43 protein-coding genes, 4 pseudogenes and 2 CRISPR repeat arrays are annotated in these 57671 nt (G+C 71.2%); of the genes and pseudogenes, 23 read left to right on the top strand and 24 right to left on the bottom strand.

Annotation, left to right across the window (positions count from 1 at the left end; all coding sequences use genetic code 11):
* Nucleotides 1–802: 802 nt before the first annotated feature.
* From ACIA8Q_RS27420 to ACIA8Q_RS27405, 4 genes and pseudogenes are all read right to left on the bottom strand, one after another.
* A pseudogene (locus ACIA8Q_RS27420) lies at nucleotides 803–1096 on the bottom strand (ATP-binding protein); the annotation flags it as partial.
* Between the two features lie 92 nt (nucleotides 1097–1188).
* Nucleotides 1189–1773 (bottom strand): hypothetical protein, encoded by a 585-nt coding sequence (locus tag ACIA8Q_RS27415; RefSeq protein WP_396317845.1) that lies wholly within the window; start codon nucleotides 1771–1773, stop codon nucleotides 1189–1191.
* A gap of 85 nt (nucleotides 1774–1858) precedes the next feature.
* Nucleotides 1859–2218, bottom strand: coding sequence for a hypothetical protein (locus ACIA8Q_RS27410; RefSeq protein ID WP_396317844.1), 360 nt, complete (start codon nucleotides 2216–2218; stop codon nucleotides 1859–1861).
* Between the two features lie 840 nt (nucleotides 2219–3058).
* Nucleotides 3059–3673, bottom strand: a complete 615-nt coding sequence (locus ACIA8Q_RS27405) for a hypothetical protein (RefSeq protein ID WP_396317843.1) — start codon at nucleotides 3671–3673, stop codon at nucleotides 3059–3061.
* A 373-nt stretch (nucleotides 3674–4046) separates the two neighbouring features.
* Here ACIA8Q_RS27405 and ACIA8Q_RS27400 point away from each other — a divergent pair, with 373 nt between their 5' ends.
* Together ACIA8Q_RS27400 and ACIA8Q_RS27395 are read left to right on the top strand one after the other, a co-directional pair.
* On the top strand, nucleotides 4047–4727 hold the full coding sequence (locus tag ACIA8Q_RS27400) for an SMI1/KNR4 family protein (protein WP_396317842.1): 681 nt from the start codon (nucleotides 4047–4049) through the stop codon (nucleotides 4725–4727).
* Between the two features lie 135 nt (nucleotides 4728–4862).
* Complete coding sequence (locus ACIA8Q_RS27395; protein WP_396317841.1) at nucleotides 4863–5405, top strand: hypothetical protein; 543 nt, start codon at nucleotides 4863–4865, stop codon at nucleotides 5403–5405.
* A gap of 167 nt (nucleotides 5406–5572) precedes the next feature.
* Here ACIA8Q_RS27395 and ACIA8Q_RS27390 read toward each other — a convergent pair whose 3' ends face one another.
* A complete protein-coding gene (locus ACIA8Q_RS27390; RefSeq protein WP_396317840.1) occupies nucleotides 5573–6067 on the bottom strand; it encodes a hypothetical protein in 495 nt (164 codons plus the stop codon).
* 494 nt (nucleotides 6068–6561) lie between these two features.
* Here ACIA8Q_RS27390 and ACIA8Q_RS27385 point away from each other — a divergent pair, with 494 nt between their 5' ends.
* The 4 genes and pseudogenes from ACIA8Q_RS27385 (at nucleotide 6562) to ACIA8Q_RS27370 (ending at nucleotide 9127) form a co-directional block, all read left to right on the top strand.
* Nucleotides 6562–6984: a hypothetical protein gene (locus tag ACIA8Q_RS27385; RefSeq protein ID WP_387903324.1), complete on the top strand. Its 423-nt coding sequence runs from the start codon at nucleotides 6562–6564 to the stop codon at nucleotides 6982–6984.
* A 110-nt stretch (nucleotides 6985–7094) separates the two neighbouring features.
* On the top strand, nucleotides 7095–7994 hold the full coding sequence (locus ACIA8Q_RS27380; protein ID WP_396317839.1) for a DUF1963 domain-containing protein: 900 nt from the start codon (nucleotides 7095–7097) through the stop codon (nucleotides 7992–7994).
* Between the two features lie 169 nt (nucleotides 7995–8163).
* Nucleotides 8164–8415: pseudogene (locus ACIA8Q_RS27375) on the top strand (LexA family protein); the annotation flags it as partial.
* 184 nt (nucleotides 8416–8599) lie between these two features.
* Nucleotides 8600–9127 (top strand): ferredoxin, encoded by a 528-nt coding sequence (locus tag ACIA8Q_RS27370; RefSeq protein ID WP_396317838.1) that lies wholly within the window; start codon nucleotides 8600–8602, stop codon nucleotides 9125–9127.
* A 410-nt stretch (nucleotides 9128–9537) separates the two neighbouring features.
* Here the strand turns inward: ACIA8Q_RS27370 and ACIA8Q_RS27365 are convergent, their stop codons facing one another.
* Nucleotides 9538–10581 carry a 6-carboxytetrahydropterin synthase gene (locus ACIA8Q_RS27365; RefSeq protein WP_396317837.1) on the bottom strand — a complete coding sequence of 348 codons (1044 nt, stop codon included), beginning with the start codon at nucleotides 10579–10581 and terminating at the stop codon, nucleotides 9538–9540.
* Between ACIA8Q_RS27365 and ACIA8Q_RS27360 the strand changes: the two genes are divergently transcribed.
* Nucleotides 10580–10921 carry a hypothetical protein gene (locus tag ACIA8Q_RS27360; RefSeq protein ID WP_396317836.1) on the top strand — a complete coding sequence of 114 codons (342 nt, stop codon included), beginning with the start codon at nucleotides 10580–10582 and terminating at the stop codon, nucleotides 10919–10921. The genes ACIA8Q_RS27365 and ACIA8Q_RS27360 overlap by 2 nt on opposite strands.
* 254 nt (nucleotides 10922–11175) lie before the next feature.
* Nucleotides 11176–11505: a hypothetical protein gene (locus ACIA8Q_RS27355; protein WP_387903311.1), complete on the top strand. Its 330-nt coding sequence runs from the start codon at nucleotides 11176–11178 to the stop codon at nucleotides 11503–11505.
* 705 nt (nucleotides 11506–12210) lie between these two features.
* Here the strand turns inward: ACIA8Q_RS27355 and ACIA8Q_RS27350 are convergent.
* Nucleotides 12211–13389 (bottom strand): hypothetical protein, encoded by a 1179-nt coding sequence (locus ACIA8Q_RS27350; RefSeq protein ID WP_396317835.1) that lies wholly within the window; start codon nucleotides 13387–13389, stop codon nucleotides 12211–12213.
* Between the two features lie 473 nt (nucleotides 13390–13862).
* On the opposite strand from ACIA8Q_RS27350, the gene ACIA8Q_RS27345 reads away from it, so the two are divergent.
* The gene (locus ACIA8Q_RS27345) at nucleotides 13863–14303 is read left to right on the top strand and encodes a hypothetical protein (RefSeq protein ID WP_396317834.1); all 441 of its coding nucleotides are present in this window, start codon (nucleotides 13863–13865) and stop codon (nucleotides 14301–14303) included.
* 353 nt (nucleotides 14304–14656) lie between these two features.
* A CRISPR array of direct repeats spans nucleotides 14657–15476; the repeat unit is 29 nt; unit sequence CGGCTGACCCCCGCAGGTGCGGGGAGGAC.
* A gap of 534 nt (nucleotides 15477–16010) precedes the next feature.
* On the opposite strand, the gene ACIA8Q_RS27340 is transcribed toward ACIA8Q_RS27345, so the two are convergent.
* The 4 genes from ACIA8Q_RS27340 to ACIA8Q_RS27325 all read right to left on the bottom strand — a co-directional run bounded on the left by ACIA8Q_RS27340 (nucleotide 16011) and on the right by ACIA8Q_RS27325 (nucleotide 20909).
* Complete coding sequence (locus ACIA8Q_RS27340; protein WP_396317833.1) at nucleotides 16011–17537, bottom strand: class I SAM-dependent DNA methyltransferase; 1527 nt, start codon at nucleotides 17535–17537, stop codon at nucleotides 16011–16013.
* Nucleotides 17534–18910 (bottom strand): hypothetical protein, encoded by a 1377-nt coding sequence (locus tag ACIA8Q_RS27335; RefSeq protein ID WP_396317832.1) that lies wholly within the window; start codon nucleotides 18908–18910, stop codon nucleotides 17534–17536. The genes ACIA8Q_RS27340 and ACIA8Q_RS27335 overlap by 4 nt, the downstream gene beginning before the upstream one ends.
* A gap of 67 nt (nucleotides 18911–18977) precedes the next feature.
* Nucleotides 18978–20096: a DNA/RNA helicase domain-containing protein gene (locus tag ACIA8Q_RS27330; RefSeq protein ID WP_396317831.1), complete on the bottom strand. Its 1119-nt coding sequence runs from the start codon at nucleotides 20094–20096 to the stop codon at nucleotides 18978–18980.
* Between the two features lie 9 nt (nucleotides 20097–20105).
* Nucleotides 20106–20909 (bottom strand): hypothetical protein, encoded by an 804-nt coding sequence (locus tag ACIA8Q_RS27325; protein ID WP_396317830.1) that lies wholly within the window; start codon nucleotides 20907–20909, stop codon nucleotides 20106–20108.
* A gap of 1008 nt (nucleotides 20910–21917) precedes the next feature.
* Between ACIA8Q_RS27325 and ACIA8Q_RS27320 the strand changes: the two genes are divergently transcribed.
* Nucleotides 21918–22724 (top strand): ankyrin repeat domain-containing protein, encoded by an 807-nt coding sequence (locus ACIA8Q_RS27320; RefSeq protein WP_396317829.1) that lies wholly within the window; start codon nucleotides 21918–21920, stop codon nucleotides 22722–22724.
* Nucleotides 22725–23580: 856 nt separating this feature from the next.
* On the opposite strand, the gene ACIA8Q_RS27315 is transcribed toward ACIA8Q_RS27320, so the two are convergent.
* On the bottom strand, nucleotides 23581–24513 hold the full coding sequence (locus tag ACIA8Q_RS27315; RefSeq protein ID WP_396317828.1) for a hypothetical protein: 933 nt from the start codon (nucleotides 24511–24513) through the stop codon (nucleotides 23581–23583).
* 814 nt (nucleotides 24514–25327) lie between these two features.
* Here ACIA8Q_RS27315 and ACIA8Q_RS27310 point away from each other — a divergent pair.
* On the top strand, nucleotides 25328–25597 hold the full coding sequence (locus tag ACIA8Q_RS27310) for a hypothetical protein (protein ID WP_387903285.1): 270 nt from the start codon (nucleotides 25328–25330) through the stop codon (nucleotides 25595–25597).
* Nucleotides 25590–28592 (top strand): ATP-binding protein, encoded by a 3003-nt coding sequence (locus tag ACIA8Q_RS27305; protein WP_396317827.1) that lies wholly within the window; start codon nucleotides 25590–25592, stop codon nucleotides 28590–28592. The genes ACIA8Q_RS27310 and ACIA8Q_RS27305 overlap by 8 nt, the downstream gene beginning before the upstream one ends.
* 155 nt (nucleotides 28593–28747) lie before the next feature.
* On the opposite strand, the gene ACIA8Q_RS27300 is transcribed toward ACIA8Q_RS27305, so the two are convergent.
* Nucleotides 28748–29218: a hypothetical protein gene (locus ACIA8Q_RS27300; protein ID WP_396317826.1), complete on the bottom strand. Its 471-nt coding sequence runs from the start codon at nucleotides 29216–29218 to the stop codon at nucleotides 28748–28750.
* A gap of 206 nt (nucleotides 29219–29424) precedes the next feature.
* Between ACIA8Q_RS27300 and ACIA8Q_RS27295 the strand changes: the two genes are divergently transcribed.
* Nucleotides 29425–29928, top strand: coding sequence for an ABC transporter substrate-binding protein (locus ACIA8Q_RS27295; RefSeq protein WP_396317825.1), 504 nt, complete (start codon nucleotides 29425–29427; stop codon nucleotides 29926–29928).
* Between the two features lie 6 nt (nucleotides 29929–29934).
* Here ACIA8Q_RS27295 and istB read toward each other — a convergent pair.
* Together istB and ACIA8Q_RS27285 are read right to left on the bottom strand one after the other, a co-directional pair.
* Nucleotides 29935–30721: pseudogene (gene istB / locus ACIA8Q_RS27290) on the bottom strand (IS21-like element helper ATPase IstB).
* Nucleotides 30718–31596: a Mu transposase domain-containing protein gene (locus tag ACIA8Q_RS27285; protein WP_396317824.1), complete on the bottom strand. Its 879-nt coding sequence runs from the start codon at nucleotides 31594–31596 to the stop codon at nucleotides 30718–30720. The pseudogene istB and the gene ACIA8Q_RS27285 overlap by 4 nt, the downstream one beginning before the upstream one ends.
* A 143-nt stretch (nucleotides 31597–31739) precedes the next feature.
* Here ACIA8Q_RS27285 and ACIA8Q_RS27280 point away from each other — a divergent pair, with 143 nt between their 5' ends.
* Nucleotides 31740–32297: an SMI1/KNR4 family protein gene (locus tag ACIA8Q_RS27280; RefSeq protein WP_396317823.1), complete on the top strand. Its 558-nt coding sequence runs from the start codon at nucleotides 31740–31742 to the stop codon at nucleotides 32295–32297.
* Between the two features lie 53 nt (nucleotides 32298–32350).
* Here ACIA8Q_RS27280 and ACIA8Q_RS27275 read toward each other — a convergent pair whose 3' ends face one another.
* From ACIA8Q_RS27275 to ACIA8Q_RS27265, 3 genes are all read right to left on the bottom strand, one after another.
* On the bottom strand, nucleotides 32351–34771 hold the full coding sequence (locus tag ACIA8Q_RS27275; protein WP_396317822.1) for a tyrosine-type recombinase/integrase: 2421 nt from the start codon (nucleotides 34769–34771) through the stop codon (nucleotides 32351–32353).
* A complete protein-coding gene (locus ACIA8Q_RS27270) occupies nucleotides 34771–35946 on the bottom strand; it encodes a tyrosine-type recombinase/integrase (protein WP_396317878.1) in 1176 nt (391 codons plus the stop codon). The genes ACIA8Q_RS27275 and ACIA8Q_RS27270 overlap by 1 nt, the downstream gene beginning before the upstream one ends.
* 1259 nt (nucleotides 35947–37205) lie before the next feature.
* Nucleotides 37206–38537: a TIM44-like domain-containing protein gene (locus tag ACIA8Q_RS27265; protein WP_396317821.1), complete on the bottom strand. Its 1332-nt coding sequence runs from the start codon at nucleotides 38535–38537 to the stop codon at nucleotides 37206–37208.
* Between the two features lie 928 nt (nucleotides 38538–39465).
* On the opposite strand from ACIA8Q_RS27265, the gene ACIA8Q_RS27260 reads away from it, so the two are divergent.
* From ACIA8Q_RS27260 to ACIA8Q_RS27250, 3 genes are all read left to right on the top strand, one after another.
* Entirely contained in the window at nucleotides 39466–39867 is a 402-nt protein-coding gene (locus ACIA8Q_RS27260) for a DUF6193 family natural product biosynthesis protein (protein ID WP_396317820.1), read from the top strand.
* A gap of 333 nt (nucleotides 39868–40200) precedes the next feature.
* Nucleotides 40201–44319 carry a DEAD/DEAH box helicase gene (locus tag ACIA8Q_RS27255; protein ID WP_396317819.1) on the top strand — a complete coding sequence of 1373 codons (4119 nt, stop codon included), beginning with the start codon at nucleotides 40201–40203 and terminating at the stop codon, nucleotides 44317–44319.
* Nucleotides 44320–44780: 461 nt separating this feature from the next.
* On the top strand, nucleotides 44781–45179 hold the full coding sequence (locus tag ACIA8Q_RS27250) for a VOC family protein (RefSeq protein WP_396317877.1): 399 nt from the start codon (nucleotides 44781–44783) through the stop codon (nucleotides 45177–45179).
* A gap of 197 nt (nucleotides 45180–45376) precedes the next feature.
* A CRISPR array of direct repeats spans nucleotides 45377–46441; the repeat unit is 29 nt; unit sequence CGGCTGACCCCCGCGGGTGCGGGGAGGAC.
* Nucleotides 46442–46701: 260 nt separating this feature from the next.
* Here ACIA8Q_RS27250 and ACIA8Q_RS27245 read toward each other — a convergent pair.
* From ACIA8Q_RS27245 to ACIA8Q_RS27235, 3 genes are all read right to left on the bottom strand, one after another.
* Entirely contained in the window at nucleotides 46702–47844 is a 1143-nt protein-coding gene (locus ACIA8Q_RS27245; protein WP_396317818.1) for a ParB/RepB/Spo0J family partition protein, read from the bottom strand.
* The gene (locus ACIA8Q_RS27240) at nucleotides 47844–48482 is read right to left on the bottom strand and encodes a ParA family protein (protein WP_308437661.1); all 639 of its coding nucleotides are present in this window, start codon (nucleotides 48480–48482) and stop codon (nucleotides 47844–47846) included. Before ACIA8Q_RS27240 ends, ACIA8Q_RS27245 begins: the two co-directional genes overlap by 1 nt.
* Nucleotides 48483–49299: 817 nt before the next feature.
* The gene (locus ACIA8Q_RS27235) at nucleotides 49300–49695 is read right to left on the bottom strand and encodes a hypothetical protein (protein ID WP_396317817.1); all 396 of its coding nucleotides are present in this window, start codon (nucleotides 49693–49695) and stop codon (nucleotides 49300–49302) included.
* A gap of 133 nt (nucleotides 49696–49828) precedes the next feature.
* Here ACIA8Q_RS27235 and ACIA8Q_RS27230 point away from each other — a divergent pair, with 133 nt between their 5' ends.
* The 5 genes and pseudogenes from ACIA8Q_RS27230 (at nucleotide 49829) to ACIA8Q_RS27210 (ending at nucleotide 53808) form a co-directional block, all read left to right on the top strand.
* Nucleotides 49829–50236 (top strand): hypothetical protein, encoded by a 408-nt coding sequence (locus tag ACIA8Q_RS27230; RefSeq protein ID WP_396317816.1) that lies wholly within the window; start codon nucleotides 49829–49831, stop codon nucleotides 50234–50236.
* Between the two features lie 65 nt (nucleotides 50237–50301).
* Nucleotides 50302–50524, top strand: a pseudogene (locus ACIA8Q_RS27225) (IS5/IS1182 family transposase); the annotation flags it as partial.
* A 755-nt stretch (nucleotides 50525–51279) separates the two neighbouring features.
* Entirely contained in the window at nucleotides 51280–51606 is a 327-nt protein-coding gene (locus tag ACIA8Q_RS27220; RefSeq protein WP_387903262.1) for a hypothetical protein, read from the top strand.
* Nucleotides 51603–53234 (top strand): alpha/beta hydrolase, encoded by a 1632-nt coding sequence (locus ACIA8Q_RS27215; RefSeq protein ID WP_387903259.1) that lies wholly within the window; start codon nucleotides 51603–51605, stop codon nucleotides 53232–53234. Before ACIA8Q_RS27220 ends, ACIA8Q_RS27215 begins: the two co-directional genes overlap by 4 nt.
* A gap of 148 nt (nucleotides 53235–53382) precedes the next feature.
* Nucleotides 53383–53808, top strand: coding sequence for a hypothetical protein (locus ACIA8Q_RS27210; RefSeq protein ID WP_396317815.1), 426 nt, complete (start codon nucleotides 53383–53385; stop codon nucleotides 53806–53808).
* A 1076-nt stretch (nucleotides 53809–54884) separates the two neighbouring features.
* On the opposite strand, the gene ACIA8Q_RS27205 is transcribed toward ACIA8Q_RS27210, so the two are convergent.
* The 3 genes from ACIA8Q_RS27205 to ACIA8Q_RS27195 form a co-directional block, all read right to left on the bottom strand.
* Complete coding sequence (locus ACIA8Q_RS27205) at nucleotides 54885–55013, bottom strand: hypothetical protein (protein ID WP_396317814.1); 129 nt, start codon at nucleotides 55011–55013, stop codon at nucleotides 54885–54887.
* Complete coding sequence (locus ACIA8Q_RS27200) at nucleotides 55010–55846, bottom strand: barstar family protein (protein ID WP_396317813.1); 837 nt, start codon at nucleotides 55844–55846, stop codon at nucleotides 55010–55012. Before ACIA8Q_RS27200 ends, ACIA8Q_RS27205 begins: the two co-directional genes overlap by 4 nt.
* A gap of 81 nt (nucleotides 55847–55927) precedes the next feature.
* Nucleotides 55928–56203: a hypothetical protein gene (locus ACIA8Q_RS27195; RefSeq protein ID WP_396317812.1), complete on the bottom strand. Its 276-nt coding sequence runs from the start codon at nucleotides 56201–56203 to the stop codon at nucleotides 55928–55930.
* 310 nt (nucleotides 56204–56513) lie between these two features.
* On the opposite strand from ACIA8Q_RS27195, the gene ACIA8Q_RS27190 reads away from it, so the two are divergent.
* Entirely contained in the window at nucleotides 56514–56813 is a 300-nt protein-coding gene (locus ACIA8Q_RS27190) for a helicase-related protein (protein ID WP_396317811.1), read from the top strand.
* The last annotated feature ends 858 nt before the right edge of the window (nucleotides 56814–57671 follow it).

The following is a 57671-nucleotide window of genomic DNA, read 5'->3' as shown; positions in this document are numbered from 1 at the left end:
TGGCACCCCGGTTGCCCGACACCCGCTCCCAGGCCACCACCAGCGTGGCCCGGTCGCAGATCAAGTTGAATACGTCGTCGAACCGGCGAGCCGGTTCGTTCCTTGCCCATCGGTGCAGCTTGAGCTGATGATCGAGTACCCGCCGCTCGGCCGCGAAGATGCTCGGCCAAGGTATCGACGGCGCGTCGTTGTTCAACAACGTTCCTCCCCGACAGCAGTCCTGCTGCCATCACGCTGTCGCCCTTCCCCACGTGACCGGCTGTCCCGGCCTCCGAGTACTACGGCGACTCCGCCACGATCTGGCGCCATCAGCGGGCGTCGCGCCTGCCCGCCGCCCGGCTGGAGGCCGGACGGGAAGGGCGATGCCAGATCGCTTCCCACGTTCACTGAGGATCTCTGTGACGGCTTCGGTGCCCAGCTATATCCCGGCAGCATCGCCACAGACCGCACATCGCAGTCTTGGTCCGGGCCTCCCAACGCCCATGGGCTCAAGGCGAGAGGAGAGGAGGAGCCATCGGCTACGGCTCTCTCCAGCACTGCAAAGCGGCCCATCCACCAGGTTCGGCAGGCCGCTGACGACTCACGGGACGTCAACCACTGGTTCAGTTTCCTTGCACCCATTCCGTCTTCGCTTGCGGGCACGAACCGTCTGGTGGTGTCGGTCCGCCCCTACGTTGTCGAGGCTGCTTCCGGCCTCACCCCCAACCCGGGGTTCAGCCTGCCTCCAGCTTCAACCGGTCCCTGCGAGGACCGGCGACGGGCCTTTCATCCCGCGAGATCCATCAGCGCCTCGTGGCGCACAGCCGAGTTCGTCGATGCACAAAAGATCGACGCGCCCGTAGCGGGCGATGGTCTTGGTGAGCTGCTTCTCGTCCGCGGCCTCGACCAGCTTGTTGACGAGCTTCGTGGCGAGGACGTACTTGACCCGGAAGCCGGCCATCGTGGCCTCGGTGCCCAGTGCGATCAGCAGGTGGGACTTGCCGGTCCCGGAGTCGCCGATGACGCAGAGCGGCAGTCTCTTCTTGATCCACTCGCAGGTGGCGAGGGTGTGGATCATTGCCCGGTCGATGATGGGGTTCGCGTCGAAATCGAACTTCCACAACTATCTGGGGTCGGTGGCAGCGGCGATCGCATTTGTGCAGGTTGTAGCGTTGCCGATGGCGTCCGCAACGTGGACGGCGCTCTGGTTCAGGCGTCGAGACCGGGCCTTGTCCAGAGCGTGATGTCGCTGCTGGTGGCAACGACGAGCGTGCGTCCGGAGGGGGAGAACCCGGCGGCTCGCAGTTCGGAGTAGTGGGCGTGGAAGATGTGCCACCACTTCTCACCGGCGGGGCCGCGGCAGAGTCCGCCATCGGCCGAGAGGAGGACGCGGTGGCGCGGCCAATCCGGGCTGACGACCTCAACGGTCCATCCGTCTTCGGTGGTGGAGTGGAGGCCGCCGCCGAACAGGCCGGCGATCCGGACCTCGGTGCCGGCGAGCGGTCCGAGTCCAGGGCAGGACAAGTCGGGGCCAGTTGGTGTGCTGTGATCCAAGTCGGGGTCGTGGTCGCGGGAGAGTCGCCGGCCCGTGGAGGCGTCGAAGATGCCGTGACCGCTGCTGGAGACGACCATCAGGAGGTCGTTTCCGCTGTCGGGGTCGACCCCGAAACCGACTCCGAGTAGCCCGCTGACGGGTGTTCGCCGCGCGGAGACGGGCTGCCAGGAGTGTGGTGCTGGGATGACGGGGGCAGCGAGGAGACGATCCCTCAGCTGCTGCTGGTGTTCGGAGAGCACCGTGTCCTCAGGATGATGTTCCAGGCTCGGCCGGGGCAGGTTACTGGTGGCTCAGAATCAGCTCGTCGTGGACCCGGGGCCGCGGTCATTCGTCGATGCGTTGAAGGACGTGCGTGAAGTCGCCGGTCTCGACCAGGCCGACGAGGACCCGGGTCATCCTGCTGATGCCCGCGTCGCGGACGATGAGGCCGTCCGCGCACGAGAAGTAGGCGCCGCCGAGGGCCTCCCCGGTCGCCGCCCACCGCGTCATGATGGTCTCCACCTGAGCGAGGGTGATGACGGTCGCACTCCACCGGGTTCCGTCGTTGAGGTCCACGAAGACGTCGATGTTGTCCACCGATGCCAAGTCCTCGCCGGCAGTCGGCAGGAACGCCGCCTCGAAGTGCTCCGTGCAGACCCTGAACCAGGGCCCGTCCCATCTGCCCGCGTGTGTGTCGTGGCTCACCGGGCGAGTGTGCCGGGCTGATCCTCCGGCCTCAACCGCATTGTTCTGGCACGCTGCGGGCGTGCGACGGCTGGCATGTCGTTCACCGGGGCGCGTCGCCGCGTTCCCGGATCTGACGCTGGAGGCGGAGGATCTCGTCGTGGGCGGCGGCAAACCTTGTTCGAGCTCGTGGACGCGCTCACGGTGGGCGGCGCGTTCGCGGCGGAGGGCCTCGGTGAGGCTCTGGATCACCGTGCCGTCGTCGGCTGCGGGCCCCTGTCGGTGCGGCCGGTGGTCAGCCCGTTGCTGGCCTCGTAGGGTTTCGATGCGTTTGCGCAGGTCGGTGTGGGCGTAGGGGAAGTCCAGGCTGACGCCCGCCGCGCGGGCGACAGCCCGGACGTTGATTCCCTCGCCCGCTTTGGGCCGGATCGAGCACGGTGCCGTCGGGGGCGGCGCACCAGGCGTGCGCCCGCACCGTGCGGTCGGCCGTGAGCACGTATCCCTCGACGTAGGCACCCGGAAGGACCCGGGCTACACGCAGCGCGTTGCGGTGGCACCGGCCGGGGGAGTCGCGGCGCGGAGCCCCGCGCGGCCACGGAGCAGGGGTGAACACGCGTCCCTGATCGAGCACGACACGGGCGGACGGGCGGACGGGCAGCCGGCCGGGTCAGCCCGGAGCCCACCCCCTCGACGAGAGCCTGGTCGTGAGACGTCAGCAGGTCGGGCACATCCCGAGTATCGGACCCTACCGAGGGCGTGGCGCGGCGAGGGCCGGCTCGATTGGACCAAGCGGGGACTCTCCGTCGCCTGCGTCGCGGGCCGACGGAGAGCAGCCGCGAGGTCACCTTCGGCTGCGCGGGCTCACTCCCAAAGCTGCTTGGACCAGTCACCCCGAGGGCGATAGGCACGGCCGTCACCGACCTGCTTGATCCCGCAGGGAACGACGTCCTCGTGGTACGGATACTGTTCTGTCGCCGCCGCTAGCAGGAACTCCAGGAAGCCGCCCTCCAACAGGTCCCACTCCCGCATCGAGTGGAACTTGGCCGCGACCGGCCACTGGTCCGGGTCCGGGCCCCGCATCAGCCAGAAGAAGTGGTCGGAGTTGGAGTTGTTGCCCCACTTCAGCAGCCCGCCCTCGGCTGGGAACAGCGGGTACGGGCACTCCCTGTAGTCCCCGTCCCGGTAGCACTCGGCCAGCCAGGCGCAGTATCCGTAGGGCTCCGTCGTGTCGTACAGGAACCCCTCGAAGCCGGACGGCATCGCGGCATGGGGACTGGGGACTTCCGTTGGTGTGAAAATGTGCAGTTCGTCGCTGATGCTGACCGACCCGTACCGGTCGGCGAACGCCCGGTAGTCCGCGGGCAACTGGAAGCCGATCGTCGCGGGTGCGAGCTCCCACGGGACCGGGACCACACCGCCCGCAGGCGGCGGCCCGACCACCGCGCCCAGCCGCTCCAGCATCTCCCCGATGTCCACGTCCACTCCCGTCAGCCGCCTGCTCCCGCCGGAGGCTATCCGTAGCCGGTGACACCGGAGGCGGCAGGCGCCCCGGCCCCGCACCAAGCAACCCAGCACAGGCCCGCCGGCCCGGCGCCGTGGACCAGGGCCACGACGCTGCGCCTCGCGGCGGGCCCGGGCGGGCAAGGAGCAGCTGTTCGAGCTGATCGGTCCGAGCGTGCAGGGGGAGCGTCGGTGGGCGGGCAGAGCAGCGGCAGCCCGGTATGCCCTGCCGTGAACAGGCCAGGAGAGGGCTCCGTCAGCCGCAGCTCTGCAGCTGGTCGCTGGAGGGTCGGAGCCGTCGCCTAGAGTGCGGCCTCTGACAATCCGGCGGCCGGAAGGGGACAGGGCGATGACGGAGGCGTGGGACCGGTTGCGGGCGATCATGGGGGAGCCGGTGTACACGCCCGCGAGGGTGCCATGGGACCTCGCACCGGCCGAACTGGGTGTCCAGCTGCCGTCGGACTACCGGGCGTTCGTCGACCTGTACGGTGCGGTGACGCTGAACGGGGAATGGGGCGTGAGCTCGCCCACGCAGCACTCTCACGCTGCCGGCTCACCCGGCGGTCTGGCGCACTGGCGCCGGGAGAGCGACAGCGAGTTCCGCGCGCAGGTCGAAGGCGAGGACGAGTTCTGGGGCCAGGAGTACACCCCGGTGTTCCCGGACCCGGAAGGGCTCCTGCCGTGGGGCTCCAACAGCAATCACGACTACTGCTGCTGGCTCACTACCGGCCCCGACCCCGAGCAGTGGCCGGTCGCCGTCTTCTGCGACTTCGACGGCGTCGACGACGGCAAGCTCGCCCACTTCGACGGTGGCTTCGCGCAGTTCGTGGCAACCGTCCTCAGCGGCGAATACGCCCACGAGGACGATTTGCTGGTGAAAGCCGACCCCGCGGAATGGGGCCCCCAGCCGGCCCGGCCGCTGTGGACACCGGGCTACGACTGGACCGGCAAGGACTGGGGCGCCCACTGGGGCGTCACCCGCTACCAGCCCACAGGCTCGACGCAGATGCCCTGGGCCCGCAAGCTGTGACCCGCTGCCCTGGCCGGCGAAGTTCGCGCCGGACGGCGGTGACGCCCGGGCAGGCTCGCGATGGCCTGGCGCAGGACGGCAAGGTCGATCACGGGGGTATCCCGTCGTCGGTGACCGGTCGTACAGTTCGTGATCATGTTCAAGGGATGGTGGCACGTACGTGCCGATGACGAGCGGCAGCAGTGGACGCAGGATCCGTTCGTGAGCGTGGGGCCGCTGCGTTTCGGCATGAGCGCGGCCGAGGTCGCGGACACGATGAGCGGCGTCACGCAGGACGGCGGGGACCGCCGGGTCACGGGGCCGGAGGATACCTGGGTCGTGAGCCACTGCAGGTACCGCGAGTTCGGCCTGGAGCTGTACTACCGCGAACGTCGGCTCTCCGCCGTGGTGGTGGACGCCCTGCGCGGGCCACAGGTGATCGCGGACGGCATGGCGCTGGTAGGCCGGGTTCCGTCTGAACTGGAGCAGTGGATGTGGGAACGCGCCGACGCCCGGCCGCCGGACACCGAGCTCGCCTTCATGAGCGCGGGTGTCCCGTGCTCGGAGTCCCTGGGGGTGACGATCAACGTGCAACGGGAGGGCGACCGGCTCCTCACCCGGCCGATCTTCTACCCCGCCGAGGCGCTCCACGACCTGCCCCACTGGCTGCCGCAGGAGGCCTGGGCAATCCACGGCTGAACCCGGAGCCCGGCTGGCCGCAACGGCGGGCCGTCCCTTGGCAAGTGCACGCTGGCACCGTGTGCGGCAGGCTGCGGCGTTCCGGGGGCGAGTACCGACTTCGGCCACACAGGCGGCCTGCGTGTCGTCATCGACAGAGGGAACCCCTCACATGATTCACCCGGCCATCACTCGCCTGTCGGTCCTGCTCGGGGCGCCCACCCTCCCGGGCGACAGCATCGACTGGGATGCCCTGGAACGGGCCGACCGGGGTGCGGTCCGGGGGCCGGGGTGCCGTGGCGCCGGACGAGGTAGCGCATGCCCCGCCGGGCCTCGGTCACCGTGATCTTCTGCTCCATGATCGCGGGCACGAGGGAGTCCAGGACGAGGCCGGTGGCGCACAGCCGCAGGCCGGGGTTGCGGCGTTGGGCCTCGTGCAGCGCTCCGGGCGGCAGGACGAGCTGCTCGGGGGAGTCGTTGCCGCCGAGCAGGGTCGGCAGGCGCTTTAGGATCCAGTCGGCGCCCTCGCCCCAGGCCTGCGCGGCGACTTCGCCGGCGGCGGGGCGGGCGGTGACGCGCAGGGTGTCGGTGCCGGCCGGGGTGCGAAAGGGTGCGCCATAGCTCTCCGGGCGTCCACGCGGACACGGGGTCGCTGGCGCCGCGGTGCAGCGGACCGAGGACACGGGCGAGGTCGAGCGGGAACAGAGGCTGCCAGGTACGCCGACGGGGCTCCACGCTTGGACCTCCTCTCGCTGGATCGGCTCTGCCACCGGGCCATGCATGGCGGGACACTACCGCACCCCTGGGGCTGTGACCTGCAGTAACGACCATCAATAGAACGTGTGAACGATTTGATGTCGGCGACCGGGCTGGGCGGTCTCACCAGGCCCTGAGCTGGGTCCGGCCTGTGGCTGTCCGGGGCGCCCATGAGGCGGTCGCGGAGGAGGGCGTGGCAACCCGATGTCAGGCCGGCGTGCCAACATCACCCCAACCACGAGGAGAGAGAGGGGGAGCCATCGTGAGCTTTTTGGGGCTGTGGTGCCTGATACCCATGCACGCCGACACCATCGCGCACTACAGGACAGAACTGGCCCCGGCCATCGAGGCCCAAGCCGCCCTCCCCGAATCCAGGGACCTCCTTCAACGGTGGCACCAGGCGGGCAGCACGGAGACGTTCATGCATCAGTTCATCGACGTCGCCGGCCCCTCCGCACTGGACGAGAGGATCTGCCGCGTCTACGAGGCCTGGGAACGCGGCTACGACAAGGCCCTGCCCCACCTGGCGGTTTCCACCCGCAAGGCCTACCCGGCAACCGCCATGGCCTTCGCCCTCGGACCTGAGCGCAACGCCGAACTACCCGGCTGGTTCGGAGACCTCATCCTCACCCCCCAACAAGTCCGCCAGACCCTCCCCGCCGTCGAACGAGCCTTCACCTGGAGCACCGAGACCCGACGCCGGGCCGAGCTGCTCCTCACCACCGCCCTCTACCCCGAAGGCGACCAGGAAGACATCGACGCCCTTCTCGACGGCGTACCCCCGGTCTGGCGCGCCGCAGCACGCGCCGGCCAAGGCCTGCTCGGAGCGCACTTCATCCCCTGACCGCGCCGACGATCCGAGCCGTACCTCCCCTGAACCAACTGCACCCCGAGTCGGCCCGGCAGCCCCGGCCAGCCCGGCCTACCCAACGCACCCGCACGCTGGAGACGACGATGACCCGCACGACCCCACAACGGCCCGTGGACGTGGAGCAGCTCTTTCCCGAGCTGGTGCCGCTGCGCCGCGATGCCATACGCCTTCACCCGCGGGCCGGCAGTCCGTCTCCGGCCGAGAGCTCGGTCGGCGGGCCGCTGCTGTGGCCCGCCGATGAGCCGTGGCCGCTCTGCCCGAGCGCCAGTCACCCGGGGGAGTGGGGGCAGCCCGCCACGGAAGGGCCGGTGCCGATGGTGTCCGTCGTCCAGATCCACCGACGGGACGTGCCCCAACTCGGCTTCCCCGCCGGGACCGACCTGCTCCAGGTGCTCTGGTGCCCGTTCATCGTCGACCTCTGCCCGGAGCCGACGCCCCGCGTTGTATGGCGGAGTTCGGACTCGGTGGCCCCGGTCCTCGACGCCGCGCTGCCGACCGTCGGCACCGCGCCCAAGGACAGCATCCCGGCCCCGTGCGTCTTGCACCCCGAGCCGGTGGTCGACTACCCGAGCTGGGACATGCCGGAGGAGTTGGGCGAGGAGCTGTGGTTCCGGATGGAGGAACTGAAGGCCCGCACCGGCCTGCGGTACAGCTACCACCTGGCCGAGGCCCCGGGGATCAAGCTTGGCGGATACCCGAGCTGGACCCAGGAAGCCTGCTGGCCGGACTGCCCGACCTGCGGACGGACGATGGACCACCTCCTGACGGTGAGCAGTTGGGAGTACGACGGCCTATCGTGCCGCACCTGGCTCCCGCTGGAGGACCGCGACAGCGAGACCGGCGAGGAGCGCCGGGACGCTACCGGGGGCCGTGGGGCGCACAGTCCCGCGCAGGTGATGTTCGGGGACGCGGGAGGCGTCTACATCTTCGAGTGCAGGTCGTGCCCGGACCGTCCGGTGGACCACCACTGGGACTGCTCGTGAGCACGCAGTGCTCCACGGGGTGCCTCACGCTCCGAAGGAGTTACCGGTCCTGCCGCCGCCTCCGATCGGGCACGGCAGCAGCCACAATCGGGCGGTCCCTGCTGCTATCGAGCGTGTCCGGCCATCCAGTTCGGCGGGACGGTAGTGCGAGATCCCGCGAACCCGCTGACTTCCCGTGCACGGCGACTCCAAGATCGAGGCGGCCGTCTGCGACGGCGACACCGTCGTCGTGCGCCGCCAGCCGGTCGCCGAGAACGGCGACATCGTGGCCGCGATGATCGACGGCGAGGCCACCGTCAAACGCCTCAAGCACGACGATGGCCGGACCTGGCTGATGCCGCACAACCCGGCGTACGAGCCGATCAACGGCGACAACACGACCATCCTCGGCAAGGTCGTCGCGGTCCTGCGCCGCCTCTGATCTCGCGGGCACCCCAGGGGACGGCTCAAGCAGACCGTGGCCGACCAGAACGCTGAGATCCTCGAACTCCGTCAGGAGATCACCCGGATCACCGTCGGCGCCGGGGGCGGCCGAGGGCACCGGGCAGAACGCTTCCCATCGGCAGCCCGTCGTTCAGCTCGGACGAATGCCCTAGCCTCGGGGAATGACGCTCTACTTCGACCCGGTGGCCATCCTCGGCGACGACCGCGATGCCTTTCGGGGTCGTTGGGAAGACCGTCTGTGGCTCAACGTCCCCGGGCCCTTCTACGGCGGGGAGACCGACACCTGCTGGACCGGACGGCTCTCGGCGCCCGCCCACGTCCTCTACGGAGGCGAGTACCTCAGCGAGTACGTCTACCGCCAGCCCAGAACGCCCGGGGACACGGCCCTGCTGGTCGAGGCGGCAGATGACGACCCGTTGCTCGGGTACGGCTGTGACGGCGACTCGCGCTGGACATCGGAAACGGTGCGGGAATGGTGGGGTAACCGCGGCCAGGTCCTGCAATACCTGTCCGATCAGCGGAGCAGGTGGGATGAGGGCGATGCCTGGTCAGGCCAGGGCATCGCCGCCGCAGTTCGCGACTTCGAGCTCTACATCGCCGGTGATCTGGCAGCCGACCTGCGGATCTACCTCTACTGGCTGGAAGAACGGCGTTCCCCCAGCCCCGCTGACCGGTTGCCCGAGCTGTAGCGCCACCGTGCGGCGGCGCGCCCGAGCCCGCGCCCGCCGGCTGCCCAAGTGCGGAGTGTCCGTAGCGGGCAGACCAGCGGCCATGCGCCCCATCCGCTCTTGTCCATAAGGGGTTGTCCCGGCTGCCTCCGGTGGTGTGCTCCAGGGCCGTGGGCGCGCGAGCGTGTTTCTGTGTCGGGGTGAGTGCGCCGTGTTTGGTGTTGCCGGATCGTCTGCTGGTGGGGTTGGCAACAGCGCGTTCGCCGTGTTTGCGGGGAGTGACGAGGCCGGCAGCAGGGGTGTTCGGGGTGTGCGAAGGCTCTCCGCCAGGGGAGGGGCGCGGGCTGAGCACCGGAGATTGCGTTTCGTTGACCTGCGGGAGTTCGATCGGTCAGGCGATCCGGACGGATTCGATGCGATTCGGTTCCAGCTCACCTCCGCCATCCGCGGTCTGCACCTGGCCGCTGACCGCGAACTTGAAGCGGGCGCGCTCCAGGGCGGCGAACGCGCGGAGCGCCTGCGGAACGATCCGCCGCCAGCGGCACGACGCCCGGCTGCAGCAGCGGCTCGCCACCGGTGATCACGATGATCGGCTCGGTGCCCTCCAATGCCCACGCGGCAAGGTCCTCCACCGCCCACCAGGACGATTCCGTGGTCAGGTTGAACCGGCGGGTATCCCAGGTCTCCGGGGTGTCGCACCAGCCGCATGTCAGGTTGCAGCAGCAGCGGACGAAGGCGGCCCGCCGGCCGGTCGACGGCCCCTCGCCCTGCACGGTGTTGCGGAACTTCTCCGTGATGCGCAGCCGCGGCGGCAGCTTGGGGCGGGTGCTCTCCGTCTCGGACACCCGGACCGCGAGCGGGTACCCGACGGACCCGCTGAGGCCCTTGGCGGTGAGCCAGCCAGCCAGGTGCGCCGCAAGCAGTTCGGACGTCGGGTTGAAGTCCAGGATCCGGTTGAGGACCTGGTGGTGGAGCGTTGACCGGATGTGGTCGGTCAGCCCGTCCGGGACGGGGAGCAGGCCGCCGAGCGGGCCGGGAAGGGTGACGGCGTAGGCGTGGCCGTGACGGCGCCCGCACTTGTGCCCGACGGCGAGCCCCTCCAGCCAGTGGGTGGCCGGGAAGTGGACCGCGGCAAGTCCAGCGGGTACGGCCGTGCGGCCGGTCAGCAGCCGCACGTCCGCCAGCCGGCTGCGTGCCGGTTGCGGCAGGTGGGTGCGTGCGCAGGCGAGCAGGTGGTGGCGGATGGCCTCGTCGCTCGGGTCGGCCAGAACATCGGAGAGGTCGCGGTGATCCAGGGCGTGGTCGATGTGCTCCTGCAGCGCGAAGAGGTCGCCGAAGTCGGTGACGAACCCGGTGCCGGTGAGCCGGTCCGCCGACAGGATGACCTCGGCCGTCATCGAGTTGCCGGCCTCGATGCCCCAGACGGTCCGGGTGGCCTCGAAGCGCATGAGCTTGCCGATCGTGTAGGTGCCCATGTCCCTCACACCCCCGTCCGCGCGGCGGCGTACTCGCGTCCACCTGTCGCAGGCCTACACCCTGCTCGGGCGTACGGCGGACGCCTACCGGGAGCAGCAGAGTGCTCTGGCCCTCACCACGAGCGCGTCCGTGATGACGCGTGCCCTGCTGGCCCTGGACGAGGCCGCCTGCCGCCGGATCGAGGGCGACCACGACGCTGCCGCAGACCCGGCGGCCAGAGTCTGGACCGACCTGCCGGTCCTGCACCGCAGCGGCCTCGTGCGCTCCCGAGCCACCGATCTCCAGCTCGCCCTCGCCGGGCGGGCCGCCGATCACCTGGCCCAGGCCCTGGCCGCCTGAGGCGAACCCCGCACCGAGACGGAGCCTCCTGCTTGGCAAGGATACGAACGTCACAACTGCTTCCCTCCCCGATGGCACCCAACGGACGACAGCGCCCCTCGCGGATGCAAGGGGCCACCAGGCCGGCCGAGGCCCACCTCGACCGGCCCCGTTGCCCGTGTCCAGCGCCTGATGGCGCTCTCTGAATCTGGCTCTGACCGGAGTTCCGTGAAACCGGGATGACCTCACCCGTCGCGATGGCGAATACTCACATCATGCAGGCCTTCCCCATGAACCCGGATCGGCTCGAATCGCCCGTGCAGCTCATGGACGACGCGGGCACCGCGTGGCAGCTCCGGAAGAAGCGAGTCGATCTTCGCGCTGTGAGCCGGCTGATGAAGGACGACGCCGTGACCGTCGTACTCGGAGAGAGCGGCGGGACTCGCCCCCGGCTTGTCTCCGATGGCGAGCGCCCGACGCTCTGGGGCAAGGTCAAGGATGATTACAAGGGGCCCAACGGCGGCCGGATGGCAGGACGCTACCTCGCGCACGAGTTCCGTGCGGATGCCGACCGCCGCATGCTCTACCTGGAGGAGCACTGCTGACAGCGGGACGGTCACGCTCGTACGAGGACCCGGATGCGGAGAAGCCGGAATGAGGGCCGGCCGTATAAGGCTCGCTTGATCGTTTTGACCCTATCTACGTTGCCCTCGACCTTGCCGGAGCTCAATTCGAGGGTGAGGCCAGCGGTGACGGCGCCGAGGTCCTGGCGGAGGAAGCCGGCGAACGAGCTGCAGGAACTCGCGGTAGCGCCGCAGTGCCCGGTCGGTGGCACCCGGCCGTACGTAAAAGCTGTCGCTCAGGTACTCGACCCGGCGCACAGCCAGGCTCGCCCCGGCGGACAGTCCGTGAATCCGGAGCGGAGGGACCGGCCCCCAGACGCGGGAGACCGGTCGTTCAGCGCGCAGCGCGCGTGGCCGTCTACGCGGCATCGGCCTTTCGACACATGATCACGGAGCGATGATGCCAGGCAGGGCTGCCCTGCCGCACCCGGATTCCGACCTCCGCAGCCGCCCGCGCGGAACTGCGAGGGCAGTTACAAGACAACCCTTACCGGAACCGGAGACCAGGCCCTGGCCTGAGACTCCGGTCCGCCGCGTTGCCGTCCTGCAAGTGCGGCCCGCCTCTCGAACCATCTCCCGGCACCCCGGAACTGACCGGCCACCCCGGCCGACGGCCGTCCGGGTGCCGGCCCCGCAATCCGCGGGCCCGGCACCCGGACGTCGACCTTCTCGGGGTCGCTGCGCACCCTATCCGGTGCCACCGACGATCCGTGCGGCCGGATCGGTCGGCGGCGCGATCACCAGGGCGTCCAGCGCCGCCTGGGTCCGGCCCCTGTCGTCCTTCCCGGCCCGGCGCAGGCCGGCCTTCGCGTACTTCTCCACCATCGCGGTGGACTTCCAGTCCCCGGTGATGACCAGGATCTCCGCCGGGCTGTAGCCCTGGGCGGCGAGGTCGGCCGGCACCCCGGCGCGCAGCCCGTGGCTGGTGGCGTCCGGGGCGTCGAAGCCCGGGGTGCGCGCGACCATCCGCTTGAGTGCCCGGTTCACGGACGCACCGGTCATCCCGATACCGGAGGCCGGGACGGGCACCAGCTCTCCCCACTGCGTGATGCCGCGCAGCAGCGGCATCTCCGGTGCGGCCTGGCCGAGCTCGGCGAGCAGGGAGATGTAGGTGCGCACCACGGAGATCGCCAGCGGGTCGCGGACGGTGTACTCGCGGCCGGTGGACCAGCGGTCGTTCTTGCTGGTGCGCTTGCCGGCGACCATCTGCTCGGTGCCGTCCTCGAGGTGCTCGAAGGCGATGGAGTCGATCCGGTAGGCGGCCTGCTCGCTGCGGCGGGCCCGGGTGCGGTACCCGAGATGCAGGATCGTCAGGTCCCGCCACCGGGCCAATGGCACACCCGGGGTCACCCCCTCCTGCAGCCGGGCGACCCGGGCCGCGTCGACCGGCGGGCTCGACCTCGGCGTGCGCCGCGCGCGGGCGTGCTCGGCGGCCTGCTTGCGGATCAGCTCCGAGGCCGCCTTCTTCGGCGGCCAGTTCTCGAAGCCCGCCCGGGCGTTGCGGTCCCGGACCGCGGCCATCGCCAGCCGCAGCGAACTCACCGGCGCGCCCGTCCCGTCCCGGCCGCCGTGGCGGCGCAGGTGCGAGAGGTAGGAGACCATGGTCGCCTCGCTGGTTCGCGGCCCCGGTCGCCGCCCGTTGGCCGTGCACCAGCGGGCGAAGTACAGCCACTGCTCGTCGTAGGTCTGGCTGGTGCGCTCCGGCCGGGCGTCCGCGAGGTCCGCGGCCGCCTCCTCGGTCAGCACGTCGTCCGGATCCGGGTCGCCGTCGGGCAGCGCGAACTGCACGAGCAGCTGGTCGTCGTCCTCGACGAGTTCGGCGTCCACCACTTCGCCGGCGAGCACCGGCAGGTTGGCCGAGCTCACCGCTCGTCCCGCCCGGTGAGAGACCACGCCCCGTCCTCTGCGGCCATCGTCCGGCCGCAGCCCGCGCACACCGCGGTCGGCCGCAGGTCGTTCACGGTGGTCGACTCGACCGGCCGGTGCCCGGCCCAGCCGCCCGTACGACGCACGGCGTCTGTCAGGACGGTGCCGGGTTCTCGCCGGCACTCGTCCACGGGGTGAGGCTGTTCGAGGGCGAGGTACACGGCGTCCCCTTTCCGGGCAGACCGCCGGCCCGGGGCGGGCACGGCGGACGGACCCAGCGTAGGAGCGGGTGCTGGCGCCCGTGCAGACGGCCTATCTGTGCCGGGCATTGTGTCGCGCCCCCTAAATCAACAAGTTAGAGGACGCGATACAGAGGTCGATACGTAAGAGGGCGCTCGGACAGAGGTCAGCGTTTCTAGACCGTCTATGACGGTTATTTGTGTTCAGGCGCCTGCGGTGCGATGGTGTCTGCCATGAAGATCACGATCACCGTGGAGAATCCGACTCCCGAGGCGCTCGAGAAGCTGCTCGCCCTCGCCGCCATGCCGGCCGCCGTCGTGACCGCGGTGCCCGACGACCGCTGGACGTCGGAGCGGGCGCGCTCGTACTACGACCGCCTGCCGCCCCGCGCCCAGCAGATCCTGCTCCAGGTCATCGAAGGCGAGGGCGAGTGCGCCGCCGAGGAGTTGAGGGCGAACGGTCGGAGCCTGCGGGGATCCACCGGCGCGTTCAGGCGGGTGCTCTCCGAGGGCCAGCGGACCGGCCTCTGGCCTGACGGATTGCCCGTCCCGTTGGTGTCCCATCTCGTCGGCGGGCAGCTCAAGAAGCTTGAGATGCCGGGTTGCGGCACCGATCGGTATCCGCATCCTGCGTTTGAAAAGGGACTGCGCGATCTGCTGTCAAACGGTCGCTGACGACCTGCTTTGACGGGCGCTCCCTGTTCAGAATTATTTTCGGTAGGACCGGGCACACTGTCGGTCGCACACGGGAAGAGGGGTTCTGGATCCAACGAGACGGGGCGGTCCCTGCCTACCCCCCGCGGGCGCGAGGCGAACCGCTGGCGGTAGACCGCGGCGCGCCTGCTGCGGCCGACCTCCGCGGGCGCGGGGAGGACCCGCTCACCCGTGCGATGCCCGAGAAGGATTATGGCTGATCCCCGCGCGTGTGGGGAGGACCTCTGGGATCCATCATGCCGTAGGCGTGCGGAAGTCTACGGCCGAAGGTGCGGGGAGAACGCCGGTGGTTCGCGACCGTCGCTGGTGTTGGCTAGCTGACCTTCGCGGGTGCAGGAGGACGCCGAAAACGCACCGCCGAAAGGTGTGGCTACGGCGGACCCCCGCGGGTGCAGGGAGGACGACGGGGCGTCGCGGGAATTCGTGTGCGGGATTGGCTGACCCCCGCAGGTGCGGGGAGGGCCGCAGCAGGCCCATGCCCGGCGCGCTGCGTCCGGCTGACCCCGGCGGGTGCGGGTAGGACCATCGACGGGCGACGGCGTCCACGACCGCGGACGGCTGACCCCCGCAGGTGCGGGGAGGACGAACCCCGACCTTCTCGACAGCTCGCGCGAACCGGCTGACCCCCGCAGGTGCGGGGAGGACCGGCCCGGGCGCAGATCGTCGGCGGCCAGGTGCGGCTGACCCCCGCAGGTGCGGGGAGGACTTCAACGCCGGCCACGGTGTGTGCGGCTCGCGCGGCTGACCCCCGCAGGTGCAGGGAGGACGTCCCGAACGCGGGCGGGCTCCTGCCGGCCTACGGCTGACCCCCGCAGGTGCGGGGAGGACCCGACCATGGCGGCGCGGCGCTTCGCCGGCAGCGGCTGACCCCCGCAGGTGCGGGGAGGACCCTGGAGACCTGGAAGTCGGCCTGACGGAGCGCGGGCTGACCCCCGCAGGTGCGGGGAGGACCCGGTCACGCCCTGTGGCGTGGTGTGGGGGGTCGGCTGACCCCCGCAGGTGCGGGGAGGACTTGATCGCTTTCCCGGCATCCTCAATCGGCTGCGGCTGACCCCCGCAGGTGCGGGGAGGACGCGGCGACGGCCAGGGCAACGGGCTGTCGAACCGGCTGACCCCCGCAGGTGCGGGGAGGACCCTTCGCGACCTGGGACGATGCGGAGGCTTTGCTATTTCTTTGCCGAGCTCGTATGTGCCCGCTGGATCGACCTCAACGGCGCACGTGAGCTGTTGAGGTGTCAAAGAGCTTGAGTCACATCCTATGCGCGGTGCCGATGGCGGACTGAGGTCGACAATGTGGAGCACGCCGGTATCCAGGAGCGTCGCAGCGGGGTGTCGAGTGCTGGCGGTGGAAGCAGGGCCGCCTCCGGCGGAGGGGCTCACGGTCCGTGCCGCTTCCGCCGCCCTGGTCGGTCTTCGTCGCTTGCTTGGCGCGGTGTCGGGCTGGTGTCACTGCGCCGATCACGGAAGTCCGGCTGCCGCCGGATCCGGGCCTTGACGGCCCTTTCCGTGCTCGTCCGTTCCCGTGGCTGGCCGCCGATCGCCGCCGCGTAATCAGCTTGCTTGTCATGTTGGTTGCTCGGGATCCCGGGGAGGGCCGTGCGCTCTGTTGGGCGGGCCCGCGGGTGGGGCGAACGGTCTCGAACGGTGGTGGAATGAGGGCGCCCGAACTTACGCGTCAGAGGTCGGGTCGGCGACGTCCGCTGAAGCAGCTGGCATGGACGCCGGTGGTGCCTGGGCGAGCGTGTGGGTGATGGCCTCGAATTCGGCGAGCGCCGCCCGCAGGTTCTGCGCGATCTCGGCTGCGATGACCTCGGGCGGACTGTCGTCCGACGGGGTCGGCTGCGCGATCGGGCAGAGCAGGTCGAGGTTGGTGTCGTCCCGATTGATCAGCTCCTCGTAGGTGAAGCGTGCGAAGCGGCCGTCCGGGGTCTCCGTGCGGGAGGCGCGGTCGCCGGGGCGCAGGGCCTCGAGGACGCCGGTCAGGTCCTCCGCTCGCAGCGGGCGCTGTGTCGGGTGGAACGAGTGGCCGGTGCGCAGGTCGTAGACCCACAGGTGTGTGGTGGCGGGTGTGCCCGAGGGCGACTGCGGCTTGGTGAAGTGCAGGACGTTGGTACGGACCCCTGGCACGCTGTGGAAGATCCCCGTAGGCAGCCTGATGAGCGTGTGGAGGTCGAAGTCGCGCAGCAGTAGCCGCCGTACCGCCTCCGCGGGGCCGCTTCCGAACAGAACGCCGTCCGGCAGTATCACCGCCGCCCTGCCGCCGGGGGTCAGGACCGACATGACGTGCTGGAGGTGGTTGAGGGCCTTGTCGCGGGTCCGGACGGCGAAGTCGGGGCGTTCCGGTGGGGTTCCCAGCATTCCGAACGGCGGATTGCTGAGCACGACGTCGGCCTGGGTGAAGCGGCGCGCGTCGAACGGGTCGGTGCTGGTGACGTGGACCGGGCCGCCGTACCAGCCGGTGTCCCGCAGGAGCAGGTTGGCGCCGGCCAGGCGACTCGCGGGGGACGCCTCGTTGCCTTCGAGGCGGCGTTCGGTCGACGGCGGCAACACGGTGTCGGGGTGCTGCTCGCGGATGTGGCGTAGCGCGGCGACGAGGAAGCCGCCTGTTCCGCACGCGGGATCGGCGATGCTGTCCGCCGGGCCCGGTGCCGCGAGATGTACGAGGGTGTCGACGAGGAAGCGCGGAATGTGGTGTGGGCTGCTTCTCCGGGTGTCCTGGACGGCGAGGTCGAACAGGGCCTCCAGGACATCACCCTCCTCCTCGCTCCCGTCGGGACCCGGGGTGAGGCCCTCCTCCAGGTCGTCGATCAGCTCCCGGAGCACGAGTGGGTCGGTGACGGCCCCGCGCGCGTCGGCGAGCACGCGCCCGAGTGCGGTGTCGGGCCGGTTGCCGAGTCCTTTCAGGATCCGCTCGTACACCTCGGGCAGATCGCCGTCCGGAGCAGCACGGAGGGTGGTCCAGGCGCCGGACGCGGCGGCGAGTTCCTGGTCGGCCGGGTGCCCGGGACGAGATGGCGTCGGTCGGTCGGCCCGTTTGAGCAGGAGGAGGTGGGAGATCGTCTCGAGGAACATCCAGCCGGGGACGCCGTCCTCGCGCAGCCGCTCGTACCGGCCCCATAGCCGCTCAGTCAGAGCCTTCGGCGGTTCCGCCTCCTCGGGCGGCAGGGACGGGTCGGTGGGGCGGCTGCTGCTCATCGGAAGTCGAACTCCTGCTGCTCGTAGCCGGTCTCGGGGAACCTCGTCGGCTCGTCGGCCTGGGTGGGATCGTCGGCGGTCCCGTGGCCGGTGAGCCGTCCGGACAACGCATGGGCGAGGATGGCCAGCCGCAGCTCCGGACCGGACCGGCGGGCGTCGGCGACGAGCGCGCGTGTGGCGTTCACGTGCTCCCTCCAGACCTCCGCCGCCCGGACGAGCCGTTCCTGGACGGGCAGGGCGGAAACGGGGACGGTGACGGCCTTGACGTCCTCGAGGCGGACGGAGAGGCTGCCCGTCGTGCCCCTGACCTGGTCCTGGAGGCGGCGGCGGATAGCGGGGGCGTTCCAGACGAGCTCGAGGAACCGCGGAAGGAGCCGCGAGCCGGGCCGGATGCGGACGAGGTGGTTCTGGTACAGGGCACCGGCGAGCTCGCCGTGCCAGAGGGCGGCCTGGCCGATGCGTTCGAGGCTGCCGTTCTGCCGGACGACCAGGAGGTCACCGGCTTCGACGAGGTGGTGGCGCACGGAGTCGACGGCGTGCACGGGGATGGTGACCTGGCGGACGTCACCGAGCGTCAGGGCCTCGCGCGCGACGTTCGCGACGCCGAGGTACGGATGCGAGGATCCCGTCTCCGCGGCTTTGGGCGTGCGCAGCCCCGCGGTGACCTCGGCGACCTCGGCGATCGGCGACAGCGGTCCGGTGGGGGGAGCTTCGGTGGGGCCGTCGGCGGTGACGTCCTCGGTGAGACGTCCGGTGACCACGGCGTTCAGGACGCTGTCCCACAGGCGGGGAAGCCCCTGATACGCGGCGTTGTGGGCCGCCTCGCCGGAGTCGAGGCGGCCCAGTAGCTCGTCCAGGGCGTCGGCGACGCGTCGTTGCTCGGCCGGCGGCGGCACCGGGACGCGCCACTCCCGGACGGCGGTGGAGCCCAGATGCTTGAGCCCGGTGGCGCCCCTGGCGCGGCGGCCGAACTCGCCGCGCAACGCGTCGTAGGAGAGGGCGTGACAGAGGTAGCGGGGGTCCACCCCGGGGACCGGTCGGACGCGGATGAGACCGCTGTGGAACGAGCAGTCCTCGATCTCTCCGTTCCACAGCACCGGACGGCCGATGCGCTCGACGCTCCCGGAGGCCTCGGCCAGGAGGACGTCGCCCGGGCGCAGGTCGTACCGGCGGGACTGTTCCCGGGTCAGTTCCGTGGTCGAGACCTTCGTGAGGTCGAGGGCGCCCCAGCCGAGGTTGGAGCACCTCAGCTGGCGCCGCGTCAGCGTGCTGGGGACCCGCGCACGGGTGGCGCCCCGGCCGGGCTGGACCGTGGCGATTGTGTCGACCCGGCGCAGGGCCCAGCCGGGCGGCAGCGGCAGAGCGGGGGACAATCAGTTCTCGCTTCCCATCGTGGGCCGTCCGGGGGCGGCTCGGCGGGCGCCGTCGGTCATCGGGGGCTCAGATCTTCTGGAGACCGAGATCGGCGAAGAGCCGTCGGGTCGCCGGGTCGACCGAGTACAGCACCGTGCCGCGGATGGAACGCGTCATGAGGACGCCGTAGGCGTTGCGGATGGCCCGGGCGAGCTCCTCGTCGGACCGTATCCGGTCGGCCTTGCTCAGTACGTGCTCACGGTGCACCACCCACGCGCCGTCCTCCCAGGTGAGGTCCGGCCCCATGATCACACCGCCCCATTCGAACTCCAGCCCCTGCGCGGTGTGGACACAACCGATCTGCCCGAAGCCTCCGGGGTCCGTCGCCCAGTACTTGCGTTTCGGGACCCCCGGAGTCTTGTGATCGTCCCCGGCGTTCCACGGACGGGCCCACCCCTCGTCCGGCGCGACCTCCGGCACCGTGCCGGTCGGATCGGTCCACGGCCAGCACATGCCCGCACTCATCCGAGCACTGGCACCGTCCTCCTGCCGGGCGTGCAGGAACCCCTCCATCTCGCCCGCGCTCTCGGCGTAGTACAGCTGGAACGGCTCCGGATCGGGACCGTCGTCGGGGTTCCACGAGATAGGGGAGCCGGCCATGAGCGGCTGCACCCAGGCGTCGTACGTCGCACTCCCGACGGCACGGAGCACCCGGTCCAGCGTGATCGGGACGACCTCCGCCCCGAGACGCTTGATCTCCTCGACGAGCGCCTCCGGGGACCACACCTCCTCGGCGAACAGCCGTTGGTCACCGTCGACGAAGAACACCGGCACCCGTGCCCGGGAGACGATCACCTCGACCGACGACTCACCGGGACGCATGTGGAAGGAACCCCGCATCGGGCGCTCCGACAACCGGTGCGCCTCGTCGCACAGGATGACGTCGAGCTCGTCCACCGCCCGGTCGTCGGCGACCTTGCTCAGCGTCGTGAACGCACCGCGCCGGCCCGGCGCCGCGCGCCGGAAGGTGTCACGCGAGGCGATCCCCCCGGACACGAAGGCGGCCCGGTAGCCCTCGGACAGCGCGTCTCCCAGCAACGTCAGAGCGACGAGCGACTTGCCGCTGCCCGCCCGGCCGCTCACCACGTAGACCTTCTTCGCACCGGGTGCGGAAGCGGTACGGACGGACTCCATCACGTCGTTCACCGCGCGCAGCTAGTTCTCCACCAGGCTGAAGCGGGTGTGGCCGTCGATGATCGCGCCGATCTCGTCGGTGAGGAGCGTCTCCGAACGGCGGCGGTCCAGGAGGGTCTGGGCCGCCTCGGCACCGGACTCCGGGGCGAAGTTGGCCTCGAGGAACTTCCGCAGGTCGGCGGGCCGGCGGGCCGTGAACGTCGGGATGCCCGGGCACGGCGCGACGTTGCCGATCCACTGCGCGTCCGGGCGCTTGAGGTTGTGCAGGTAGGAGGCGCCCACGAGGTTCACGTAGCGGCTGTCGAACATGCTGTGGTGCTTCCGGAGCGCGACCACGTTGTCCTGTACCTGGACGGCCGGATGCTTCTTGTGCCTCTCGTAGTCCGGGACGAAGACGCGGTCGACCGCGCACTGCGCGCACAGCCCGTTCCCGCCGCCGGAGCGGCATGACACGCAGAGCCCCTTGGGCCTGTCCGCCCGGGGACGCTCGACGGTGTTCCACTGCTTGAGCTCGATCGCGGCGAAGCTCAGCCCACCCGACGGGTGGCAGCCGGCGAGCACGACGTCGATCGGGTTCATGCCGGGGTCGACGCGGTACTCGACGAACATCCACACCTGACCGCGCCCGAGGTCGGTCAGGACGGTCGCCAGCTCGTAGAGGCTCTCCCGCCACGACGTCACATCGCCCGTCGACGGGTCCTTCCCCTCGGGGTGGGCCTCCCGGTAGCACTGCTCGATCTTCCCGACCAACGCCAGCCGGTTGCGCACCAGCTCTTCGGCAGGCCAGTACGCCTCCAACGGGCCCCACACGGCCCCGCTCGCCATCCCCTGATCCACTCCCCCGATGGCCGGCCGGACCCCGTCGCGGCCGGACAGCTCTTACCGACATCGCATCGCTTCGCGTGCAGAGCCCGTCATCGCCGGTATCGGTCGACGGCGAACTTGACGGCCACCGAGTATCCCAGCGCCGGACAGGATCGACAAGGAATTACCGATCGACATCGCGGGAGCGTCGTTCGACGACCTGCAGGACTTCCGTCGCGGTCCGTCCGACACGCAGTCCGCGGCGAGCGCGGGCGGGCAGTGCGGCGGCGCAGACGCCGTCGGAACGCCGAGCCGGCGACGCGCCTCGGACACAGCCAGGGCCACGATCCCGACGCAGCCGCCGGTCCGACGAGCGCGGGCGCGCACCAGCGCCAGGACGAGAGCGCCACCGCTGCCGGGCCGCCCGACCACCGACGCCACCACCGACGGCCCCTGCAGAACGAGCCGTCAGGATCAGATGCTGCAGCGGACGCATCGGCGTTCAACTACCCGCTGCCGGATTCCGACATGGTCCGACATGATCTGACACGGGACGGCCACGCGGTCCAAGCCCAGTTCGGGCCGTGTCCTGGAGACGGTCAGCGAGTGGTCGATCTTCGCCCAGTGGCTGACCGAGCGCGGGATCACCACCTTGTCGGGGGTGACGGCTCGAGGACCTGGCCGATTTCGCCGCCTTGGCGCGCCGCCGCCCCGCCACCCCGCCGACGGGGATTACCAGGGCCGACACGGCGACCGTCCGGCGCTTCTGACGTCACAGCCGGCCGCCCCGGACCGGCTTCGGGACGACTGCTGTCGGACCCGCATGCGATCGTCTGCGGAGGGGGGCTGACGCACGCGCTGGTGTGGAGAGGACGGAGAGGCACGATGACGGGCTGGGCCGGTGTGACCTGGGAAAGCTGGCGCGACCACGGTGACATCCGAGCGCGGCTCGACGCGGGTGCTGACCCGGACGAGTGGGATGGGGGCCACCCTCTTCACCGGGCGGCGGGGTTCGGCTCTCCCGAGGTGGTGGCCGAACTGGCGGGCCGTGTCTCGGACGTGGACGCGCTGGAGTACGGGACGACGGCGCTGTGGGGGGCCGTCATGGAGGACCGGCCGGACAACGCCCGGGCCCTCGTGGCCGCCGGTGCCGATCCCTGGCAGCCCCAGCTTGGCGGCTGGTCGCCGGGCCGCCTCGCCCTGGCCGGGCCGGTCCCCGACCTGTTCGCCGTCCCCGACGAGGAACCCGGCCTGACGGCAGCCGAGCAGGCCACCGTCCGGCGCGGTCGACAACTCGTCGAGGCCCTGGGCCGTTTCCACTACGAGGGCACCAGCCTCGCCTGCATCGCCGGCATCGACGCCGCCGAGGCGATCCGCCGCCTGGACGCGGCGCCGGCGGACGAGGAGTCCATGGCGGACTTCCTCGACGACCCGTACGAGTACTCCATGGACGAGAGCCTGCTCATCGCCGGCGTCACAACCGTTCCCGGCGGATGCATCGTCACCCAGCCCTGGGGCTACACCCCGTCCACCCCGGGTGCGATGGCCCGCCTGACCACCGGTACGTTCGGCTACGGCCTCTATGCCAACCCCAAGAGCGGCAATCAGGGCCGCATCGTCCGCAACAGCACCGTAGAAGCATCGGACCTCCACCCCGGCGGCGGTCCCCGCCCTGACGACACCCCTGAGGAGGTCCTGGCCGGCTACCTCTACCGCTATCACGCCGTCGCCTACGCCTGCGCCTTCGCGGGCCTCCGACCCACCAGCGCCCGTGCCGTCACCGGCCCCGCCGACACCTGGGTCCGTCTGCCCGACCTCGACTACTGGAAGCGCTGACCCACCGCGGGCGCCGTATGGCAGCCACACGGCGGAGGCCCCGCAGGATCGAGATGAAGCGCGGCACAACGAACTCGGCGGGGCGACAGCCTCCCGCACCGAGGGCCGGTGCCCGAGCTGTAGCCATGAGCACGCGGCGGCACCGTCAAGCGGTGAGTGTGTGGGCTTGGTCGGGCCAGGCGGTCGCCTCGTCGTATGGTGCGCCGGCCTTGAGGCGACCGTGCAGGACGCCGACGAATCGGTTGGCGAGTCGGCGCAGGGCGGCGTCGGATTCGATGCCGCGGGCTCGTTGCTTCTCGTGGTAGGCCCTGGCACCGGGGGAGAGCCGGAGTGCGGAGAAGGCTTGGGCGATCGGGGCGACGGTCTGTAGCCGTCACTCCGGGGCCAAGAGACACCGTCCTGGACACGCGTGGTTTGCCCCGGCCGAGACGGACGAGCTTCCGATGGTGCCCGGCATCCGGAAGCGGCTTACCGACTGGCGCCGGGGAGTGCTCCCCGTGGTCCGCCGACTTGTACGGCTCGGTCCGTCACAGGACGGCCGCACGGCCTACCCGGACAGCCTTGCCCTGCTGATCTGCCGTCCTCCACGCCGTGGCCCAGCGTGCCGACCGGGTGACAGAGGTCGGGCTGGTCGGCAACGCCCAGGCCGCGGCCGAGACCTGCGCGACCGCAGCCGCGCGTCTCCCGGCCGCGACTGTCGAGAACGGCGCGACGCGTCCGTGGCCGACCGGCGAGAGGACGTCCTGGGGGCGCCCTTCCTGCTTTTTGGGCACGTCGATGTGGGCAGACCGAGGTGGGTCGGACGGTCGGGGGCGTCTCGACGGTCCGAGGCGGTGCTACAACGCCCGACGGGCTCTCACGATCGGTACGCGGCGTCGTGATACCCGCGCAGTCGGGGGCCACGGATCGCGGGCAGCCCGACCAGGGTGCCCGCGAAGGCGCCGTGGTGGGGTTCCAGGGGGTGCCAGGGGCGGGATCGCAGTGGGTAGTCGTCGCGCAGGACGCCCTCCGGGAGCCCCCCTGTGGCGGGCGTCGGCGAGCTCTCCCCGGGGCCGGTGAGGTATGCCCAGACCCCGCTGTCCAGTGGCACCACCGTCGCCTCGCGGTCGGGCGGGCGCCACGGCTCGCCCGTGCCGGGGTGGCGGGGGACGAGGAGGACGTCGGGGTGGGGCCGGGGCGCGGGGACGCCCGGGCCGGCCAACCCCACCGAGCGGGCGTCGGGCCCGGGTGGGAGGTAGCAGGCCACGGCATGGCCGAGCAGTTCCATGACGGGACCGGCCGGGAGGGTCACCGGGTGGTTCCCGGTTGCCGCCACGAGGTGGGCCAGCGCGACACCGATCGCGGCCTCCCAACGGCGGCTCCACGACCCGTCGGGTTCGACGGGCGGGACGCGGTGGTCGGCGCGTCCCACGTCCGCCCAATCGGGCAGCGGGGCAGCCGGGAGCCCCGAGGGACGGCGAACGACGGCGTCGGGCTCCAGCCACACCGTCTGCCACGAACCGCAGTCGTCGATCCGGGTCGCCACGGCCCGCCCGCACCCCGCACAGGCCAGGTTGGGTCCGGCCCGGCCGTCCACACCCCGGCAGTAGCCCTCGCACTTCTCCAGGACCAGGGTCATAGACCGGGAGTCACCGGGCGCGATGACGATCCTGCCTCGCGCGCCGAAGGAGACGGAGTACACCGGCGCATACACTCCCTGCCGGGCGGCCGCCTCCTCTCCGACCTCCTGCCACAACCGCCAGGGCGGTCCGGTGGGCTGCGGGTCGACGGCGTACGTCGCCGGCTCCATCAGCGGAGGATGCAGCTCCTCCCAGGCACCGTGGTGGGTGTGGACGGGTAGGGCGACCCGGGACACCGGCGCCGTCAGGTCGGTGCGGCACCCGGCACACGCGAACACGTCCAAACAAGCTCCCCTCGCTGCGGTTCCCCGGGATTGTGCCTCGCCCGCGGCGGACGATCCATCGGATTCCGCAGCGCCCCCGGAATGTCCAGCGTGTGTTTCCGGGCCGACGACGCGAACCGCCGAACCTGGCCTCACATTGAGCCGTCGCCGAGCAGGTGCGGGGAGGACGCCGTATCGCCGTCGAAGAAGCCGTCCTGAACGGCTGACTCCGGCGGGTGCGGGGAAGGACCCTTCGCAAACTGGTCGGCTGTGGCGGCTTCGGCATTTCTTCGCCAGCCACGTCGTGCTTGCCCACTCGAGGGTCTCGGACGGCACCGCCGAACCGTTGAGGTGGCAGGGGACTCTCGAGACTCTCCCACACCCCCAGCGCCGGGCCCCAGGGGATGCACCCAGGCCGTGGTCGTGCACGGACGGGCGCGCCCGTCCTGTGCCCGTGCACGGGACGGCAGGGCCGCCCTGACTGCGGCGCTTACGGCGCACAACGCGCCCGACAGCACGCCCGGGCGTGCGGCTGCCCGCCGCAGCCGCTCACGGCCCGCCCGGCACGCGGCCGACCATACGGAGACAAGGTCGATTATGCCGCAATGGTGATCATTTAGGAGTACATGGCGAATGTGCGGAATATTCCCCTGACCTGCCGTCAGGTGTAGGATGCTGAACCCGCGGCTCTGTGTCGGGAGCGATATCAATGGGGGCAGGCATGGCTCGTGGATGGGAAGCCGATCCTTCCGCTTCGTTCGAGAAGCGCCTGGGGAAATCCGCGAAAGAGCTCGGGACGTCCGAAGGCCGGGACGAATGCCCGGACATCTGGCAGCTCTCCAACGGTGATATCGCCGTGATCGGGCGCGACCTCACGCAGGACTACGGCGGCCGGCTGCCCGACGGCGTCGCCCTCGGCCCCGGCGAGCGGCTCGTCGTCATTCCCGGCGTCATGCTGAGCGCGGCGAAAGCGGACATCGCGGATGCCTGACCGGCGGGTCCCGGAGCTGCGGCCCGAGTGGGGCGAGACCCTCGCCCGCCAGGACTACAAGCGCGACTTCCGCGAGCGGGACACGCGCGTGCACGGCCGGGACTCCTGGAAGCTGGAGCGGCTCCAGCACTTCGAGGAGCAGGGCAGTACCAGCTGGGACGCCGTGCGCCGCGGGGACTGGGACGAGGCGCTGCGGCTGCTGGAGGGCCGGCGCGCCGCGCTGCTCGCGATGGGGCGCCAGGACGAGGAGCGCCAGTCGTTCTTCCACCGCGTCCGGGTGGTCCAGCGGCCGCTGACGGCGTACGTGCACTGGGAGCTGCACTCGCTGCGGATCCGCGCCGAATGCGGCGAGCGGATCCGAATCCTCGACGCCGAGGCGCTCGCCGATTCCGGGGACGAGGAATTCGGTCCGCTGCCGGAAATCGTCGTCCTCGGCGGCCGCACGGCCTACCGGGTCATCTATTCGGAGACAGGGGTCCCGTCCGGCGCCGTCCGTTACACCGATCCCGATCTCGTCCTCCGCTGGGAGGACTACATCAAGGATCTCTACCGTGCCGGCGAGGACGTGCACTCCTACTTCGCCCGCGAAGTGGAGCACCTCCCCCCGCCCACACGGAATCGGAGCACCGTGGCAGACGAGGACGACGGGAACACCGACAGCCCCGGACGCACGCATTCCGCCGTGTCCGGGTCCTCGACCCACGACCTCGTCCAGGCACGGGACATCCGCGGCGGAATCCACTTCCACCGCGACCCCGACCACCGCGACACCACGAACCCGGCCGACACCGCCCCGAAGCCCCGCCAACTGCCCGCCGACGTCCGCGGCTTCGTCAACCGCGTCGACGAACTCCACCGACTGGACACCGACCTCACCCGGGAAGCCCCGGACCGCCACGAAGCCGCCGTCATCGTCATCGCCGGAACCGCCGGCGCCGGCAAGACCTCCCTCGCCCTGCACTGGGCCCACCACGCCCGCGACCGCTTCCCCGACGGCCAGCTCTACGTCAACCTCCGCGGCTACGACCCCGGCCGCCCCGTCACCGCCCCGGAAGCCCTCCACCACTTCCTCACCTCCCTCGGCGTCCCCGCCCCCTCCGTCCCCACCGACCCCGACGCGGCCGCCGCCCTCTACCGCTCCCTCCTCGCGGACCGCCGGGTCCTCGTCGTCCTCGACAACGCCGCCACCGCCGCCCAGGTCCGCCCCCTGCTGCCCGGCAACTCCGGCAGCCTCGTCCTCGTCACCAGCCGCAGCCGCCTGTCCGGCCTCGCCGTCCGCGACGGCGCCCGCCGCCTCACCCTCGGCACCCTCCCCGAACCCGAGGCCGTCGCCCTGCTGCGCGCCATCACCGCCGACCACCGCCCCCACGACGACCCGGACCAGCTCACCCAACTCGCCCGACTCTGCGCCCGGCTCCCGCTCGCCCTGCGCATCGCCGCCGAGCGCGCCGCCAGCCTGCCCCACACGGCCCTCGGCGACCTCATCGCCGACCTGCGCGACGAATCCGCCCTCTGGGACGCCCTTACCGTCGGCGAGGACGAGGACGCCGACGCCGTCCGCACCGTGTTCGCCTGGTCCTACCGCGCCCTGCCCGCACACGTCGCCCGGCTCTTCCGCCTCCTCGGCCTCCACCCCGGCCCCGACTTCGGACTGTACGCTGCGGCCGCCCTCGCCCACCTCACCCCCGGCCGCACCCGCCAACTCCTCGATTCCCTCGTCGGCGCCCACCTCGTCGAACAGAGCGCCCCCGACCGCTACCAGTTCCACGACCTCCTGCGCGCCTACGCCACCGACCAGGCCCACCGCGAGGAGACCCCCGAAGAACGCCACGCCGCCCTGCGCCGCGTCCTCGACTGGTACCTGCACACCGCCGACGCCGCCCAGCAGCGCCTGCGCCCCACCGAAGCCCGTGTCCCGCTCGACCCGCCCGCCGACGGGATCCGGCCGACCGCGCTCGCCGACTACAACACCGCCGTCGACTGGGCCGAACGCGAACGCGCCAACCTCCTGTACGCCGTCCACACCGCCGCCACCGCGGGCGAGGACCGCCGCACCTGGCAGCTCGCCGCCGTCCTCTGGAACGCCCAGGCCCCCTCCGCCCCCGGCGCCGACTGGCTCCCGGCGGGCCACGCCGGCCTCGCCGCCGCCACACGCCTCGGCGACGACCGCGCCCGCGCCCTGCTGCTCACCGACCTCGGCATGGGCTGCACCCGCATCAACGCCCTCGACGACAGCCTCGGGTGGCACCGCGCGGCGCTCGCCCTCTGGCAAGGCCTCGGCGACCGGCTCAACGAGGCGCACTCCCTCAACCTGATCGGCCTGGTCCACCTGCACCGCCGACAACTCGCTGACGCCGCCGAGCACTTCGATCGGGCACTCGCCGCGTTCCGGCTCCTGGACGAAGCGCAGTGGGAGGCCACCACCCTCGCCAACCTCGCCGGCACCCACTACCGCGCAGGCCGCCTGCCCGAGGCCGCGACCGCCGTCGCCCAGGCGCTGAGAGCCCACCGAGCCCTGAAGAACCAGCGCGGCGAGGGCAACGCCCTGCGCCTGCTCAGCGACATCCGCCGCGAGGACGGCGACACGGCCGGCGCGCTCGCCGCCGCCCAAGCCGCCCTCGACATCGCCCTCAACCTCAGGGACCACCGTCTCGAGGGCTTCTGGCTCCTCACCCTCGGCGACGCCCAGCGCGCCGACGGACAGCACACCGACGCCCTGGAGTCCTACCAACGCTCCGCCGTCCTCCACCGCCGCCTCGGCGACCGCAGCCGCGAAGCCCAGGCCTGGCACGGCACCGGCGAGACCTACCGCCGCCTGGACCGCCCCACCGAAGCCGCCGCCTTCCTGCGCCGCGCCGCCGCCGCCCACCACGACCTCGCCGACACCTGGCACGAGGCCCTCGCCCTCGCCGCCCTCGCCGCGGCCCTGGCGAACGCCGATCCCCAGGCGGCACGACGGCACCGGCAGGACGCACTCGCCCTCCTCGCCGGGTAAGGCGACCCGCGGGCGGGCGCGGTGCGGGAGCGGATCACGCGGCACCTGGAGACGGGCTGACCGCGTTCGCGCCGTCCGAGGCGGTGGCCCAAGCCGTCGCCATGCGAGGCAGGACGCGATGCCGTCACCGGACCCGAGCGCGCCGGCCGCCCCCGTCAGCCGTCGTCGGGGCCCAGCAGCGCGGCGGCCGCGGCGACGAAGGCGACGGATGCCTCCTTCGCCGCATGCCGCCGGGCGTCCAGCTCGGCTCGGTCGCCGGCCCTGCGCAACGCGTACGTCGCGTCCGCCGCTTGCTGCGCGGGGCCAGCCAGCTCGGGGACCAGGACCTGGAGCCGGATATGGGGCGCGGTGACCGCCGTCCGCGTGTCGTGTGACCTCGTCTGGGCCTCCAGCTGGTGCTCGGCGCCCGCCTCGGCCAGCGCCAGCCGCTCCCGGTGGAACATCGCCGAGCGGTGCGCGTCCAGGGCGGCCGCGAAGTCGGTGACCGCACCGAGCCGCTCCTGGCGCCGGCTGTCGGCGCGCTCCTCCGCCCGCGCGGTGCGCGCCGAACGGTGCTGGAGGAGTCCGGCGGTCAGGGCACCGGCGAGGGTGCCGAGCACGGCGACGATCGAAGGCCATATGGACATCTGGTGTGGGTCCCCCTCAGACAGTCGGTTCAGCGGTGGCATTAACGACTTGAAGTGGCCCCGCTTGTCCGGCCTGAGCTGGCCCCACTTGTCGGCTTGCCGGTGGGTCGCTCCGGCTTGAGGTGGCCCCGGGTTCCGGTGCGGGCTGGCCCCATTGCAGCCGGGGTGATCTTCCTGCGGTGGGCTCAAGCGACTACGTTCGCTCTGTGCTCACTTCGGAAGACGCCTCAGCATTCATCAGCACGTTCCTCGCCGACCTTGCCTTGGTGCAGGAGCCGGATCGATCCGCGTTCGTCGCGTCCGTGCTGGACTGGCGGGAGTTGGCACCCATCGCGGTGGGTCCGAGCTGGGAGCGACTGGACGGCGAACAACGTGGAGCCACTGTGCTGGCGATGACGAAGCACGTAGCCGAGCAGATCGCGGGGCTGCCTCTGGCGGGCGCGGCCTTGGTCATCACGGATCGCGACCCTCACGACGGCGGCAAGTTCAGGGTCATGACCTCTGCCCATGTTGATGAGGAGCCGACCGAGATCACCTTCTGGGTGTTCGAAGAGTCCGACAAGGGGCTCAGGATCGGGAACGTCGGAGTCGAGGGCGTCTCCTCTCTCGGTAGGTTGCGCCCGAGGCTGACAGCCATCGCGGAAGACCGAGGCATCGATGCGGTGCTCCGCGAACTCCAAGGCAGGATCGTGCAGCAACGGCCCGCGTGACCTGGCCTATCGGCCGGCCTGCTGCTTGGCCCTGGTCTGGGCGAGACGATAGGACTCGGTGCCGGTCTCGATGATGGTGCCGTTGAAGGTGAGGCGGTCGACGATGGCCGCGCAGAGGCGGGGATCGGTGAACGTCTTCGTCCAGCCTCCGAACGATTCGTTCGAGGCGATGGCCACGCTGTTCTTCTCCTCCCGTTCCGTCAGAACCTGGAACAGCATCTCGGCGCCACGGCGGTCCAGTTCGAGGTAGCCGAGTTCATCGATGCAGAGAAGATCGACGCGTCCGTAGCGGGCGATGGTCTTGGTCAGCTGCTTCTCGTCAGCGGCCTCGACGAGCTCGTTGACCAGCTTCGCGGCGAGCGCGTATCGGACCCGGAAGCCGGCCATCGCGGCCGCGGAGCCCAGTCCGATCAGCAGGTGGGACTTGCCGGTGCCGGAGTCGCCGATCAGGCAGAGCGGTTCGCCCTTCTTGACCCATTCGCAGGTGGCGAGGTTGTGGATCTGGGCGGGGGGTGACGTTCGGGTTGGCGGTGTAGTCGAAATCGGAGAGCCATTTCGGACGAGGAAAGCCGGCCGCGCGGATGCGGCGCTCGGACCGGCGCCGGTCACGGTCCTCGCACTCGGCCATCAGCAGCTCGGCCAGGAAGCCGCAGTAGGACAGTCGCTCGCGCTCCGCGCGGGAGGCGGTGTCGGCGAACTGGGCCCGCAAGGTCGGCAGCCGCAGGACCCGGCAGGCGGTGTCGATGGCGGCATCGGCGGCGGGCTCGGTCAGGGTGTGGTGCGGGCCGTTCATAGGGAGTCCCTTCCGGGTCGGTGTTGCAGGAGCTGATCCCAGCGGTCCAGAGCGGGCAGGGGCCGCTGGTCGGGAGGCAGGCGGGCGGTTCGGCGCTCGGTCAGGCTCGGCAGCGGCAGGTCCGTGGGGACCACCGGTTCGGGCAGCGGGGTGGTGGCGGTGACGGTCGGCGACCGGCCTTCCGACTCGGCGGCCCTGCGGGCTTCCAGCGCGACCACATCCGCGGTGCAGGCCCCGGCCGTGAGGGCGGCCCGGATGCCGGCGACCACGTCGCGGTGCTGCAGGTGCCGGTGCAGCAGCAGGACGTGGACCAGCGCCTTCGTGCCGTCGCTCTCTCCAAGAGCGCGCTTGGCCGCAGACCAGAACGCCTCGTGGGCCGGGGTGAACGTGCCTGCGCGGCGGGCCTGTTCGAGTGCTTCGGAGCCGGCCAGGGCACCGGGCTTGGTGAGCAGGACCTCCAGGAAGTGGTCCAGAACGACCCGTTCGGCGCCCTTGGTGGTCAGCCTCGGGTGACGGGCGATCTCGGTGCGGCCGTGGAAGACGACGACCTCGTCGGACCGCAGCAGGACGTGGACGGTGCGGCCGATGAACCGGACCGGAACCGAGTAGCGGCAGACGCGGACGGCGACCATGCCGTAGCGGTCGACGTGCGGGGCGAACGCGATGCCGGTCTCGAACGGGCCCTCGGGCAGCGGCAGCAGTAGCGGGGCCTCTTGGGTGAAGTCCTGGCCGATGGTGCGGATCCGCATCCCGATCCGGCGTTTCTCCTCGGCCCGCTCGAACTCGGTGAACGCGGCATTGAGCTCGCCCAGCGACTCGACGCGCGGGACCGGGGTCAGGTAGTTGCGTCGCCAGTAGCCGACCTGGCCCTCCACTCCGCCCTTCTCGTGGGCTCCGCGAAGGCCCGGCTCGCAGTAGAACGGGATGATCGAGAATTCTCTGAACTCTCTGCAGCCAAACAGTCCGCCTGGCGGCCCTGGCCATCGACATGTCGGTGGGCCCTGACAGCATCACGGTCATGACCGACATTGATGACCTCGTGCAACGCGTTGCCATCCGGGCCGCATCCGACAGCGAGGACCTTCCCGCGCCTGTTAGCAATGCCCAGATTGCGGAGGCCGAGGCGCAACTGGGCTTCGCACTGCATCCCCTACTTGCGCGCCTGTATCGCGAGGTCGCTGACGGCGGCTTCGGCCCCGACTACCGACTGCTGCCACTGCTTGGTCCGGGCTCCAGCGTCGCCGGCGAATACCTGACGCGACGTGAGGCGTCCGTTGGAGTGGAGCACCCGGAGTGGCCCGAAGGCGTCGTACCGATCCTGACCTGGGGCTGTGCCATGTACGCAGGCGTTGATTGTCTCAGCGAGGACGGTCAGGTCCTGCTCTTCGAGCCGAACCCGCATAGCGGCGGATCGTGGGATCAGTGCTGGTTCCTCGACTCCGACAGCCTCGCAGCATGGCTGGAGACATGGCTCGCGGGGACGGGCTGGTTCGAGGAGGATGCCTTTGACAGGGACGACCTGATCGAGCCTCAGCCATGGGACCAGGCCGCAAGCCGACTGTCCTCCGGCGCATAGCGGAACATCAGCCCTTCGTCCCGCTGACGCAGGCGCGGTCATCCCGGGCATGCTCACGGCTCCCTTCGGAGCGTCGGCATCGGGAGGGCGACCAACGCACTGGCTGCGCGTCTGGCGATCTGCGCGAGTTTGTCTTCCGCTCCGGCCAGGCTGACCCGGAGTCCTTCGACCTCGCCGAGCCAGCCCTCGCGCTCGGCCTCCTCGATGCGAGCGTGGAGGTTGTCGCGGATCTCAACCAGGCGGTCGCGTTGGGCGGGGTCGGGCCAGAGCATGGGGCAGCGGACGCAGGCGTGTTCATGGATGCAGGGGGTGCTGAACGCGCGGCCGCAGGTGCCGATGGAGACCTTGCGCCGTTCGAAGTGACCGAGGAACTCGGTCCACTCCTCGTCGGTGGGGACGCGGTATTCATCGGTTGGCCGCATGGCTCGTCGACGGGCCAGGAAGGCCAGATGGGCTTGGACGGCCTCGTCGGGATAGACCGCCTTGTAGCCGAGGGTGACGTTGATGTCCTGGTGCCCGGCGATGACCTGGGCGATGTGCGGGGGCAGGCCGCTGAGGACGGCGTCGGTGATGAACAGCCGGCGGAAGTCGTGCGGCGTGAAGTGCAACGGGCCGCCGATGACGGAGTCCGTCAGCCCGGTGTGTGCGAGCGCGGCGGTGAGCATCTTCCGGACGGCGCCCGAGCTGATCGCCCGGTTCTCGTAGCCGCGGTGTCGCTGGAACAGCAGTGGTGCGGGCGGCAGCCAGGTGCGCTCGTAGTGGTCGTAGGCGGGGACCAGGGGAACTCGGCCGTTCTTGTCGCGGACCCTGCGGATGATCGTGGAGAGGACCTCGGCGAGCTCGGGGCTGACGACCAGGAGCCGTTCCGTGTCGGTCTTCGACGGAACGATCTGCAGCAGCGGGATGAGCTCGCCGGTGGTGGGCAGCCGGTACCGGATCAGGCTGTGATGGGAGAGCTCGGTGAGTTCCTCGACCCGGATGCCGGTGGCCCGCAGAACCTCGACGATGGCGAAGGCCCAGAAGGCGCGGTCCTCCTCGCGTCCGAGATCACGGCGGTGCCCGGTGACGGGGTCCTCGGCCAGCACTTTGGCGACCGCTGACCGCCGCGGGGCGACGCGCACCAAGGTCTGCCCAGCGGCGGAGAACGTCTCGCCTGGTGCCGCGGCGCGGGCGGCGGCCAGCACGGTGGCGGCGTCCTTGCGCCGCTGGTCGACACTGCGGACCAGGACCGGCAGTACTGGCAGACGCTCGCGGGTTCGGGCGTCCATCCGTGATTTGCGGCGCCGTTTGTCCTTCTTCCGGTTGATCTCCTCGCTGCCGATCGGGCAGGGGGCGACCCAGCCGGCCCAGCGCGCGGGATCTTCGACGGCCCAGTGCGCCAGGTCCAGGTAGAAGGCTCGCACTGGGGTGAGGCACTCGCGGTAGTTGATCCGAGGTGCTTCGGTGGTGACCCGGCGGCCGTCCGGGGTGCGGACGGTCTTGGTGGTGGTGCGAAGCCGCTGCTTCCAGGCGTCGGCGACACTGGTCGGCAGGTGCAGGCTGTCCATGCCTGGGTGGTGCCGTTCCAGGTCGGACCAGAACAGCTTGGCCAGGTAGTAGGACAGCGCATCCAAGCTGTTGTAGTCCAGTGCCGGTTGGCGTTCTCGCAGGTAGTCGACGAGGAGGTCGCGGACGGGGCGGCAGGCGATGCCGTAGCGGTCGATCAGCTCTTCGGGCGTGCGCTGTCCGCCCGTCCGCAGTTCGCGCAGCGTCGCCGGGGCCCGATCGTCGAATACGTCCAGGTCGTGCAGGACCCGATAGAACAGGTGGGTGGCTCCGACGGAGGTGCCGCGTAGTTCGGCCTCGATGTCCAGCAGCTCCAGGACGTCGCCCGGGACGATGTCGGCGATGATGCCGCCCTTGGCGACGAGGATCTGGGCAGCGCGGTAGGCGGTGCGGGTCGCCGCGGCCGTGTTGACGCTCGGATCCGTAGCGCAGCGTTCTCGCAGTCGGGCGAAGCCGGTCGGGTCGCGGTGCTGGGCGAGCATGCCGACGAGCGCGCTGCTGCGGAGCGACGAGGTGATCAGCCAGGGCAGTGAGGGTCGGACGAGGTCGGCGCAAAGAGCGGGATGCACCGCCCGGAAGAAGGACTCCTGGCGCCAGGGGACCTCGTGACCGCGCTCACGCATCCAACGCAGCGGGATCTCCCGCCAGTTGGCGCCGTCGTCGTCGGCGCCGCTGGCCAGCCAACGCTCCTGCCAGGTCGCGCCGGGCTGATCGGTCAGCCAGTCCAGCAGCAGGCGAAGCCCGAACTTGCGACCGTTGTTGTCGCAGGCCGGGGCGAAAGGCTCGGCGGCCAGCCGACCCCAGACTTCCTCGCGGGTCTGCCTGGTCGCTGGCCAGGTGTCCTTCCGCGGCCGTGCCCGGACCAACTCCGTGACCCGCCGAAGCGGCTTCGCCGCCGGGGCCTGCGGGGTGTTCAGCGTCATGGTCATCAGCGGGCGGTCCCGAACAGCACGTCCAGCGACTCGGCCGAGTAGCCTGGGGCAGCGGCGGGTGCGATGCGTGCGGTGGCCTGTCTCGTTTGCTCGGCATGATGGGCCAGCAGTCGCCGGATGACTTCTTCCTTGCGAGGAGTGAGATAGATCTGAGTTGTGGTCAACTGGGCATGGCCAAGGACGAATTGGACATCGGTAAGTGGGAGACCGGGGTCCTCTGCCATGCGGTAGGCGGCGGTGTGCCGCAGCGCGTGCAGCGTCGCCGCGGTGCCGGCCTTGCTGTTGGCCCGCTCGAACATTCGGTGTGCCGCGTGGTAGGTCAGTGGCCGAGACGGGTTGCGCAACGTCCACCAGAGCGGAAGCCGCCGCCCCTGGGGGATCGCGTCCTCCATCTCCAGCTGGTAGAGCCGCAGCCAGACGAATGCATCCGTCGAGGCCGGAAGCTCCTGGACCTCGCCGGTGCCCTTGCGGACCACGCTGATCAGCTGGCGGCCCGGGTCGACCCCGCCCTGCCAGGCGCTCAGCAGCTCGCTGGCCCGCGCGCCGGTCGAGACGTAGAAGGCGACCAGGGCCCGGTCGCGGTGGGAAGGCAGCCGGGCGAAGATCTCGTTGAACTCCGTGTCCGGGACGCTGCGAGGAATCCGCTGCGGCAGCCTCGGTCGGTAGAGGCCGATGCGCTCGTTCCGTGGTGGATCCATCGGGTTGCGGTGAGCGTGCGCTCGCCGCCCGCGACGCGAGCGGTCCAACGGAAACGGATTGAGGACCGGCCCGGTGCCAGCGTCGCGGTGGAAGTCGTAGAAGGTCCGCAGCACCGTCTCGCTGTGCGTACGGACCGAGGTCGCGTACGGCTTCCCGCCGGCAGCCCACCGGCCGGCCTGGTCCGGGCGTCGCCAGTGCCGACGTGACGGCTGCCCCGCGATCTGCAGCCAGCGGGAGAAATCCCTCGCCTCGATGCGACTGGCCCGATCCCACGGCACGTCGACGGCCCAAAGGAACCGGAACCAGCGCAGCAAGTCCATCCCGTAGGAACGAGCCGTTGTCGCTGGCCGTCCGGCCGCTTGCAGGTCCCGCAAGAAGACAGCGACTCCCTCAACCGACGTCCCCTGCGGATCGACGAGCCGGTAGGGCTCCCACGGATCGTCCGTGTCCACCAGCTCGCCGACCAAGGGCACGGACAGGACCGACAGGTCTCGCGATGACTCCATGGCCAGCCCAACGACGATCCCGCCAAAGGGTCACTGACCTGCAAAGACGTCACCAGTAGTTCAGTCAACGGGTAGTGCTGGCGGAAGTCGGTCCAGCGTGGATGCTCTTCGCGGGAGCGACTCTTTCGGATTACCCGGGAGACCGCGGGCGAGAGGTTGTCATACCGTATTTGGCCGCCCGGGACGCCGCCCAGCGTGCGGAACGCGTGCAGGTGGCCGTCCAGGAAGGCCTCCTGCCCGCACGATGCGGTGATCCGGTGGATCGCCTTGCCGGAGTAGGCCAGGCGGAACGCGAACAGGTAGCACTTCGTGCGCTCGCCGGCCAGGTCCACCCAGACCTCGCCGAAGTCGACCTCCGCGTCCATACCGGGCTTGTTGTGCCGGATCACGAAGCCCGCGACGGGGGCCGCCCCGGCGGCCTCGGCGATCTCCTGGCGCCGCCGGTGGACGTAGTCCCACAGCGTCGAGTACGCGATCTCGGCCCCAAGTTCCTGCTGAAGCCGGGTCAGGATCCGCTTCACCGTGTGTCGCTGCTTCGGCGGAGCCTCCAGGTCGTCCAGCAGCCACTGATCGATCGTCTTCTTGAGCGGTTCCAGCCTGGGCGAATGGCGCCGAGGCGTCCGGCGCGGACCCGGCACCGGTGACGACAGGGCCTCGCGCACCAGCCGTCGGTGGACTCTGTACTTCCGCGCCAGCACGCGGACCGACAGCCCCTCCCGCCAGGAGTCCCGGCGGATCTGCAGGAACAGCTCTTCCTTCGAGGACACCACCCGGCATCGCCCCCTCATGGCGACCTGCACCGAGCGTCCCAGCCCACCGGCCAGAGTGGGGCCACTTCAAGCCGGAACAACCCCTGAACACTCCCGCACGCCCCATCGGTGGGGCCAGCTCAGGCCGGACACGCGGGGCCACTTCAAGCCGTTAATGCCACAGCGGTGAGGCCGGCGGACAGCCAGTTGCGCGCGGCCCAGCCAGCGGCCTCTCACGCCCGCGGCGCTCCGCACCACTCTGGCGGGCGGTGTACCGCCGACACCAGCCACCTGAAGCCCGGACCGCCCCACTCCTCGGGAGCCGCTGAAGGCGCGACGACGGCCGGAGGCGAGCCCCGCCGCCCGGGGCGGGCGAGCGACCGGCTCACGGGATCGGCCGGGCGCAGCGCGAGAAACCCGGGGCCGGGGCACGGCCGACCGCCACCGCACCTACGCCCGAGCCGGCGCGGGCCCCGCCTACTCCACCGCGGTGGCGATCACCGTCCACGCCTTGGTCGACGTGTCGTCCAGCCGGAGGTCGAACGCGAAAGCGATCGGACGGCGCTTGCGCGCGTCACCGCGGAGCACCTGCTCGCTGCGTCGGTCCACCTCGTAGTAGACGCCCTGCGCGTCGACCGCGACCCGGAAGACGATGGGGTCGCGGGAGACCAGTGAGCGCACCGCGACGGACCGGACGACGGCGTCACGCATGACGGTGCGGTCGGCCGTGCGCACGGACGTGAAGTCCAGGCTGCCGTCGTTCATGACCCACTCCTCGAGGAACCGCTCGACGGCGACCTCGAGGACCGCCTTGTCGAACCGGCCGTCGAGCACGCTCAGATCACCGGCGGCGGCGTCGGCGTCCGTGCTCCACACGATGTTGGTGAGCGACAGGATGTCGCCCGCGCCCCTGACCGCGGTCTTCCCGGCGACCTCGAGCACCGCCTCGCGGGCGACCTCCCTCTGGTCCCAGCCGTCCGTCTCGATGGCGCTGGTCAGGTGGTGCGCACCCTCGGCCGCCTGCTCCACCGACGACACGATCCACTCCCCGGCCCCGCTCTTGCGCAGCGTCCAGTACTCGACCGGACGCGTCGAGCCGTCCTTGCGCACGGCGTCCGGACCGTTGCCGCGGCGCACGTAGTCCCTGAGCGTCGCGGTGATCCGGAAGGTGACGGTGTCGTTCACCTCGCCCGCGCGGTTGGCGACGTCGACCAGCTCGACCTCCGGGCCGGAGACGATCTCCACGACGTTGACCTCGCCGCGCGACTCATAGTCGCGCAGCTCCTCGGCCCACTTGCCGTAGAGCACCGGGGACAGGATCCGCTGCAGCGTGGCGTGGTCGTGGTGGGTCCAGGCGTGCTGGGCGGTCACGTACAGCCAGACGGCCCGGTGCTCGAGCGCGGCGCGCTCGAAGGTCGGATCCGTGTCGGCCAGGGCGTCGACCCGCGCCCCGACCCGGGCCGCGCGCTCGCGCGCCTGCGCGTCCGCGCGGTGCGCCACACGGTCCGACACCGTGTTCAGACCGGCCGCCTGCGCCGCCTTCCGGTGCCGGTACACGAGCCACAGGATCAGCAGGACGACGGCCACGATCACCACCAGGGCGACGAGCCCGCCGCCACCGGTTCCGACGCCGTAGCCGAAGCCACCGCCGCTCGACCCGTGGAAGCCACCGCCGTGGCTGCCCCCGCCACCGCTGCTGCCCCCGCCGCCGAACCCGTGGCCGCCGCCCCCGCCGCGGGCGTACGCGACGGTCGGGCTGCTCAGCGCGGCCGCTCCGGCGACCACGGGTATCCATCGACGGGCGCGCACCGGGCTCCCCCTTCACGAATCAGAGCTGTCCGACGAGAGCCTACAAGCCGGGTTGTCCGGGAGACCCCGGGGTCGGTGAGTCGTCCGAGGGCGGGGACGGCGGGCCCACCGGGGCATGGATCCGTCCGAAGAAGGCGTCGGAGCGCTGCCGGCAGGGCTCCGCATAAGTCGAGCCGATACCAGGACCACACTCGGGCACGGGCCGGCGACGCTTCCGAACCCGCTCCGGCGGTCCCGCCGTGCCCGCTCGCGCACACTGGAAAGGACCGGTCCGCGTCCGAACCCCCGAGCGGGCGGCGGACCGGTCCCAACCGCCCACGCCACGCATCCGGGCGGGAGCGTTCCGGGTGGGCCTCTCCGCCCGGAGGGCGGCTGCCCCGAAGGCGCTTCCCTGCCCCCTTGACGTTGCGGCGCCGTCTGCGGCACCCGCCCGGACCCCGAGAGCCGTCAGAACCGGCCCGCCGGTGAAACGGTGCGCGGGACGAGTCGTTTCGTCCGATGTCTCATCCCGATACCGGCTGTTTGGTCTGCGGTGCCGGGTCGCGCGAGCCCTGGCAGTACTACGACCTGGGCCACGGCTGGTGCACCTACACCTTCTTCGAGCAGTGCCAGCACCGGATGGCCTGCGCGCGCTGCGACTTCTACACCCCGGAGAACTCCAGCAGGGGCCAACTGCTGGAGGCGAAGGAGAACCTCCAAAAGATGCTGGTCAACATCCCGCTCACCGATGACGAACGCGCTGCCGTCGACGACGGCCAGGCCGCCCTGGACCAACTCCTGGAGCGACTCACCGACGTCCCCACCCCAGCCGGACCGACACCATGCCAGCTCGGTATCCCGGCCACGGCAAGGCTGCTGCCGATCGTCGAGGTGACATCGACGGGGAAGGTGCCGAACCCGCTCGCAGCGAGGCCGCTAATCTCCGGGCATGAACGACAGCGACGCATCCCGGACGGAAGCCGAGGACCCAGTAGCAGCGCAGTGGCAGCTGGTTCGAGAGATGAACGAGAACCGCATCGACAAGCACCTCGTCGAAGCGGCCTACACCAACCCTGCTCTCCGAAGCCTCTTCCCGTTGGTCGGCCACGGATCACTGCAGTTCAGCCGATGCACCCGCTTCCCTTGGTCTCAGGACCTGCCCTCGATCTTCCCCCTCGATGGCCAACGGTTTCGCGTGTTGAGACTGCACGAACCACAAGGCTCCGGGCGGGAGCGAATCGGCGGAGCTTTCACTGCCGAGGAGGCCGTCGAAATCGCTGCCGCAAACCTTCCAGCCGGCTGGGGTCCCGCCGTGGACGGCAAGCCTGACGTCCTTGAACCGCTCAGCTGACAACTCTCCGGACTGCAGCGACTTTGCTGTTTCTTTGCCGCTCCTGAGGCGGCGTCGAGAAAGCGGGCGCAGCAGCTGGCCTGTGGAGGTGCCAAAGGGCCGTGGCCGTCCTGCCACGTGCCCGAGACGCCCGGACGGGACATAGCCGGCCCACCGTCAGCGCTCACCGCGATGCCGTCCCTGCCTCACCGCTGTGGCAGCCGAACGCCCGGCCCACCAGCCCGCCGTCCGGTAGATTCGGCCGCCGGCTGATCGGCACACGAAGCGGCTGTGGGCCGCGGGTTCGACGCAGGGGGCAACGGGGTGCGGACCGGGGACGGGCGGGGCCGGCGGGTGGGGGACCTGCTGGAGTGCTGGCGGGCGATCGAGCTGTTCAGTCCGCCGACCATTCCGGAGGTGCCGCGCAGGCGCCGCGCAGGCCGTCCGCGGGTGTCGGACACGGTGGTCGTCGATGTCACGCCGGCCGCAGGCCAGGTGGCGCCGCCGCTGCCGTGGGCGCCGGAGCATCCGGAGACGGCGGCGTGGCGGGCACCGAGCGGGATGGTGTGGCGGCACGAGGTGTACGGCGGGGTGTTCGACCTGGAGCGGCTGCGCCGGGCGATGATCGCCGTGCTGCCCGAGGACACGGAGCCGGATCCGGGGGTGCCGGACGGGGAGCTGGAGCTGCCGGGCAGGAGCGCGGTGTTCGCGCTGGTCCTGGACGAGTACGGGCGGCCCGTCGCGGACACCTCGGTGGTCTCCGCGTGCGCCTGGGCGACGGGGCGGCTCTTCGACCCGGGGCCGTCGGCGCCCGGGTGGCTGGACGGGTTCGAGGAGCTGGGCGAGGCGTTCGAGGTGGCGGTGGGGCGGCTGGCCGCCACGCAGGTCCCGTACGCGGCCGGCGCCGCTCCCCTGCCGAACCCCCTGCTGTCGCGGCCCATGGGCGCCGCGCCCGTACGCCAGGAGCCCGTCCCCGCCGACGGCTGGCGCCGGCTGCTCGCGGAGATCCTGGGCGGCGCGGCGGTGGCCGCGGTCGGGGCGCTGTTCGGCGAGGTCGCCGGCGCCGCCGTGCAGGGGGCGACGGAGCCGCTGGTGCGGCGTGTCGCCGAGTGGTCGGCGGCCCGCCGTCCGGACCGGGCGGACACCGACGGGGCCTCCACCCCCGGCCCGGACGGCGCCGGCCCGGGTACCCCTGGCCCGGATACCCCCGGCCCGGACACCACCGTCCCGCCGATGCCGCTGGAAGCGTCCGCCGACGTGCCGTCACCGGACGGCGAAGCCCCGGACGACACCGGCAGCCGCCCGGTGGCACTCGCCGACCTCGTCGCCCTGACGGCCCAGATCGCCCACCTGTGCGGCGTCGAGGAGCAACTCGACCCGCGCGTGATCCGCGTCCAGAGCAGGCTCGTCCGCCTCCCCCGGGACCCGAAGGACAAGCCCGCCACCCCGCAGCCGTTCCTCAACAGCCTCCTGCCGCCCGACCTCGCCCGGGTCCGCGCCGCCCTCACCGACAACAAGGGCACAGGCAGCGGCAGCGGCGGGGCCGAGGGCCTCGGCCCCGCCCTGGAGGCCTACCTGACCTCCCACCGGGACATCCCCGTCGACGCCCGCACCGACCTGCGCGAGGACCGCCTCGCCGTCCTCGACGGCGTCGACCCGGCCCTCGTCCCCGCCGGACGCTGGCCCGCCAACGCGAGCCACCCGCTCGCGCTCAGCCAGCAGTTCGCGGTCAACCGCATGCTCGCCGACCGCACGGACGGGACGACGGCCGCCGCGGGCCCCGACGCCGGCGGCCTCTTCTCCGTCAACGGACCGCCCGGCACCGGCAAGACCACCATGCTGCGCGACCTCGTCGCCGCCCTCGTGGTCGAACGCGCCGCCGTGATGGCCGGCTACCGGCGGCCCGGGGACGCGTTCCCCGGCCGGGCCTGGCGAGGCAAGGACCGCCAGGGCCGCCACGCCCGCTTCGTCGCCGCCCTCGACCCGAAGCTCACCGGCCGCGAGATCGTCGTCACCTCCTCCAACAACGGCGCGGTGGAGAACATCACCGCCGAACTGCCCGGCGCCGCCGCCCTCGACGAGCACTGGCACGACGGCCCCGACCACTTCTCCGACCTCGCCTCCGCCCTCCTCGGCGGCGAGCCCGCCTGGGGACTGGTCGCCGCCGTCCTCGGCAACAAGGCCAACCGCACCCGCTTCACCCAGCGCTTCTGGTGGGGCCGCCTGCCCGAGAACGAGAGCGCCGCCCGCACCGCCGCCGGGCTCCCGCCGCTGCGCGGCATGAACGCCGTCCTCGGCGACTGGGTCCCGCCGAGCGCGCCCAAGCCCACCCGCACCCCGCGCGACCGACGAACGGCCCCCGCCGCAGCAGCCACCGACACCCGCACCGCCACCACACCCGCCGGCCCCGCCCAGCCCATCCCCTCCTGGCCGCGGGCCGTCGCCGCCTTCACCGCCGCCCAGGCCGAAGTCGAACGCCTGCGCGCCGAACGCGCCCGCCTCGCCGCCACCCTGGCGGACACCCGACCCGACCGCCTCCACCCCCGCCTCGACGCCCTGCGCGCCGCCATCACCCGCGCCGACGCCCGCGCGGCAGCCGCCCGGGCCCGCCACGACACCGCCCTCACCGCCGTCGACACCGCCACCGACGCCGTCCGCACCGCCGAAGCCGCCCACCAGGACGCGACCCGGCGCATCCCCCACGCCCGAAGCGTCCTCGCCGAGGCCCGAAGCGCCCTCGCCACCGCCCGCGAACGCGCCGACCACCACACCCGCCAGATCGCCGCCCTCACCACCCTCCACGACGAACCCCCCACCGCCCAGCCCGGCCTGCGCGCGGGCCTGCGCCGCCTCCTCCGGAACAGCGCCGAACGCCAGGCCGCCGAACAGCACCGCGAACGAGGCCAGGCCGAACTCCTCGCCCTGATCGCCCGACAGCGCACCGCCCTCGAGGACGCCTACGACCACATCGCCCGCTGCGCACGCGACGAGGACCTCGCCGCCGCCGAACTGCACACCCGCTCCACCACCGCCCTCACCGACGCCGCCACGGCCGTCACCCGCGCCCGCGCCCGCCGGGACGCCGCCCACGCCGCCGAATCCACCGCCTACGCGGCCGCCGAACAGGCCCGCGGCGAGGCATGGGCCGCCCGCCGCGACCTGGAGGACGCCACCGCCGCGCTCGACGCCGCCCACCGCACCCTGCGCACCGCCGCCACCACCCTCCCCTCCCTGCCCCTCGACTGGCTCCACCTCGACGACCACGAACAGGAACTCGGCGCCCCCTGGTCCGACGAGGCCTGGAGCACCGCCCGCAGCGACCTGTTCCTGCGCGCCCTCGACCTCCACCGCGCCTTCGCCGCCAACACCGCCAAACGGATCCGAGGCAACCTCCAGGTCCTCATGGACCTCATGACCGCGAACAGCGGCCCCGTCCCCGACGAACAGGTCCTGCACGCCTGGCAGACCCTCTTCCTCCTCGTCCCCGTCGTCTCCACCACCTTCTCCTCCTTCGGCAGCATGTTCGCCCGCCTCGGCCGCGGCTCCCTCGGCTGGGTCCTCGTCGACGAAGCCGGCCAGGCCACCCCACAGGCCGCCGTCGGCGCCCTCTGGCGAGCCCGCCGCGCCGTCCTCGTCGGCGACCCCCTCCAGCTCGAACCCGTCGTCACCATGCCCACCGCCCTGCAGCGCCGCCTCCTGCTCGCCCACCACGTCGACGAGGAGTGGCTGCCCTCCGCCACCTCCGCCCAGGCCGTCGCCGACCGCGTCAACCGTCACGGCACCTACCTGCCCGCCCCCACCGGCGCCGAGCACGACACCGTCTGGGTCGGCTCACCCCTGCGCGTCCACCGCCGCTGCGAAGACCCCATGTTCACCGTCAGCAACGACACCGCCTACGGCGGCCTCATGGTCCACGGCACCCGCCCCCAGCCCTTCCCCGACCCCGGGCACGACGGCCTCCTCCCCAGCCGCTGGCTCGACACCCCCGACCCCGACCGCCCCGCCGACGCCCCCTGGGGCGAACGCGACCGCCGCGCCCTCACCTACCTCCTGCGACAACTCGACCGCCACGGCGTCGACACCGAACGCCTGCGCGTCATCGCCCCCTTCCGCGCCCTCGTCCGCGAAGCCCGCGAAACCTGCCGCACCCTCCCCGGCTGGACCCCCGAAACCCTCGAGGAACGCTGCGCCACCGTCCACAAGGCCCAGGGCAAGGAAGCCGACGTCGTCGTCCTCCTGCTCGGCGCCGGCGGCCGCCCCGGCGCCCGCGCCTGGGCCGCCCGCACCCCCCACCTCCTCAACGTCGCCGCCAGCCGCGCCAAACGCCGCCTCTACGTCGTCGGCGACCGCGCCCTGTGGGCCCCGCTTCCCTACTTCGACGTCCTCGCCGCCGAACTCCCCGCCTACGACCACATCGAGGACCGCGACACCTGGCCCCTCGACGCCCCCGAACCGGCCGGCCCGCCCGCATAGTCCGTGTCCTCCAGCCCGCGTCGCCCCCGAACGGCCCGTCACGGGCGGGGGCGCCCGTACCGGATCCGTGCCGTCGTCCCGACCTTGGGGGAGGAGACGCGGAACGGGGGCCGGCTTCGTCGGCCGGCCCGGGTGTGGATGCGGCCGCGGAGCCGGCCAGTGGAGAAGGGGGACTTCGCGGGACATCTACAATGCCCGCAGACGCGCGCACGGCGGGGCCTGCCGCGCTGAGCGTCCTCGAGCGGGTTCGGGGGCGACGGACGGGCCGCGGCCGTGACCGATGGTGAGGACGACGTGCTGACGGTCCATGACTCCCCGGCCACGTGCCGGACCTGCTCAAGGGTCCCCCGGGCAGCCGGGAGCCGCCGATGCGATGCCGTGCCGGTGGGGGCATCGTGCGACTCGGCTCGGTCGGCCGGGACGGCCTCTGTGGCGGCGGCGTGACCAGGCCCATCGGCGGAATGCTGCACCACGTCGAGATCTGGGTCCCCGACCTTGACCGTGCCACGGCCTCCTTCGGGTGGCTGTTGAAGGCCCTCGGATACACGTTGGCCCAGAGCTGGAGCGACGGGCGCAGTTGGCGCCTCGGGGCCACGTACCTCGTCTTCGAACAGTCGAAGGCTCTCACCGCCGACCGTCACGACCGGTGTCGGCCCGGGCTGAACCACCTGGCGTTCCACATCGACGGGCCGGACACGGTGGAGGCGCTGGTCTCGGAAGCCCACCAGCACGGCTGGCGCCTGATGTTTCCGGACCGTCACCCGCACGCGGGCGGCGAGCACGTCTATGCCGCCTATCTGGAGAACGAGGACGGTTTCGAGGTCGAGCTTGTCGCGATCAGTGCGCCGGAGGCGGACTGAGTGCAACGGAGGCCGCTTGAGCCTGGGTGCGGCTCAAGCGGAGCCACCCCACTGTCGCCGCTGCTGGCAGGCCGCAAGCCGACCGCTGCCCTCGTACCTGCATCTCCGCCGGCTTTCCTGGCACCTCTGACCTGCTGCCTCGACTGACCTCGTGTAGGGGGAGGACCCGCCCTCGTGGATCTCACAGGCTTAGAATCCGGCTGACCCCCGCGGATGCGGGGAGGACGGCCGAATCGGCATGGAGCTGACCCGCAGCGACGGCTGACCCCCGCGGGTGCGGGGAGGACGCCGTCCCGACCAGGCTCTCCAGGCCCGTGTGCGGCTGACCCCCGCGGGTGCGGGGAGGACTCCGCGCACGGGTTCACGGGGATCCGCTTCGCCGGCTGACCCCCGCGGGTGCGGGGAGGACATCGGGCTGGCCATGACCCGGTCCAAGTCCTGCGGCTGACCCCCGCGGATGCGGGGAGGACGCGTAGGCCGCAGTCAGCGAGTCGATCTGCTCCGGCTGACCCCGCGGGTGCGGGGAGGACTCCGCCACGGTCGACAGCTCGGCGGCGCCGACCGGCTGACCCCCGCGGGTGCGGGGAGGACGCGCCGAACCCCTGGGCCCGGTCAACGCCGTCCGGCTGACCCCCGCGGGTGCGGGGAGGACTCGGGGACGTTTGGGACGTTTCTGCGGTACACCGGCTGACCCCCGCGGGTGCGGGGAGGACGCCGCCGAGATCCGGTTGGAGCTCCCGCCGGCCGGCTGACCCCCGCGGGTGCGGGGAGGACGGGTGTAATTCGGACCGGCACCCCGGCACCGATGGCTGACCCCCGCGGGTGCGGGGAGGACCAGGGCCGTGCCCCGCAGGGGCAAGGCGCAGCCGGCTGACCCCCGCGGGTGCGGGGAGGACGGACGTGGTGCTGTTGGTCATCGGTGCTGTTCCGGCTGACCCCCGCGGGTGCGGGGAGGACGCGCGGGACCACCGGCCCGGGCCAGCGTCGGACGGCTGACCCCCGCGGGTGCGGGGAGGACCGCGCGCACGGGGCCGGTGGTGGCCCTGCTGCCGGCTGACCCCCGCGGGTGCGGGGAGGACTCACGGGCAAGGGTGCTCTTGCCGTCACCGCCCGGCTGACCCCCGCGGGTGCGGGGAGGACCCGATACGACCACGACGGCTACTCGTCGGTGTCGGCTGACCCCCGCGGGTGCGGGGAGGACGACCGCAATCGGTACAGTTGGACACATGACCGCGGCTGACCCCCGCGGGTGCGGGGAGGACACTTCCTGAGCTGCGGCGCAGCAGCGGCTTTGCCATTTCTTGACTGATGGGATGCCAGGTCTGGAAGCCCGTCACTGTGTTGTCAGAAGTGGCGTGGTCAGAGTGTCGAGTTGTCAAGGAGCACCTGACATCGTGCCACGCGCGCCTGACGGTTTCCTCGGCCTGTCGACCAAGGAGAACAGCTGGCCCCGCTGCGCCGGGCCTCAAGGAGCCGTGTTGTCCCGCCCCGCCCGAAGGTGAGGCGGGACAACACGGATGTGTCAGCTGTTGGTCGTCAGCAGACGGTTGGCCAGGGCGTCGGCGAGCCGGTAGGCCTCGTCGGCCGAGAGGGTGCGGCAGATGGCATCTGCCAGTTCCTCGACGTTGTGCCAGTCGACATCGCCGAGCTCCACCGTCGGGGCGGAGGCCGCCGGCTTCTCCCGCTGCTCAGGCATCGGGAGCGGCTCTGAATTTTCCGCGGAAAATCGGTCGGCGATCGGAGTGGGCTCAGTGCTCGCGATCGGAGCCTGCGGGGCGGGCTCCGGCCGGGAGGCGGGAGGTACCACTGGCCGCGGCGCCGGCGGCGCAGCCTCCGTGGCCGGCTGGGGGGCCGGCGCCGGGGCGACCACCGGCTGCGGGGCCGGCATGTCGGCAGGAGCGGCCTTGGCCGCGGCCTTCGCTTCCACCCTCGCCGCCCGTTTGGCCGCCACCGCGTCGGAGTCGGACTGGAGCAGCTGCTCCAGCTCTGCCGTCTGTTCGGCCAGGGACATCTCCTCGATGCCCTTGACCGACCCCAGGCGCCGCGCGACGTTGATGGAGACGCCATCCTCGCCGCGCGCCTTGGCCCGCACCTGGCGCTGCAGCTCCGGGTGGAGCTTCAGCAGGTTCTTGCGGTGCGAGATCCAGCTCTGGGACCAGCCCTCGGCCTCGGCGGCCTCCTTGGCGGTCGGGTACTGCGCCACGATCAGCAGGACCGCGTTGGCCTCCTCGATCGGGTCGAAGTCCTTGCGCGCCATGTTCTCGTCGAGCGCCGCCCGCAGCAGGGTCGCCTTGGACTCCGCCACCGTGTCGTCCACGACGACCAGCAACTGCTCCCGCCCGTACAGCTGCGCCGCGGCGCGGCGGCGGTTGCCGTTGACGATGACGACGTCCTGCGGACCCGCACCGAGCGCCTGCCGGTCCTCCGGCCACAGCCGCAGGTAGGCGTCCGGGGTGACGGCGAGGCAGCTCTGCAGCTGGCGGTCCTTGATGCTCGCCAGGTCGGAGAGGTCGCCCAGCTCGTCGCGGGGGTTGCGCGGGTTGGGCAGGCAGTTGGCAGTGGGTACCCACCGTGCCGGGGTGTCGTTGGCGCTGCTGTCCACACCCGGGGCGTCGACGACCGGGTCGGCGGCCATCGACGCGAAGGAGACGCGACGGCCCGCCATCAGCGACCCCCGTATCCGAGCTCGAGGGACAGGCGGAAGAAATCCTCCCGCGCCCGGTAGGCCGTGCCGCTCTCCTTGTACTGGGTGACGACGGTGCCCTCGGCGACCGCCCGCGAGTGGATCTTGTAGCGGCGCAGGACGGTCTTGGCGCGGGGCCAGCCCTTCGCCGTGATGTACGCCTCGGTGTCCTCGAGGTCTGCGCGACCGTCGCGCGGGTCCCAGTTGTTGACGACGATCCGGAAGGGGATGTCCATCGGCTCGATGACCTTCTGGATGGTCCGGGCCGTCGGGTCGAAGCACAGCGGCTCGGTGATCATCGGGACCAGGACGTCGTCCGCGATCTCCAGTGCCCGGCGCAGGATCTCCTCGTCGGCCAGGGTGCCCGGCGTGTCGATGAAGATGTGCTCGTACTCGTCCTTCTCGCCTAGGACGTCGAAAGTGCACGCCGCGAGGTTGACCGTGGTGGTGGTCTTGCCCACGCCGCCCTTCTGATTGGCGATGACGTGGATCTTCGCGCCGGTGTTCTTCAGGTGGATCAACTGATCGGCCTGCTCGTGCGCCGCCATGAAGTCGAAGGGCAGGTTGTCTCCCACCCGCTCCGCCCAGACGACGGCGGACCCCTGGGGGTCGGTGGACACGACAAGCACAGATGGCTTCATGATGTTCCGTTCTCTCCGTGGGCTTCCCGGGCGGTGTTGCCCGGTACTGCGGATGCCCGCCGCTCAAAGCCTGGACGGCGGACGTGGGACAGCATTCCAGATGATCAGGTCGGAGCTTGAACCGACCCGCGTGTCGCGGAGCACAATGATCGAATCCGATTCCGCGCCGCGGGTCACCATGCCTCTCCGAAGCCGTCCTGATTGTTTCTCTGCGGGTATGACGGCGAATGTGTGGCGGAGGGGGGGACGCGCACGGAAGGCGGCTGCTGGAGCGTACGGATCGAATCGCATGATGGGGATAGCCCCATTTGTCGTGGACCGCCCTGCGTATGCCGGCGTCACCAGCCTGGCCGGGCGTGCGGTGGAAGGCGGGCGGCAGCGGCCGTCGGCGGCGAGGCGGGGGTGAGCCCGTGACAGGCCCGCTCAGCCGGCCGGGCCCGGCGGATGCGCCGTGGTGAGTTCCGCCTACGTCGGCCGGGTGAGGACGTCCTCGGCCGTTCGGGTCCCGTCCTGCTCGTTCAGGCGGGCCAGTTCGGCCAGGGCGGCGGAGTCTCCGGTGGCGGCGACTTCCCTGTAGCGGCCTCGTGCGCCGTCCCTGTCTCCGTGCAGTTCCCTCAGCCGTCCCGTCTCGGTCAGCGCGGCGTGGTAGCCGGCATCGAGGGCCCGTCGCGCGAACGCGTCCGCCGGCCCGGGCCTCTCTCCGGCCGCCCGCGCCAGTTCGGCCAGGGCGGCGGCGTAGCCGTCCTCCGCGACCTGCCGGTAGAGGGCCCCCGCATCCCTCGCGTCGCCGCCCTGCTCACCCAGCCGGGCGAGGTGCCACGACGCTGCCGCGCGCGGCGTCGTCGGCGCGCCGGAGGAGCGCTTCGGCGCCCCGCAGGTCGCTGTGCTGCTCCCTGAGCCGCGCCAGTTCGATCAGGGAGACGGTGTATCCGGCGTCGACGGCCTGACGGTAAAGCAGCTCAGCGCCATTCCAGCTCGCGGTCTGCGCCTGCAGGCGCGCCAGCGCGGGCGGGAGTGCCTCGTCGTCGGCGTCGGAGGGCGTCGCGCGTCCGGCCTGGCAGGTGGCGTTCGCCCACGCGGTCGAGCACGGGTACTCCTTCGTCGCCGAGGGCACCTTCCGCAACGCCGAGGCAGTGGTCGCCGACGCCAGGTTCTTCGCAACCGGCCGACGAGGCGACGGCTCACCCGCCATGCCGCTTCCCGAGGGCCGCAGCCGCGACGACCGTGTCGACCGAGAATCCGCCGGGGACGGATGTCGGGTACGGCCGCCTGGGCTTGAAGGGCCCCGTTGACCCTGCACAGCTCGAACCACGCCACTGCGATGCGTGGACCCGAGCGGCAGGCTCCTGTCTATAAGCGGCGGCGAACCTCCGACAGATCGGACTGTGGGACGACTAAGGGACCCGTGGATACTCACCGAAGGCAAGGACCTAACCCGCGATTCGAGGAGCGAGACGACTGAGCACAGCCCGACCGTGGCAATCTGCGAGGACGTGCCCACGTCCGTGGTCTACGACATGTTCGCCGAGACAGCGACACACCTCTCGGCCCGCTTTGTGGGGCTCTATGACGGCGCGACCGCTGAACGCGAACGCCAAGACTGGTGGACCAGAGTCCTCGACCTCCGGGACGAGCGGGACGCGGTCGACCCCTACGACCGAGCCGCTCTGATCGCCAAGATCACCGTGTGGACAGCCGAGATCCGAGCCCTTGACGAAGAACGTCGTGGCTGACCCGGATCCGTACGTGCTGACTCCGGAACAGCTCAGGGAACGATTCGACAGGGCGACCGAGGGCTACGTCTTCGGCCGACGGCGCCTACCCGAACACCGGCCTCGTCATCCCTCATCGCCCACGAGCAGGCCGCCCCCTCCGCGGGCCCAGGAAGAGGACGACGCCGAACACCGACGCGTGCGCGCCTGCGTCGAGCACACCTTCGCTCGCATGGAAGAACTACAAACATCCTCCGAGACTGCCGGCAGAAAGGCGACGGCCTGCACCACGCGGTGCAGGCCGTCGCCCACACAGACCCGGCCTTCTTCGCCGAGAGCTCCGCCGCGAGGTGGTCCTCTCCCGCGTCGTCGCGGAGGCCGCGCTCCAGGACCTCGAACAGAACAGCTGACGGACCTTCCCCGGGATCGAGGGATGCCCGGGGAACACGGGAACAGAACGCGGTGGAGACCGCCACGGGAGCCCACCGAGACCTGACCACCTACCTCCGGGCGCCAGAACGCCCGGTGGGCAGGCCCGGCAGCCGACTGACCCTGGTCAACAGTAGCTTCAAGGGGAGTGCAGGAACTCCTGGCCGCCGCCTACCCGAAGTCGGGGTCGTGGCGGTCGCTTGAGGCGCGGGCACCGGGTTGGTCAGCTCGGTCAGCATCTTGGCGGCGGCCTGCTCGGTGGTGTCAGGATCGCGGGGGGCTGACCCGATCCAGATCATCACCATCCGGAGTATCATCGCCCCATTGTTCGCCTCCAGCCCGGGCGAGCGCGGAACCACCGGCGGCGAGAACGGTGACCCCTGCATCACCGTACACATCGAGCCCTGACCGGCAGCCAGTCCCGTTCCCGGATCGGCCCCTCGATCTCCCCTAGCCGTCAGTGACCCGCCTGCCCTGCTGCGCGGGCCCAGGGGCCGGTACTCCCTGTGTAACCCCGACCGCCTGTGCGGTCCGCAGTAGTATCTGAGTATTTGTACGGATGCGGAGCGCGCATCACCTGTCTAGGGTTCTGCGGGGGTTGAGCTCAGGCATTCGTTTCGGGGAGGGGAACCCACGTGGCTGACAACACCACAGGCAAGGTTGTGATCAAGCCGGCGGATCTACGGGCATCCGCGGGTGTCGCGAAGACGCTGGCGGAGGAGTTCGGCACGCCGATACAGGACGCGGTGAACACCAGTGCCACCGTGTCGGGGCAGCTGACCGGATGGTCGATCGCGGGTGGACTCGCGCAGCTGGGTACCGACTGGTCCAAGCCGCTCGGTGAACTGCGGCAGCGCCTCGTGAGCACCGCGACCAACCTGGAGGCCAACGCGGCCGCACACGAGCACACCGACCAGGCCGTCGCCGGCGCGTGGGCCGTCGCGCCACAGGCAGCCAAGTGACCAGCGCATACGAGCTCCTGGTGAAGTTCGACCCGCACGGGCTGCACGACGCGGCGAAGACCTGGACGGCGCTCGGCCACGCGGCGGAGACCACCGGCCAGCGGCACCGCAGCCAGGTGGACGGACCGCTGGCCGGCAACTGGGAGGGCGAGGACGCGAAGGCCGCGCTGCCGTTCCTGGCGAAGACGGAACAGCACCTGAACATCGTCAAGATGGAGGCCGACACCGCCGCCCTCGTCCTCAACACCGTCGCCGACCGGATGTACCAGGCGCGGACCAACCTCACCAACGCCGTGAACCGTGCGGTGGACGCCGGCCTGAACGTGTCCGCCGACGGCGTCGTCAGCCTCCCGCCCGAGGGCAAGGGGGAGCACAACGACCCGGAGGCGCAGAAGGCGCGCCAGCAGCTCGGGTCGGAGATGAGGAGCTTCCAGGACCGGATCAACACCGCTCTGAAGGACGCCCAGACGGCAAGTGACCAGGGCAACTCGGCGTTGGGACGGCTCAGCTCGGACGCCCTCGACCCGGCCAAGGTGGACGGTGCGCTGGCAGGGGCGAAGAGCGCGGCCGCAGCTGCGATGCAGGACCTCGGACTGGTCGACCCCTACATCCCGGACGGCAAGGACCCGGAGAAGTCCGCGGCCTGGTGGAAGGGGCTCACCCCCGAGCAGCAGGACGCCTACCTGGCCCTGCACCCCGATCAGATCGGCCGCCTCGACGGGCTTCCCACGACCGTCCGGGACGAGGCCAACCGGCTCGTCCTCGACGAGAAGCTGGACGCCTACCGAAGCGGGAAGCCCGGCGACTTCGGTGTCGACGAGGACGAGTACAAATCGCGGATCAACGCCATGGAGGAGATCAGGAGGAAGCTGGCAGCGTCCGACGGGAACCCCGAGAACCACCGGATGTTCCTGCTGGGAGTCGATCCCGAGGCGCACAACGGCCGGGCCATCGTCTCGACTGGCAACCCCGACAAGTCGCAGCACACGGCGGTCTTCGTGCCGGGCACCGGAACGGTGTTCGCCGGGGTGCCGGGACAGATGGACCACATCCGGCGTCTCCAGAAGGCGGCCGAGGACGAAGCCGACGGGGGTGCGAACGTGGCCGTCGTATCGTGGCTCGGCTACGAGACGCCGAACTGGCTGGACGGCACCGTAGCCGAAACCGACCGGGGAGATGCCGGAGCACCGCTGCTACGCAACTTCGCCAAGGGGCTGCGGGTGGCCGAGGGCGACAACGGCCTGTGTTCGCACCTGACCCTGATGGGCCACAGCTACGGGACCTACGTGGTGGGCGCGGCCGCGCGCGACGGCGGTGCGAATGTCGACGACATCATCGCGCTCGGCAGCCCGGGAATGGGAGTGGACAAGGCGTCCGAGCTCAACATCGATCCCAGGCACGTCTGGGTCGGCACGGCCAAGGACGACTTCATCCAGACATTCACCGGCACCGTGTTCGGCGAGGGCCCCCAGAACGGGGTCTTCGGCGGCCAGCGCATCCAGATCGACACCAGCGGACACGGGGGCTACTGGGACACGGGCCCCAACGGGGCGAGCGAAAGCCTCGACAACCAGGGGCGGATCATCGCGGGCCGGCCACCGACGCTCGCTCCCAAGCCCCCGCGCTGACCCTGCGACCAGTCCGACCGACCACCGACTCAGGAGCACCATGACTGCCAGCGCGCCCCGCACCGCGGGCCGGATCATCGCCACCGCGCTCCTGCTCGCGGCACTCGGCGGATGCTCATCCGCTACCGACAGGAGTGACACCCCACCCGTGAAGTCCAAAGCCGACGCCCAGACCTGGGCCCAGCAGATCACCGACCACATGGCCCGCACCGCCGGGATCGAGACCGACCCGTCGACGATCTCCGCGCTCTTCACCCCGTGCACCGGCAAGAACGGCGAAACCGCCTCCGACGACCGGTACATCCTGATGTACAGCGTCAAGAGCTCGGTTCCACGCGCCCAGCACCCCGACGCGGTCAGGAAGATCCGCGACCTGCTGACCGGCGAAGGACTGACGGTGAAGGGCTACCGCGAGACCGCCGACGGCAGACCGGACGCACTCGTCGACACCTACCACCCCACCAGCCGGTACTCCGCCACGGCCTCCACCTCGGGTACCGGGGACCGCATGTACCTGAGAGTCACCACTCCCTGCCTGCTTCCACCCACTGCGGGGTCTACCCCCGGTTCCTGAAGCAGGTTCTCGACAGACACGTGCCGGGCTCTACGGCTGGAACGGTTCCCTCGAACTCCTCGGCGAGGGCGTGAGCTCCTGTCCCGTCCGTGCGTCGCAACGCCGGTCGGGCAACGTCCGCCGCAGCCAGGGTCTGCAGGGTGTGCGCTTCCGGGTTCCCGGGTTCCGTGAACACCTCGGTGATCCGGTCCGGATCCCTCCGACGCCGGCGGCGGCCAGGTACTCCTCCGCCCACGCGTTCGCTGGCAGGACGCCCACCGGGCGGGCCCTCCCATACCCGAGTGGGCCTGCCCCGGCCCTGGTACGCACCGCCTTACCAAGGGCGGGGGGATCAACACCTGCGACTGCCAACGGGCTCTGCCAGTCGCGGCGGCCACGCTGCCGCTGCTACGCGGCGGTGTGGCATCGGTTCGGCGGCCTGGCTGACACACTCTCGACCAGGCGCCCGACCACCCGGACGGCAATCAGCTGCTTGCCGTCGAAAAGTGGGCGGAGCAGGCCGCCAAGGCGGCTGCGGCTGCCGAAGCGGCCAAGCCCGCGAAGACTGGATCCTGGCGGCACCGCTCCCGACCCGCCCTCATTCTTCGGCCGGAGCGAGCCGCTGACCTGCGCTGGCGAGTTCCGCCTGGCAGGGTTGGCGAGTTATGTTCCCAGGGAACTGGTGAGATCGTCCGCTCTGGCCCCGCTAGTGCCGATGAGTTCTCGTGTCCCCGGCGGCCTGACCAGCCGGGCAGGGTTCGCGCCCGGCTTCCCGGCCGCCTGCCTGCCTGCCCGGTCTCGGTCGGTGCCCGCTGGCCGGGGCTGGGTTGTTCCCGCTGGGTCGCCTTGCCCGGGCGCCGTTGTCTGCTCGGCTGCCTGTGCCTGTGCCTGTGCCTGTGCCTGCGCCGTCGTCGCTGTCCGGCTCGCTGTCGCTGGCCGGCCGGTCGGCCGCTTGCTGCCGTCCCGCCCGCGCAATGGGAGGCAGCGGAGGCGATGGAGGCGTGAGGGCCGAACGCGGTACTGGACATGGGGTGACCGGGCCGGTCCGTCCTTCGCGAGGTCGCGTACGGTCGGCGGTGTGTCTGCGGCGCCGGGGTTCACGTGGCCGGCTCCTGCTGGTCGAGTGCCGTGGTCAGGAGGGTGACGGTGTGGGCGGCGTCTTCGGCGAGCCCGGGTTGGCCGTCGTCGGGGTCGAGGGGGCCGGAATTCTCCGTCGCCTGCCTCACCGGAGTACGACGTCGACGCCCTTCTCGCGCAGGAGGTTCACGGTCACCTCGAAGTAGGACAGGCCGCCGAGGTGGTGCAGGACGTGTCCGGCGAGGGCGTGACGGGCGATGTCGGCATGGTGCCAGACGAGGGTGAACGGGGGGACGACGGAGGGCCCACCGCACAGGTGGTCCGCCACCGAGTCCAGGCATCTGCCGTAGTTGGCGCCGGGGCCGAGCAGGGCTTCGCCGAGTGCCAGGACCAAGCCGCTCCTGTCGGTGACGTGCTGTCCGTCCAGGTGGTAGGTCCCACCGGAGAGGCCGCCCGGCCCGTACGGGCCGACGTGGGTGAGGTTCAGCCACTCGGACCGGCCCTTGGCGTCGAACTTCGCCCACTGGTTGGGCAGCGTGGGAGTACCGTCGGACCAGATCTCCCAGACCGTGCGGGCGGCCAGGGCGGGGCGGTCGTCGCCGGGGTCGGCGATGGTGACGTCGATCAGGGTTCCGCCGAGGACGGACGGGCGTGCCTCGACGATGTGCAGGTCGAGGCGGTACCTGGTCATCGTCCGACCGTGGCGGTCGAGGCGCCAGAGCGTGATCGGGTCGCCCTTCTGCGGAAGGGGACGACGCAGCAGGGCCAGAAGCGGTGCGGCGGGTTCGCAGCCGATCAGGTGCACGGGCTGGGTGGGTCGCTTCGGGCGCGGGGTGAACAGGCCGTCAACGGAACGGCAGCTGCCCGATGGGCTGTCCCCCTGGATCGAGGGGAACCACAGGTCGAACCGCGGGCTCGAAGGCAGCCGCTTGCCGCCCCAGAAGTCGTCCTCCCTGACGCCGGTGCCCACGACGATGTCCACGCGTCCGGGATCGCCCGGCGTGGGCCACCGGGCCAGGACAGCCGTGTCCTCCAGGTCCCAGAAACGGGCCGGCCCGTCGTTCTAGGGGTCCACAGGCTCGATCGAGAGTATTCCGTCCCGCAGCAGCCGTACCGGTTCGGTGCTGTCCGTCACGGCCTGGACCAGCAGGCTCTCGCGCGGGCAGCCGCGCAGCGTCAGGACCTCTCGCGGCAGCGGAGGCGGGTCCATGAACAGGCCCTCGACCTCCGCGCACCGCCCCCACAGCACGTCCTCCTCCCGGCCGTGGATGTCCTCCCGCACCAGGAGATACCGGACCGGGAAGTCCTGCTCCCACCCCGCATGTTCCTCGGACCGCACGCTTCTCCCTGCTACCAGGCTGCCTTGGCGCACTCACCCTACGGTTCAGTGACGCCGACGCCCTCCGAATATCGCGTGCTTGGAATGACGCTCCCCGCCAGTCGGCGGCTACGACTGGACCCCCGAACGCTGCGAGGCCTACGCCAACGACCAGGGATCACCCCTCATCCTCGCCGTCACCGCCAAGTCCAACCGAGCCAAGGACGACAAGGACCCCGCCGACCGGCTCCCCCCACTCAACGGGCCCGTCCACTGCCGCTGCGCCTCCGAATGGGTCTCCACCAAGCTCCGCTGGAACCTCGCCGCCACCATGAACGCCGCCGCCGAGCTGCTGCCTGCTACGGACCGGCGGGAGCGGGTGACCGCTCTCGCGGTGGTCGGCAGCGACAGGCTCAAGGACCGCCGGGCCGCCATCGCCACCTTCTCGGCCACCACCGGCGAGCGGCCCGGAGAGGAGGGCGAGGAGTGCTGCACCGTCTGCAACAGCCGGCTCCTGAACGAGGACATCGACGTCGAGGCCGTGGATTCGATCGTCTTTTCGGATCCGAAGTGCTCGGTCATCGACGTCGTCCAGGCCGTCGGCCGGACGCTGCGCCAGTCCTATCGGTAGGGCAAGGCCTCCTGGGTCATCATCCCCGTCTACCTGCCCACCCCCGAGGTCGGCGACGACACAACCACCGCCGACCCGGCCAAGGTCACCGAAGCGGGGGAGGCGGTCAAGGCCGAGGCCGAGGAGGAGATCGAGGCGTCCTCGTTCCGCACCATCTGGCGGGTCCTGCGGGCCCTGGCCGCCCACGACGCCCGCGTGGTGGGCCGGATCACCGAGCTGCGCACCAAGCGGGCGGGGGAGAAGGACCACACCGTCGTGTCGGACGCCGGCGAGGGCGAGGTGATGGACGCCGACGCCGGTCAGGACGACGCTGTGGGGGAGTCGCCGGTGGACTGGCTGGGGATCAACGCCCGCAGGACGCGGCTTCGGCCGCGGCGCAGCGTGACTGCGCCACCTGACCGACGACGCCCTGGACACCGCTCGCCGTACGCTGCGCCTCCCCGGCCGCCTGGTATCCACCCCGCTCGACACCGCGACCTGGAATGCCCTGCAGCGATGCCTGGACCACCGTGCCCGCACCGGATCGGCCAACCCCCACATCCTCACCACCCGCCTCACCGCCACCACCCGCGCCCCCGCTGACGCCGCCCATATCCGCGCCAGCCTCACCCCTGTCGGCCTGCTGCCGCGGGTCCTGCGCTCCACGCGTCTGCCGACCCTCGCCGACCAACTCGACATCGAACTGCTGACCGCGGCGCTTGGCATGTCCTACTCCGGCGTCACCCCCTACCTGAACCCCGCGCACCCGCCCCACGGCTCGTAGCCGGGTCTGTACGGTCTTCGGTGTAACTCCCGATCAAGGAAGAACACCTGATGAGCGACGTGATCGTCTCTGCCGAGGCGGTTGAGGGAGTCCGG

Origin of the sequence: Kitasatospora sp. NPDC051705, assembly GCF_044453265.1 — a bacterium.
Classification (GTDB): domain Bacteria; phylum Actinomycetota; class Actinomycetes; order Streptomycetales; family Streptomycetaceae; genus Kitasatospora.
Note: the sequence above shows the minus strand (reverse complement) of the source record. Positions and strands in the feature narration are given on the sequence as shown.

Bases quoted from the DNA above. Each gene is read 5' to 3' on its own strand.
- ACIA8Q_RS27400 (WP_396317842.1), top strand. From the start codon at position 4,047: ATGACGGAGGCGTGGGACCGGTTGCGGGCGATCATGGGGGAGCCGGTG.
- ACIA8Q_RS27395 (WP_396317841.1), top strand. From the start codon at position 4,863: ATGTTCAAGGGATGGTGGCACGTACGTGCCGATGACGAGCGGCAGCAG.
- ACIA8Q_RS27385 (WP_387903324.1), top strand. From the start codon at position 6,562: ATGCATCAGTTCATCGACGTCGCCGGCCCCTCCGCACTGGACGAGAGG.
- ACIA8Q_RS27380 (WP_396317839.1), top strand. From the start codon at position 7,095: ATGACCCGCACGACCCCACAACGGCCCGTGGACGTGGAGCAGCTCTTT.
- ACIA8Q_RS27370 (WP_396317838.1), top strand. From the start codon at position 8,600: ATGACGCTCTACTTCGACCCGGTGGCCATCCTCGGCGACGACCGCGAT.
- ACIA8Q_RS27360 (WP_396317836.1), top strand. From the start codon at position 10,580: ATGTCCCTCACACCCCCGTCCGCGCGGCGGCGTACTCGCGTCCACCTG.
- ACIA8Q_RS27365 (WP_396317837.1), bottom strand. From the start codon at position 10,581: ATGGGCACCTACACGATCGGCAAGCTCATGCGCTTCGAGGCCACCCGG.
- ACIA8Q_RS27355 (WP_387903311.1), top strand. From the start codon at position 11,176: ATGCAGGCCTTCCCCATGAACCCGGATCGGCTCGAATCGCCCGTGCAG.
- ACIA8Q_RS27345 (WP_396317834.1), top strand. From the start codon at position 13,863: ATGAAGATCACGATCACCGTGGAGAATCCGACTCCCGAGGCGCTCGAG.
- ACIA8Q_RS27340 (WP_396317833.1), bottom strand. From the start codon at position 17,537: ATGAGCAGCAGCCGCCCCACCGACCCGTCCCTGCCGCCCGAGGAGGCG.
- ACIA8Q_RS27325 (WP_396317830.1), bottom strand. From the start codon at position 20,909: ATGGCGAGCGGGGCCGTGTGGGGCCCGTTGGAGGCGTACTGGCCTGCC.
- ACIA8Q_RS27315 (WP_396317828.1), bottom strand. From the start codon at position 24,513: ATGGAGCCGGCGACGTACGCCGTCGACCCGCAGCCCACCGGACCGCCC.
- ACIA8Q_RS27310 (WP_387903285.1), top strand. From the start codon at position 25,328: ATGGCTCGTGGATGGGAAGCCGATCCTTCCGCTTCGTTCGAGAAGCGC.
- ACIA8Q_RS27305 (WP_396317827.1), top strand. From the start codon at position 25,590: ATGCCTGACCGGCGGGTCCCGGAGCTGCGGCCCGAGTGGGGCGAGACC.
- ACIA8Q_RS27300 (WP_396317826.1), bottom strand. From the start codon at position 29,218: ATGTCCATATGGCCTTCGATCGTCGCCGTGCTCGGCACCCTCGCCGGT.
- ACIA8Q_RS27280 (WP_396317823.1), top strand. From the start codon at position 31,740: ATGACCGACATTGATGACCTCGTGCAACGCGTTGCCATCCGGGCCGCA.
- ACIA8Q_RS27275 (WP_396317822.1), bottom strand. From the start codon at position 34,771: ATGACCATGACGCTGAACACCCCGCAGGCCCCGGCGGCGAAGCCGCTT.
- ACIA8Q_RS27260 (WP_396317820.1), top strand. From the start codon at position 39,466: ATGAACGACAGCGACGCATCCCGGACGGAAGCCGAGGACCCAGTAGCA.
- ACIA8Q_RS27250 (WP_396317877.1), top strand. From the start codon at position 44,781: ATGCTGCACCACGTCGAGATCTGGGTCCCCGACCTTGACCGTGCCACG.
- ACIA8Q_RS27245 (WP_396317818.1), bottom strand. From the start codon at position 47,844: ATGGCGGGCCGTCGCGTCTCCTTCGCGTCGATGGCCGCCGACCCGGTC.
- ACIA8Q_RS27235 (WP_396317817.1), bottom strand. From the start codon at position 49,695: ATGGCGGGTGAGCCGTCGCCTCGTCGGCCGGTTGCGAAGAACCTGGCG.
- ACIA8Q_RS27190 (WP_396317811.1), top strand. From the start codon at position 56,514: ATGAACGCCGCCGCCGAGCTGCTGCCTGCTACGGACCGGCGGGAGCGG.